Raw genomic sequence first — 57671 nt, 5'->3', positions numbered from 1 at the left:
GGGAACGAACGCACGCGGCGTGAAGTAGCCGGGGTAGCGCAGCAGCCCCTTCAGGTGGGCGTACTGCAGCGTCGGCGCGCCCAGCTCCGTACCGGCCTGGTAGTAGTACGGCGTGTACGGCTCCAGGCCCTGGTCGGTGTAGAAGGAGAAGCCGGAGATCGTGTCCACGTAATGGTAGAGATCCTCGGTCGAGGCGGTCGGCTTCGGGACGTCGGCGCAGTCCTTCTCCGAGCTGTACTGCCAGAAGGCCCACACGAAGTCGAGGACGACGGACTCGTAGGCCTTGTCGAGGCTGCCGACGGTGTTGAAGGTGGCGCCGTTGTCCTTGGCCCACTTCGCGTAGCGCTCGGTCATCTCGTCGCGTCGGACGAGCGCTTCGCGCTGGACGGCGTTGAGGTCGTCCCGGCACTCCTGGGTGGAGACGCCCTCGAAGAACGTGTCGTACGCGGAGTCCTCGCGGTTGTCGACGTCGTTCGGGGCGACGTACGCGACCGTTCCGTCCATGTCGTGCGGGTAGAAGCGGCGGAAGTAGGTCGCGGTCATGCCGCCCTTGCTGCCGCCCGTGGCCAGCCAGTTCTTCCCGTAGATCCGCTTCAGGGCCTTGAAGATGCGGTGCTGGTCGCTGGCGGCCTGCCAGATGTCGAGCTTGGACCAGTCGGCCGGGTCGGGCCGGGAGGGGGTGAAGAAGCGGTACTCCAACGAGACCTGGTTGCCGTCGGTGATCCGGGTCGGCTCGCTGCGGCTGGGGGTCGTGGAGACGTTGTAGCCGGAGGTGTAGAAGACCGTCGGACGGTCGGTCGCCTTGTGCAGCAGGGTGAGGCGCTGCTTGAAGGTGCCCTTGGACGGGTGCCGGTGGTCGATCGGCTGGGTGTAGTTGAGGACGAAGTACCGGTATCCGTCGACCGGTTTCTCCTCGATGAGGCTCATACCGGGTATCGCGAGGATCCGGTCCTTGATGTCCTTGGTGCCCGGCTCCGCGGCGGTGGCCGCGCCTGCCTGGGCTCCCCCATAGCCTTCGGCATGGGCGGTACCCCCACCGGCTCCCGCGGTGCCTATGAGCACCATGAGCGCCAGCAGCCATCTGAGCGCCTTGCGCATGCGTTCTCCCCTGGGTTCGCAATGGTCGCCGCGAACCTACCGGCGCAACTCCCGCCACCGCCAGACCTGTTGGGCGAAATGCGTTCGATCCGCGCGGGCGGCCGGTTGGGGCCGCGGTGTCAGCAGAGAATCCAGCCGGAGCTGACCGAGCGGCTGCCGACGGACCCTCGTACGTACACGCACCGGCCTCCCGCGGTCACCCGGACCGGGCCCGCGCGGCGGGTGTAGTAGCCGCTGTCCGAGCGGGGCCGGCTGCCGCGCGCCTGGATGCTGACGCTCATCTTCTGCCGTTTTCCAGGGGACTTGGTGAACGTGACGGCGCACTTGATCCGGTTGCTCTTGTAGACGCGCACCTGGCCGGTGGCGAAATCGAGCGTTCTCATCTTCCGCCCGGGGCAGAGAGCGGCGGCCTCGGCGGTTCCGGCGCCGGCGATACCGGCCGCTCCGAAGGCCAGAACGGCAGCCGTCCCGATCGCTATCCGTCGGCGTGCCACACCACCACCGCGCACGTGTGCCTCCCTCAGGGGGTCGAGTGCCCGTCCCTCGTACATAAGGGCGATTGACAAGCTACACGCGCGCGGTGGGGCGGATGGTTCCCGGGGTGCCCGTGGTTTCAGGCTGTCCGGGGTCGGCCCGTCGGGAAGTCGTCGGGCGTGCGGATGCGTTCGCGGATCCAGACGCCCGCCTGCTTGAGCACCGACGTGCCGGTCCACGTACTGCCGCTGCAGACGCCTTCCTTGAAGACGGCGCCGGAGCGGTGGTCGTCGGAGAAGTTCCAGTTGGTCCAGCCGATCTTCTTCCGGGCCATCAGGTCGAGGTACTTCTGCGACATGGCGAAGTCGTTCGCGCCCTCGCCGGCGTAGTTCTGGGTGCCGAACTCGGTGACGAACATGGGGATGCGGTCCGCTGCGCGGGACAGCGTCTGGAGGTACTCGTTCCGGTGCGAGGCGGCGTAGAAGTGGAACGTGTACATGATGTTGGAGGCGCTCACCTGGTTGTTCACGACCTCCTTCTCGTCGCCGTCCTCCGAGACGCCGAGCGAGGACCACGCGCGCGTGCCGACGAGGACCACGCCGTCGGGGGCCTTGGCGCGGATCACCGGGATGATCTGCTCGGCGTAGCTCTTGATGCGCGACCAGCTGACACCGCTGGGCTCGTTGGCGATCTCGTAGAGGACGTTGCCCTTGCTGCCGTGACGCTTCGTCATCTCGGTGAAGAAGGTCTTGGCCCGGGAGAGGTTGGCGTGCGGGTCGCCGGGGTCGAGCATGTGCCAGTCCACGATCACGTACAGGCCGCGGGCGGTCGCCTGGTCGACGATCCGGCTCGCGAGATCGGTGAACTTCTTGGGGTCGGTCTCGTAGCCGCCCTCCTGGACGTATGTGGAGACGCGGAGGATGTCGCCGTTCCAGTCCGTGGCGAGGGCGTCGAGTGAACCGTCCTTGATGCACTGGCTGTACCACTGCGTGCCGTGGGTGCTCATGCCGCGGAGCTGGATCGGCTTGCCGTGCTGGTTGCAGAGCTTGGTGCCGCAGACCCTGACCTTGCCGTTGATGCCGACCGGGGTGTCGGCGGCGGGTGCGGCTGCGCGGGCGGGCGCGGGTGCATCGCTGGCGGGCGCGGGTGCCGGTGAGGCCGCCGCCGCGCCCAGGGCTCCGGCGCCGAGCCCGAGGGCCAGGGCGGCGGCGAGACCGGTCAGGGCCCACCTGATGCGTGAGCGTCTGGGTGCGGGTGTGGGGGTGGTTCGCACGTGACTCTCCTAACTGTTAGGAAAGTTTCCCAACTGTCAGGAAGGATGAGAGCAGCGCTGACCGTGTCCCGTCAAGACGTGCGGAGCTATCAGGCAGGCGCGGTCTCCGGCTCCCCGACGAACGTGCGCCAGAGCTGGGCGTACTGGCCGTCCGCGGCGAGGAGTTCCGCGTGGGTGCCGTCCTCGACGACGCGGCCGCGGTCCAGGACCACCACCCGGTCCGCGCGCGCCGCCGTCGTCAGGCGGTGGGCGACAATCAAAGTGGTGCGCGCGTAAGCGCTCGATGAGGGGCGGCGGTCGGGCGACGGGTGGGCGGTGCGCGCGTAAGCGCTCGATGAGGGGCGGTGGTCGGGCGACGGGTGGGCGGTGCGCGCGTAAGCGCTCGATGAGGGGCGGCGGTCGGGCGACGGGTGGGCGGTACGCCGCCCCGCCAGCCGGTCCGTGGCCTGGTTGACCAGGCCCTCCGTCGCCAGGTCCAGGGCCGCCGTGGCCTCGTCGAGGAGCAGGATGTCGGGGTCGACGAGCTCCGCCCGCGCCAGGGCGATCAACTGCCGCTGGCCCGCGGACAGATTGCGGCCCCGCTCGGCGACCTCGTGAAGGTAGCCGCCGTCCAGCGAGGCCACCATCGCGTGCGCGCCGACCGCCCGCGCCGCCGCCTCCACCTCGGCGTCGGTCGCGTCGGGACGGCCGTACGCGATGGCGTCACGCACCGTGCCGGGGAAGAGGTACGCCTCCTGGGGGACCACGCCGAGCCGGTGCCGGTAGCCGGTGAGGTCCAGCTCGCGAAGGTCCGTGCCGTCGATCCGTACGGCCCCGGAGACCGGGTCGTAGAAGCGGGCCACGAGCTTGACGAGGGTCGACTTGCCCGCGCCCGTCTCGCCGACGAAGGCGACCCGCTGGCCGGCCGGGATGTGCAAGTCGATCCCGGACAGCGCCTCTTCGCCGTCGCCGTAACGGAAGTGCACGTCCTCGAAGGCGACGTCGCCGCGCAGTGTCCGCACCTCGCGCGGCGTCTCCGCGGCCGCCGTCGTGGTCGGCTCGCGCAGCAGCTCCTGGATGCGGCCGAGCGAGACGGTCGCCTGCTGGTAGCCGTCGAAGACCTGGGACAGCTGCTGCACGGGCGCGAAGAACAGGTCGATGTAGAGCAGGTACGCGACGAGCGCGCCCGCCGTCAGCGTCCCCTCGGAGACCCTGCCCGCGCCCACGATCAGCACCAGCGCGGCCGCGACGGACGACAGCAGCTGGACGAACGGGAAGTAGACCGAGATCAGGAACTGGCCGCGCACCCGCGCCTGCCGGTAGCCGTCGCTCAGCTCCGCGAACCGCGCCGCGCCGCTGCGCTCGCGCCGGAACGCCTGCAGGATGCGCAGCCCGGCGACGCTCTCCTGCAGGTCGGCGTTGACCACGCTCACGCGCTCGCGCGCGAGCTCGTACGCCTTGACGCTCTTGCGGCGGAAGAAGAAGGTCCCGATGACGAGGACCGGCAGGGTCGCGAAGACCACCAGCGCCAGGGCCGCGTCCAGGGCGAGCAGTGCGACGAGGATGCCGAAGAAGGTGAGGAGGGATACGACGGCGGTGACGAGTCCGGTCTGGAGGAAGGTCGACAGCGCATCCACGTCCGTCGTCATCCGGGTCATGATCCGGCCCGTCAGCTCCCGCTCGTAGTAGTCCAGTCCGAGGCGCTGGAGCTGCGCGAAGATCTTGATACGGAGGTTGTAGAGGACGCGCTCGCCGGTCCGTCCTGTCATCCGGGTCTCGCCGAACTGCGCGGCCCATTGGGCGAGGACGACGATCAGCGCGAGCCCGGAGGCGGTCCAGACCGCGCCGAGGGCGAGTTTCTGGACGCCGTCGTCGATGCCGTTTCTGATGAGGATGGGCAGCAGCAGGCCCGCGCTGGCGTCGACGGCGACGAGCAGCAGGCTGACCAGCAGGGGCGCACCGAATCCGCGCAGCAACTGCCGCAGTCCGTACGCCTTCTCGGGCCGCGCGGCCCGGGCCTCGTCCACGTCCGGGGTGTCGGTGGCGGGCGGCAGCGCCGCCACTTGCGCGAGCAGCTCGGGCGTCGCGGGCATCCCGGCGAGCGCCCCGGCCATTCCGCCTGCGGCGGGCCCGGCGTGCGCGACCGGGGGCCCGCCGGGGCGGAGCCCGGCCGCCGTGCCGCCTGGGGCATGCCCCAGGCCGGTCGCGTCGGCCGCCCTCGTCGCCGTGGAACCGGTACGCGGCCTCTGCCCGGACGGGTCCCGGCCCCACAGCTCGGGCGTCACGCCGCCCACGACGCGCCGCTTCGCGTTGACCGGCTCGTAGTCGATCTCGGCCTCGACCTCGAGGTCGCACTCGGCTCGCAGATCGGCCTCGGACACGCGGCGCTCGGCCGCGAGGACCCGGTCGCCACCGCGCCACTCACCCCGCCACTCGACGCCGTCGAGCCCGGACCCGGTAGCCGCCGCCTCGCCACGGAGACTCCGGGCGAAGGCCGATGCCCAGCTGCGGCGCTCCACGGCACCCGGCTGGGTGCCGTTGCTGCGGTCGTCGCGCCGTTCGCCGTCGTCGGCCTCCGGCTCGGCCGGCCCGGCGGCCGACGCCCCGGCGCCACCCGCCGCGTCGCGCGGCCGCTTGACGCCACCCCCGGTCTGATCGACACCGTCGAACTCCGGCTCGACCAGCCCCGTGGCGGACGCCTCACCACCGAAACCTCCGGCCAGGGCCGGCGCTCCCCGCCCGGCAGCGCCATCGGCACCATCCGCCCCCGCGGCAGCGGCCCCGCCGGCGAGGCGCACCGCGCCCGCCGGATCGCGCTCGACATCCCCCAGCTCGTCCGGGTCCGTCAGCAGTCTGCGGTAGAGCGGACACCGCTTCTGGAGCTCAGCGTGCGTGCCCGCGTCGACGAGCCGTCCGCCGTCCAGGACGGCGATGCGGTCGGCGAGCGTGAGGGTGGAGCGCCGGTGGGCGATCAGCAGGGTCGTACGGCCCGCCATCACACCGCGCAGCGCCTCGTGGATCTCGTGCTCCACGCGCGCGTCGACCGCCGAGGTGGCGTCGTCCAGGAGCAGCAGCCGCGGGTCGGTGAGGATCGCCCGGGCCAGGGCGATCCGCTGGCGCTGGCCACCGGAGAGCGTGAGGCCCTGCTCGCCGACCGTCGTGCCGTAGCCGTCGGGCAGCTCGGAGACGAAGCCGTCGGCCTGGGCGGCCCGCGCAGCGGCGCGGATCTGCTCGTCCGTGGCATCCGGCTGCCCGTACGCGATGTTGGCGCGGACCGTGTCCGAGAAGAGGAAGCTGTCCTCCGGTACGAGCCCGATGGCGGCGCGCAGCGAGTCGAGCGTGAGATCCCGCACGTCGTGGCCGCCGACGCGTACCGCGCCGCCCGTCACGTCGTAGAACCGCGGCAGCAGCAGCGAGACGGTGGACTTGCCGCTGCCGGAGGTGCCGACGACGGCGACGGTCTCGCCGGGCTCGATCCGCAGCGAGAAGTCCTCGAGAACCGGCCGCTCCGGGTCGTAGCCGAAGGTGACGGAGTCGAACTCGACGGTCGCTGCGGCATCCGCGGGCAGCTCGTGCGCGTCCGCCCGCTCCTCGATCAGCGGCTCGGTGTCGATGAGTTCCAGGACCCGCTCGACGCCCGCCCGCGCCTGCTGCCCGACCGTGAGGACCATCGTCAGCAACCGGACCGGGCCGACGAGCTGGGCGAGGTAGGTCGAGAAAGCGACAAACGTGCCGAGGCTGATCTGCCCGCGGGTGGCCATCCAGCCGCCGAGCGCGAGCATCGCGACCTGGCCGAGCGCGGGTACGGCCTGCAGGGCGGGGGTGTAGCGGGAGTTGAGGCGTACGGTCCGCAGCCGCCCCGCGAAGAGCCGCCTGCCGACCTCGCGGAGCTTGCCGGTCTCCTGCTCCTCCTGCCCGAAACCCTTGACCACGCGTACGCCGGTGACGGCCCCGTCCACGACGCCCGCCACGGCCGCCGCCTGCCCCTGGGCGTACCAGGTGGCGGGGAACAGCCGCTTGCGGCTGCGCTGCGCGAGGAACCAGAGGGCGGGGGCGATGGCCAGCGCGACGACGGTGAGCAGCGGCGACAGCCAGACCATCACGGCGAGGGAGATGAGGAAGAGCAGCACGTTGCCGATCAGCATCGGCAGCATGAAGAGCAGGCCCTGGATGAGCTGGAGGTCGCTGGTGGCGCGGCCGACGACCTGTCCCGTGCTCAGCTCGTCCTGCCGCTTGCCGTCGAGCCGGGCGATCGACCCGTACATCTCGGTCCGCAGGTCGTGCTGGACGTCGAGGGCGAGCCGGCCGCCGTAGAAGCGGCGGATGTACGTGAGGACGTAGACGACGGCGGCGGCGAGGACCAGCAGGGCCGCCCAGGGGGCGAGATCGCGGGTGCGGGCGATGACGACGTCGTCGATGATCAGCCGGGTGACCAGCGGGACGACGGCCATGATGGCCATGCCCGCGAGCGAGGCGCCGAGGGCGAGCAGGACGTGACGGCGGTAGCGCCAGGCGTACCCGGTCACGCGCCGTGCCCAGCCCGCCTGCCGCTCGCCGCCGTCGCCGCTGCTTCTGCCGCTCTCGCCTCTCGCACCCACCGGTCGCCCCTCCGCCGTCCATGCTCCCGCGGCGCCACGGGTACCGGGGCGCCACGATCGAGAACACCGGTGGTGGCCGGTTTTGTTTCAGCGGTGCGAACGGACGCGGCCCTGCTCAGGCCTTCGCCGCCGCGATCTGCCGCGACATGATCGTCGTCAGCTCGTACGCGGTGTGGGACGCGGCCACCGACGTGATCTCCGCGTGGTCGTACGCCGGGGCGACCTCGACGACGTCGGCCGAGACCAGGTTGCAGGAGGCCAGCCCGCGCAGGATCTCGAGCAGCTCGCGGGAGGTGAGGCCGCCCGCCTCCGGGGTGCCGGTGCCCGGCGCGTGGGCCGGGTCGAGGACGTCGATGTCGATCGAGACGTAGAGCGGCCGGTCGCCGATCCGCTGCCGGAGCTGGTCGGCCACCTCGTCGACGCCGCGCCGCATGACGTCGGCGGAGGTGACGATGCCGAAGCCCATCTTCTCGTCGTCGTCGAGGTCCTGCTTGCCGTAGAGCGGACCGCGGGTGCCGACGTGGGAGAGCGCGGAGGTGTCGAGGATGCCCTCCTCCACGGCCCGCCGGAAGGGCGTGCCGTGGGTGTACTCGGCGCCGAAATAGGTGTCCCAGGTGTCCAGGTGCGCGTCGAAGTGGAGCAGCGCAACCGGCCCGTGCTTGCGGGCGATGGAGCGCAGCAGCGGCAGGGCGATGGTGTGGTCGCCGCCGAGGGTCATCAGCCGGGCGCCGGTGCCGAGCAGGTCGTCCGCGGCGCCCTCGATCGTCTCGACCGCCTCGTTGATGTTGAACGGATTCGCCGCGATGTCACCGGCGTCGGCGACCTGCGCGAGCGCGAAGGGGGAGGCGTCCTGGGCCGGGTTGTAGGGGCGCAGCAGGCGCGAGGCCTCGCGGATCGCGTTGCCCCCGAAGCGGGCGCCCGGACGGTAGGAGACCCCGGTGTCGAAGGGAACGCCGACGACGGCGACGTCCGCGGTGCCGACCTCGTCGAGCCGCGGCAGCCGCGCGAAGGTCGCGGGTCCCGCGTAGCGCGGGGTGCGGGAGGAGTCGACGGGGCCACGGGGCTGGGTGCTCATGCGACTGCTGCCTCTCGGCGGTGCGGGGTCATCGGTACGGGTCCGAGGGTAGGAGGGGCGATGGATTCCGCACATGTACGTTCCCGACGGACGGGCCCCGCTATTTGGACACAGCGTCCATCGCCTACCGGTACACGACACAATGAGTCCATGCCGATACCCAGTCCGGTCCCCAGTCGCACAGAACTGATCGAGCACCTCGTCCGTACGCGCATCGCGGGCGACGTCGCCACGCCCCGTGACAACAACCTCTCCCACTACCGCAAGCTCGCGAACGGCGACCGGCACTACTGGCTCGGCCTGGAGCTGGGCGACCGGTGGACGGACGAGCAGGACGTGCTCGCCGTGATGGCGGAGCGGTGCGGCGTGATCGACGACCCGGAGCACCGCACGGGGCAGGACACGATCGACCCGGAGCTGACGGCCGACGCCCTGGACCGGATGGCGACGGTGCTGCGCAAGGCGGCCGAGGGCGGTCAGCGGGTGCTGTTCGCGACCGGGCACCCGGGCGGTCTGCTGGACGTCCACCGCTCCGTCGCGGCCGCGCTGCGGGCGGCTGGCTGCGAGATCATGGTGATCCCGCCGGGCCTGCGGGCCGACGAGGGCTACGTCGTCCAGTTCTGCGACGTCGCGGTGCTGGAGCGGGGCGCCACGCTGTGGCACACCCACTCCCCCGAGCCGATGGCCGCGATCCTGGACGGTCTCGAGCGCGAGGGGCGGCCGCGGCCGGATCTGGTGGTCGCCGACCACGGCTGGACGGGGTGCGCGGGGCAGCGCGGCATCGACGCGGTGGGCTTCGCGGACTGCAACGACCCGGCGCTGTTCATCGGCGAGGCCGAGGGCACGGTGGCCGTCACCGTCCCGCTGGACGACCACGTGGTCGACCCCCGCTTCTACGACCCGCTCACCGCGTACCTGATCGACGCGGCGGGCCTCACGGCCCAGCCCTGATACCCCGCTCACGCGCGCGTGCCTTTACGGGCGTGCTCACGCGCGCGTGCTGCCCCGGCGTGCTCCCGCGGGCCTGCCTGCGCGGGCTTACGTCCGCGGGACCCGGATCACGCCCTCCTGGATGACGGTGATCGCGAGCCGCCCGTCGCTGGTGTAGATCCGCGCCTGCCCGAGCCCGCGGCCCCCGGAGGCGGAGGGGCTCTCCTGGTCGTAGAGCAGCCATTCATCGGCCCGGAACGGGCGGTGGAACCACATGGCGTGGTCCAGGCTGGCACCCACGACGTCGCCCACCGCCCAGCCGCCGCGCCCGTGGGCCAGCAGGACCGAGTCCAGCAGGGTCATGTCGGACACGTATGTGGCGAGGCAGACGTGCAGCAGCGGGTCGTCCGCGAGCTTGCCGTTGGTCCGGAACCACACCTGGGAGCGGGGCTCGCGCGGCCCCTGCGCGGCGGTGGCGTACGGCGGCTCCTCGACGTACCGCAGATCGACCGCGGCACGCGCCTCCAGCAACCGCTCGACGACGCCCGGGTCACGGAAGAAGTGCGCGTGCCGCGGCAGCATCTCCGCGGCCGTCGGCAGCGTCTCGGGGTCGGGCGCGTACGGCATGGAAGCCTGGTGCTCGAGCCCCTCCTCGTACGTCTGGAAGGACGCGGAGAGGCCGAAGATCGGCTGACCGTGCTGCACGGCGACGACGCGGCGGGTGGTGAAGGACCGGCCGTCGCGGATCCGGTCGACCGTGTAGACGATCGGCGCGCCGGGGTCGCCGGGCCGCAGGAAGTAGGCGTGCAGGGAGTGCGCCGTACGGTCCTCGGGGACGGTGCGGCCCGCGGCGACCAGGGCCTGGGCAGCGACCTGGCCGCCGAAGACGCGGGGGACGACGGCGGCGCGGGAGTCGCCCCGGAATATGTTCTCCTCGATCCGCTCGAGGTCGAGCAGATCGAGGAGCGATTGGAGTGATTCGTTCATCGGTCAACAGTCTGGCAGGTCCGTGTTACGGGACCGTGGCCAGGTCGTTTTACAGCCCCATCGACTTGGCGATGATGGACCTCATGACCTCGCTGGTGCCGCCGTAGATGCGGTTGACGCGGTTGTCCGCGTACAGCCGGGCGATCGGGTACTCGTTCATGTAGCCGTAGCCGCCGTGCAGCTGGAGGCACCGGTCGATGACGCGATGGGCGACCTCGGTGCAGAAGAGCTTCGCGGAGGCGGCCTCGGCGGCGGTCAGCTCGCCCGCGTCCAGGGCCTCCAGGGCGCGGTCGGCGACGGCTTCGGCAGCGTCCACCTCGGACTGGCAGGCGGCCAGCTCGAACTTGGTGTTCTGGAAGGACGCGACCGACTTACCGAAGACCGTGCGCTCCTGCACATACTCCTGGGCGAACCGGACGGCGGCCTTGGCCTGCGCGTACGCGCCGAACGCGATGCCCCAGCGCTCCGAGGGCAGGTTCTGTCCGAGGTAGTAGAAGCCCTTGTTCTCCTCACCGAGCAGGTCCTCGAGCGGGACCTTGACGTCGACGAAGGCCAGCTCGGCGGTGTCGGAGGTGCGCAGGCCGAGCTTGTCCAGCTTGCGGCCGATGGAGTAGCCCTCCGACTTGGTGTCCACCGCGAACAGGGAGATGCCGAAGCGGCGGTCGTCCTCGCGGGGGGCCGACGTGCGGGCGCACACGATCACGCGGTCGGCGTGGACGCCGCCGGTGATGAAGGTCTTGGAGCCGTTGAGGACGTAGTGGGTGCCGTCCTCGGAGAGCTTGGCGGTGGTCTTCATGCCCGCGAGGTCGGAGCCGGTGCCGGGCTCCGTCATCGCCAGCGCCCACATCTCCTCGCCGGTGACGAACTTCGGCAGATAGCGCTTCTTCTGCTCGTCGGTGGCGAGCATCTTGATGTACGGCAGGGCGAGCAGCACGTGCACGCCGGAGCCGCCGAAGTTCACACCCGCGCGCGAGGTCTCCTCGTAGAGCACGGCCTCGAACTTGTGCGTGTCCAGGCCCGCGCCGCCGAACTCCTCGGCGACGTTGATCCCGAATATGCCCAGCTCGCCGAGCTTGTAGTAGAAGTCGCGCGGCGCCTGGCCCGCGGCGAACCACTCGTCGTACACCGGCACGACCTCGGCCTCGATGAAGGCGCGGACGGTCTCCCGGAACGCCTCGTGGTCCTCGTTGAACACCGTGCGCCGCATCCGCACGCCTCCTCGTACTCGCCGGGCTCGGCGAGCGGTGTCGTCGCCGAGCTGCTATCTAAGCGCTTGCTCAGCGAAAGTTACCGGGCGGTCAGCGAATCTGTCCAGCGTCGCCCGCGGCCGCGAAGGCGCCGCGGGCGAGGCGGTGGAGGAGGGAGGCGGTGGCCGCACGGCCGGGGAGCGCGCCCGGACGGCCCAGATGAGGGGTGGAGTTGAGCAGTCCGAAGACGGCGTGCACGGCGGCCCGCGCGTCGGTCTCGGACAGCTCCGGATAGAGCTGGCGCACGATGTCGACCCACAGCTCGACGTACTGCCGCTGGAGCTGGCGCACCAACTTGCGGTCGCTCTCCCGGAGGCGGTCCAGCTCGCGATCGTGGAGAGTGATCAGTGGGCGGTCGTCGAGGGCGAAGTCGATGTGGCCCTCGATGAGCGAGTCGAGTACGTCCTCGGGCGGGCCGGGGATCTCGGCGACGCGCCGCTTGCCGCCCGCGAGCAGCCGGCCGCTGATGCCGACGAGCAGCTCGGCGAGCATCGCGTCCTTGCCCGCGAAGTGCCGGTAGAGGCCGGGGCCGCTGATGCCGACGGCGGCACCTATCTCGTCGACGCCGACGCCGTGGAAGCCGCGCTCGGCGAAGAGGCGGGCGGCCTCCCTGAGGATCTGGTCACGGCGGGTCGGGGCCGCGGTCCTGGCGGCAGCGTTCGTGCTCATGGGAATTCATTCTAGACAGCCGCGTTAGCGCTCGTTAACCTGGAGGAAACGCGTTAACGCTCATTAACACAGGGCGGCAGGGCACTTCCATGGAAGGCACCTCCACCGGAGGCAGCCGCGGACGACACATCCACCGGGCAAGGGGGCTCGAGGAGATGCAGCAGGCACCAGTGCTGGAGACCGCCGCGGACCCGGCGTCCGGCGCCTGGCGGGCCAACGAGGCGGCGCACCGCGAGCTCGCGGAACGGCTGCGCGAGAAGCTCGCGGCGGCGCGGCTCGGCGGCGGCGAGAAGGCGCGGGCGCGGCACACCGCGCGCGGCAAGCTGCTGCCCCGGGACCGGGTGGACGCCCTCCTCGACCCCGGTTCGCCGTTCCTGGAGCTGGCGCCGCTGGCGGCCGAGGGGATGTACGGCGGGCAGGCCCCGGCGGCCGGCGTGATCGCGGGCATCGGCCGGGTCTCGGGCCGCGAAGTGGTGATCGTGGCCAACGACGCCACGGTCAAGGGCGGCACGTACTACCCGATGACGGTGAAGAAGCACCTCAGGGCTCAGGAGGTGGCGCTGGAGAACCGGCTGCCGTGCCTGTACCTGGTGGACTCCGGCGGCGCCTTCCTGCCCATGCAGGACGAGGTCTTCCCGGATCGCGAGCACTTCGGCCGGATCTTCTACAACCAGGCCCGGATGTCGGGCGCGGGCGTCCCGCAGATCGCCGCGGTCCTCGGCTCCTGCACGGCCGGCGGGGCTTACGTACCGGCGATGAGCGACGAGGCGGTGATCGTGCGCGAGCAGGGCACGATCTTCCTCGGCGGGCCGCCGCTGGTGAAGGCGGCGACGGGCGAGGTGGTGACCGCGGAGGAGCTGGGCGGCGGCGAGGTGCACGCGCGCACCTCAGGGGTCACCGACCACCTCGCGGAGGACGACGGGCACGCGCTGCGGATCGTGCGGACCATCGTGTCGACGCTTCCGGAGCGCGGTCCGCTGCCCTGGTCGGTGGAGCCCGCCGAGGAGCCCAAGCACGATCCTGCGGGGCTCTACGGCGCAGTGCCGGTGGACTCGCGGACGCCGTACGACGTGCGCGAGGTGATCGCGCGGATCGCGGACGGCTCGCGGTTCGCGGAGTTCAAGGCCGAGTTCGGCACGACCCTGGTCACGGGCTTCGCGCGGATTCACGGCCACCCGGTGGGGATCGTGGCCAACAACGGAATCCTGTTCTCCGAATCGGCCCAGAAGGGCGCCCACTTCATCGAGCTGTGCGACCAGCGGGGCATCCCTCTGCTGTTCCTGCAGAACATCTCGGGCTTCATGGTGGGGCGGCAGTACGAGGCGGGCGGCATCGCCAAGCACGGCGCGAAGATGGTCACGGCCGTGGCCTGCACGCGCGTGCCGAAGCTGACAGTGGTCGTCGGGGGTTCGTACGGCGCGGGCAACTACTCGATGTGCGGGCGGGCGTACTCGCCGCGCTTCCTGTGGATGTGGCCGAACGCCAAGATCTCGGTGATGGGCGGCGAGCAGGCCGCGGCGGTGCTGGCGACCGTCAAACGGGACCAGCTGGAGGCCCGCGGCGAGGAGTGGAGCGCGGAGGACGAGGAGGCCTTCCGGGACCCGATCCGCGAGCAGTACGAGCGCCAGGGCAACGCGTACTACGCGACGGCGCGGCTGTGGGACGACGGGGTCATCGACCCGCTCGAGACCCGGACCGTGCTGGGGCTCGCGCTCACGGCGTGCGCGAACGCGCCGCTGCCGGTCAAGGACCCTGCGGCGCCGGGATACGGCGTCTTCCGGATGTGAGGGGGATGGCTTCGATGACTTCGATGACTTCGGTTGCTTCGGTGGCTTCGATGTTCGACGCAGTGCTGGTCGCCAACCGCGGCGAGATCGCGGTCCGGGTCATCCGCACGCTCCGGAGGATGGGCATCCGCTCGGTCGCCGTCTTCAGCGACGCCGACGCCGACGCGCGGCATGTACGGGAGGCGGACACGGCGGTCCGGATCGGCCCGGCGTCCGCGGCGCAGAGTTATCTCTCGGCGGAGCGGCTGCTGGAGGCCGCTGCCCGTACCGGCGCCCAGGCGGTGCACCCGGGCTACGGCTTCCTCGCCGAGAACGCCGCGTTCGCGCGGGCCTGCGCGGATGCCGGGCTCACCTTCATCGGGCCGCCGGCCGCGGCGATCGAGCTCATGGGCGACAAGATCCGCGCCAAGGAGACCGTACAGGCGGCCGGGGTGCCGGTCGTGCCGGGCTCCTCGGGCAGCGGGCTGTCCGACGCCGAACTCGCGTCGGCCGCCCGGGAGATCGGGATGCCGGTGCTGCTCAAGCCGTCGGCGGGCGGCGGTGGCAAGGGCATGCGGCTCGTCCGGGCCGAGGCGCTGCTCGCCGACGAGATCGCGGCGGCGCGGCGCGAGGCGCGCGGCTCGTTCGGCGACGACACGCTGCTGGTGGAGCGGTGGGTCGACCGCCCGCGCCATATCGAAATCCAGGTGCTGGCCGACGGGTTCGGCCATGCGATCCACCTCGGCGAGCGCGAGTGCTCCCTCCAGCGCCGCCACCAGAAGATCATCGAGGAGGCGCCCTCACCGCTTCTCGACGAGGCGACGCGCAAGGCCATGGGTGAGGCCGCGGTCCAGGCGGCGCGCTCCTGCGGGTACGCGGGCGCGGGCACGGTGGAGTTCATCGTGCCTGGCAGCACTGTGCCCATCGGGGAGGCACCCCCCGAACACCCCGTCTCCGCCTACTACTTCATGGAGATGAACACCCGCCTCCAGGTGGAGCACCCGGTCACCGAGCTCGTCACGGGCCTGGACCTGGTCGAGTGGCAGGTGCGGATCGCGGCGGGCGAGCGGCTGGCGCTCGCGCAGGAGGACATCCGGCTCACCGGCCATGCAGTGGAGGCCCGCATCTGCGCGGAGACCGCGCGCGTGTCCGGCGATCGTGTCGACTTCCTGCCGTCCGCGGGCACGGTCCGGGCGTTGCGCGAACCGGAGGGCGAGGGCGTGCGGGTGGATTCCGGCCTCTCCGCCGGAACGGAAGTCGGCACCTCGTACGACCCGATGCTCGCGAAGGTGATCGCCCACGGGCCCGACCGCGCCACGGCTCTGCGCCGCCTGAGCACGGCCCTGGGCGGCACGGCCGTCCTGGGCGTCGAGACGAACACCGGCTTCCTGCGTCGCCTGCTGGCCCACCCGGCAGTGCAGTCGGGCGACGTGGACACCGGCCTGGTCGACCGCGACGCGGGGACACTCGTGCCGCTGGGCATTCCGGACGAGGTGTACGGGGCGGCGGCCCTGCTCCGCCAGGCGGCGCTCGAGCCGGGTGGCCTCCGGCCGGGGCCGGGCGGACTGCGCACGGCTGTGACCGGCGAGGCCGGAGTCGCCGCCGGTTCCGGGGGAGCCGCCGGGAGGGCGGCCACCGGACCGGCCTCCACGTCGGTGCCAGGTACTCCAGCCCCTGCAGCCGTAGGACTGGCGCGGCCCGGTGCTGGGGATTCGGCCCCAGCTCGACACGCGGCATCACTTGCCGCAGGGTCCTGGAGTAGTCCCGCCGCCTGGGTCGACCCTTTCTCCGTCCCCAGTGGGTGGCGGCTCGGCGGCGAGCCCGCCTGGACCGTGCACCATCTGCGGGTGCCCGGGCAGGAGCCCGTGGCCGTGCGGGTACGCGGCGGTGTCGCGGGCGCCGAGGTGCGGGCGGGCGACGGCGAGCCCGTGGCCGCACGGCTCCTCGCGGACACGGCGGCGCCGGGCCAGGGCGCAGCGAGCGACTCCGTCGCCGCCCCCGTGCGCGTGCTGCTGGAGTGGGGCGGCGTCACCCACGCCTTCGTCGTCCAGCCCGGCCCGGAGGGCACCTGGCTCGGCAGGGACGGCGACAGCTGGCACGTCCAGAACCACGACCCGGTCGAAGCGGCGCTGCGCGGCGCGGCAGGACCGCACGGCGTGGACGCGCTCACCGCGCCGATGCCCGGCACCGTCACCGTCGTGAAGGCCGCCGTCGGGGACGAGGTCACCGCCGGTCAGAGCCTGCTCGTCGTCGAGGCGATGAAGATGGAACACGTCATCTCCGCCCCGCACGCCGGCACGGTCACGGAACTCGACGTGTCCCCCGGCACCACAGTCGCCATGGACCAGGTGCTCGCCGTGGTCGCGCCGCACGAAACCCAGCGCGAGCAGGACTCCCGGCAAGAGCAGGACTCCCAGCGCGAGCAGGAGGGCGAGTCATGACCGAGGGACTGGTCGGCGGACCGGCCGGGGGGCTGCCCATGGAGGTGCCGTCGCCGGGCCTTCCGGCCCGGGTCCGTATCCATGAAGTGGGCCCCAGGGACGGCCTGCAGAACGAGAAGATGGTCGTCCCGGCCGAGGTGAAGGCCGACTTCATCCGGCGGCTGGCCGACGCGGGCCTCTCCACCATCGAGGCGACCAGCTTCGTACGCCCCGAGTGGGTGCCCCAACTCGCCGACGCCGAGCAGCTGATGCCGATGCTCGAGGACGTACCGGCCCGGCTGCCGGTGCTGGTGCCGAACGAGCGCGGGCTGCGTCGTGCCCTCACCTTCGGCGTGCGCGAGATCGCGGTCTTCGCCAGCGCGACGGAGTCGTTCGCCAAGGCCAACCTCAACCGCACCGTGGACGAGTCACTCGCCATGTTCGCCCCGGTGGTCGCCGACGCGCGCGGATCGGGCGTGCGCGTGCGCGGCTATGTATCGATGTGCTTCGGCGACCCCTGGGAGGGCGCCGTGCCGATCGCCCAGGTCGTACGGGTCTGCCGCAGCCTCATGGACATGGGCTGCGACGAGCTCAGCCTCGGCGACACCATCGGCGTGGCCACGCCCGGTCACGTCCTCGAACTGCTCTCCGTGCTGGGCGAGGCCGGCATCCACACCGATCGCCTCGCCGTGCACTTCCACGACACCTACGGCCAGGCGCTCGCCAACACCCTCGCCGCCCTCCAGCACGGCGTCACCACCGTCGACGCCTCCGCAGGCGGCCTGGGCGGATGCCCGTACGCGAAGAGCGCCACCGGAAACCTCGCCACAGAAGACCTCGTATGGATGCTGCACGGCCTCGGCATCGAGACCGGGGTCGATCTCGGCCGTCTTACCGCCACCAGCGTGTGGATGGCCGCTCACCTGGGCCGACCCAGCCCGTCCCGCACCGTCCGTGCCCTCTCCGGCACCACCTCCCACCAGGAGCGCTGACCGCCATGTCGATCGACCACCGGCTCTCACCCGAGCATGAGGAACTCCGCCGCACGGTGGAGGAGTTCGCCCACGACGTCGTCGCCCCGAAGATCGGGGAGTTCTACGAGAACCACGAGTTCCCCTACGAGATCGTCCGCGAGATGGGCCGGATGGGCCTGTTCGGCCTGCCCTTCCCCGAGGAGTACGGCGGGATGGGCGGCGACTATCTCGCCCTCGGCCTGGTCCTGGAGGAGCTGGCCCGGGTGGACTCCTCGGTGGCCATCACCCTGGAGGCCGGTGTCTCGCTCGGCGCCATGCCCATCCACCGCTTCGGCACGGAGGAGCAGCAGCGTACGTGGCTGCCGCGGCTGTGCTCGGGAGAGATCCTGGGCGCGTTCGGGCTGACCGAGCCCGAGTGCGGCTCGGACGCGGGCGGCACCCGCACCACCGCGCGGCTCGACGAGTCCACCGGCGAGTGGGTGATCAACGGCACCAAGTCCTTCATCACCAACTCCGGCACGGACATCACCGGGCTGGTCACGGTCACCGCGGTCACCAGCCGGAAGGCCGATGGCAGCCCCGAAATCTCCTCGATCATCGTCCCGTCCGGCACGCCCGGCTTCGGCGTGGCACCGCCGTACTCGAAGGTCGGCTGGAACGCCTCGGACACCCGCGAACTGTCCTTCTCCGACTGCCGGGTCCCGGCCGCCAACCTGCTCGGCGAGAAGGGCCGGGGCTACGCCCAGTTCCTGCGGATCCTCGACGAGGGCCGGATCGCGATCTCCGCGCTGGCCACGGGACTGGCCCAGGGCTGTGTCGACGAATCGGTGGCCTATGCGAAGACCCGTCAGGCCTTCGGGCGGCCGATCGGCGACAACCAGGCGATCCAGTTCAAGCTGGCGGACATGGAGATGCGCGCCCACACGGCCCGCATCGCATGGCGCGACGCCGCCTCCCGGCTGGTGCACGGCGAGCCGTTCAAGAAGGAGGCGGCGCTCGCCAAGCTCTACTCCTCCGAGATCGCGGTGACCAATGCTCGCGAAGCCACCCAGATCCACGGCGGCTACGGGTTCATGAACGAGTACCCGGTGGCCAGGATGTGGCGGGACTCGAAGATCCTCGAGATCGGCGAGGGCACGAGCGAGGTCCAGCGCATGCTGATCGCCCGCGAGTTGGGCCTGGGAGCCGCCTGACCCCGGGCTCGGCGTGAGGCCGGGTACGAGGGCCCCCTGGACAGCTCATTAGGTTAGGTTAGGTTAACCTAACTTCTGACCCCGCCCAGGAACCACTCGTACCAGGAAGCGGAACTGTCATGTCTCACGCCCGAGCCCCCCAACTCTCCCGTCGCTCCCTCCTCACCGCGGGCGGTGCGCTTGGCCTCGGTGCCCTGCTCACCGCCTGCGGCAGCGGCGACTCCTCCGGCTCCGGCACCTCGTCCGGCACGTCCGGCCCGTGGACCTTCAAGGACGACCGCGGCACCACGGTCAGGACGGACAGCACCCCGAGGAACATCGTGGCCTTCACCGGCACGGCCGCCGCGCTCCACGACTACGGCATCGAGGTCACGGGCGTCTTCGGCCCGACCAGGACCAACGACGGCAAGCCCGACGTCCAGGCGGGCGGCCTCGACATCGGCAAACTCACGATCCTCGGCAACACCTTCGGTAAGTTCAATGTCGAGAAGTACGCGGCCTTGAGCCCTGAGTTGCTCGTCAGCAGCATGTTCATCAAGGACGCCCTCTGGTACGTCCCGGAGGAGAGCAAGGACAAGATCCTCAAGCTCGCGCCGAGCGTCGGTCTGATGGTCGCCCACGTCTCCCTCCCCGAGCCGCTGCGCCGCCACGCCGAGCTCGCCGAGTCCCTCGGCGCCGACCTCAGGGCCAAGAAAGTCACGGACGCCAGGGCCCGTTTCGAGAGGGCCGCGACCGCGGTCCGCGAGGCCGCCGAATCCAACCCCGGGATCAAGGTCCTCGCGGGCTCCGGCAGCGCCGACCTGTTCTACGTCTCCACCCCCGACCCCTCGGCCGACCTGCGCTACTTCAAGGAGCTCGGCGTCGACGTCGTCGTCCCCGACGAGCCCGACAAGCAGGGCTTCTTCGAGAGCCTCAGCTGGGAGAACGCCGACAGGTACGAGGCCGACGTGATCCTGCTCGACAACCGGACCTCGGCCCTGCAGCCCGAGGCGCTCACGTCCAAGCCGACCTGGAACAAGCTGCCCGCGGTCAAGGCCGGCCAGGTGGTCCCGCGGGTCACCGAGCCCATCTTCTCGTACGCCGCCTGCGCCCCGATCCTCGAGGGCCTCGCCAAGGTCATCCGGGATGCCAAGAAGGTCAGCTGAGCCGGAGCCGGACACGACAGGAACCGCCGTCGCGAAGGGAACCCCCATGCCCACCGCCGCCAGCGCCGCCACCTCCCAGGCCCCGGCCCCGTTCCGCTTCTTCGAGCTGGAGGTGGTCAGAACCGAGCGCATCAGCCCCTCGATGGTCCGGGTCACCTTCGGCGGCGAGCGGTTGAAGGACTTCTCCGCGGGCGGCCGCGACCAGAGTCTTTCGCTGTTCCTGCCGCACCCGGGCCAGAACGCTCCCCTTGTGCCCATCGAGGCGGGCGACGCGTGGTTCGCCCGGTGGCGGGCGATGGACCCGGGGGTACGGGGGGTCATGCGCTCGTACACCGTGCGCGAGCAGCGCCGCGAACCGGACGAGGTGGACATCGAGTTCGTACTCCACGGAGCCCCCGCTTCGGGCGGCACGGCATCAGGCGCGACATCAGGTGGCGCGGCATCAGGCGCCCCAGCATCAGACACCCTCGCATCAGGCAGCGCGGCGGCGGACGGACCGGCCTCGCGGTGGGCCGGCCGGGCCCGGCCGGGCGACCGCGTCATCGTCCTCGGCCCGGCCGTCGAGGACAACACCGCCGTCCGCTTCCGCCCGCCCGAGAACACCGACTGGGTGCTCATCGCCGCCGACGAGACGGCCCTGCCCGCCGCCGCTGCCATCCTCGAGTGGCTGCCACCGGGCACTCCGGCGAAGGTGTGGATCGAGGTCCCGTACGCCGCGGACCGCCGGGAGCTGCCAACCAGAGCCAACGCCGAAGTCACGTGGCTGGTCCGGGCGAAAACGGCCGGAACCACACGCACAACGGGAGCGTCCGGTGAGCAGCCCGCCGGGCGCGCCCTCGACGCCGTACGGGCTGCCGAGTTGCCGCCGGGCACCCCGTACGCCTGGATCGCGGGCGAGTCCGGGACCGTACGCGCTCTGCGCCGCCACCTCGTGGGAGAGCGCGGGTTCAACCGCAGGGCCGTCACCTTCGTCGGCTACTGGCGCCGCGGCGCCAGTGAGGAGGACCTCCGCCAGGAGGTCATGTCCGGTGCGTCCACTGACGATTGACCCCGGGACGGCCGGGACTCGGGCGGCCCCGGACGCCGTCGCCTAACTTAGGTTAGGCTAACCTAAATTTCGAAGTCCCCTACACAGGAGGACCGTTCATGTCTTTCCTCGCGCGCGCCGCCGAGGAGTCGTCGCCGGCCGCCCCCGCACCGGCGGACCCGGCACCCGCACCGGCACTCACCCCCGCGCCCCCCACCTCGTACCTGCTCAACGGCGAGACGGCCGGGCGCTACCGGGGCTCCGTCACCGAGGGCGTCGAGCGGGTGGCGGCCAGACTCGCCGGAACCACCCGGCCGTTCACCGGAATCGCCCCGCACGAGCTCTCCCCCATGATCTCCGGCGTCGACCTGGACCGGCCGCTGCACGACCCGGCCGCCGCACTCGACGAACTCGAGCGCGTCTATCTCCGCGACGCCGTCTACTTCCATCACCCCCGCTACCTCGGGCACCTCAACTGCCCGGTGGTGATCCCCGCAGTCCTCGGCGAGGCCGTGCTCTCGGCCGTCAACTCCTCCCTCGACACCTGGGACCAGAGCGTCGGCGGCACCCTGATCGAGCGCCGCCTCATCCGCTGGACCGCCGACCGCATCGGCCTCGGCACCGCCGCCGACGGCGTCTTCACCAGCGGTGGCACCCAGTCCAACCTCCACGCCCTGCTGCTGGCCCGCGACGAGACCTGCCGGATCATCGGCAAGAACGCGGAGAAGGCGCCGCGCAAGGCCGAGATCCTGCCCCGGCTGCGCATCCTCGCCTCCGAGTGCAGCCACTTCTCCGTCGCCAAGTCGGCGGCGCTGCTCGGACTCGGTTACGAGGCCGTCATCCCGGTGCCCGTCGACCGGCAGCGGCGGATGCGGCCCGCCGCGCTGGCCCGGGAACTCGACCGCTGCCGCCGCGAGAACCTGGCCCCGATGGCCGTCGTCGCCACCGCGGGCACCACCGACTTCGGCAGCATCGACCCGTTGCCCGAGATCGCCGCCCTGTGCGAGCGCTACCGCACGTGGATGCACGTCGACGCGGCGTACGGCTGCGGGCTGCTGGTGTCCCGCAGACGGCATCTCCTCGACGGCATCGAGCGGGCCGACTCCGTGACCGTGGACTATCACAAGTCCTTCTTCCAGCCGGTCAGTTCGAGCGCGGTCCTGGTCCGTGACCAGGCCACCCTGCGGCATGCGACCTACCATGCCGACTACCTCAACCCGGCCCGCATGGCCCAGGAGCAGATCCCCAACCAGGTCGACAAGAGCATCCAGACCACCCGCCGCTTCGACGCCCTCAAGCTGTGGATGACGCTGCGCGTCATGGGCGCGGAGGCGGTGGGCGGGCTGTTCGACGCCGTCGTCGACCTCGCAGCGGAAGGCTGGAAGCTGCTGGACGAGGACCCGCGCTTCGAGGTCGTCACCGAGCCCCAGCTGTCCACCCTCGTCTTCCGCTATCTCCCGCCGGGCACGGCAGGCACAGCGGCCACGGCAGGCACGGCGCTCACCGACGCGGTCAACCTGTACGCGCGCGAGGCGCTGTTCGCCTCCGGCGAGGCGGTCGTCGCCGGCACCACGGTCGACGGCGCCCACTATCTGAAGTTCACCCTGCTCAACCCGCAGACCTCGGTGAGCGATATCGCGTGCGTCCTCGATCTCATCGACCGGCACGCCCGCGCGTACCTCTCGCGGCACGCCGCGCCGCAGCTCGCCGCCCAGGCCGGATAGCCGAGGCCGGATGCCCCGGGCCTCCATGACCCCCAACGGACAGGAGATTCGCATGTCCGCCCCCCACGACTTCATCGCCATCGGGCTCGGCCCGTTCAATCTCGGGCTCGCCTGCCTGACCGACCCGATCGACGGGCTCGACGGCCTCTTCCTGGAGAGCAAGCCCGACTTCGACTGGCACTCCGGGATGCTGCTGGAAGGCAGTACGCTCCAGACCCCGTTCATGTCGGACCTGGTCACCCTTGCCGACCCCACCTCCCCGTACTCCTTCCTCAACTACCTGAAGGAATCCGGGCGGCTCTACTCGTTCTACATCCGCGAGAGCTTCTATCCGCTCCGGTCGGAGTTCAACGACTACTGCCGCTGGGCCGCCGCCAAGCTCTCCGGGGCCATCCGCTTCGGCCGGCAGGTCACGGAGGTCACGTACGAGGAGGCCGAGGAGGTCTATGCGGTCCACTCCGTGGAACTCGCGACCGGCGAGCGGCACACCGACCGCGGCCGGGGCCTCGTCCTGGGCACCGGCACCCCGCCGTACATACCCGACGCCTGCCGCGGACTCGGCGGGGACTTCCTCCACAACTCCCGCTATCTGCACAGCAGGGACGCGCTGCAGTCCAAGGACAGCATCACGGTCGTCGGCAGCGGGCAGAGCGCGGCCGAGATCTACCACGACCTGCTCCAGGACATCGACCGCTTCGGTTACGAGCTCACCTGGGTCACCCGTTCGCCCCGCTTCTTCCCGCTCGAGTACACCAAGCTGACGCTGGAGATGACCTCACCGGAGTACGTGGACTACTTCCACGCACTGCCCGCGCGCACCCGCGACCGGCTCGTGGCCTCGCAGAAGAACCTCTACAAGGGCATCAACTCCGAGCTGATCGACGAGATCTTCGACCTGCTCTACATGAAGAGCCGCCGCGGCAAGAGCGTCCCGACCCGCCTGATGACCAACACCGCGCTGACGAAGGCCGCGTACGAGGAGGGCAGCCGCACGTACACGCTCCGGCTGCGCCAGGAAGAACAAGGCCGGTACTTCGAGCTGCGCACCCAGGGACTGGTGCTGGCCACCGGCTACCGCCACCAGGTCCCGGCCTTCCTCGCCCCGGTCACCGACCGCATCGTCCGGGACGAGTCGGGCCGCTTCGACGTACGCCGCAACTACAGCATCGACGTCACGGGGCGCGGCATCTACGTGCAGAACGCCGAGCTGCATACGCACGGCTTCGTGGCCCCCGACCTGGGCATGGCCGCGTACCGCAACTCCAGCATCATCCGCGAGCTGCTGGGCCGCGAGTACTACCCGGTCGAGAAGGCCATCGCCTTCCAGGAGTTCGGGGTCCCCGCGGAGCAGCCGCGGCCCGGGGAAGCACCGGCACGGCCACTGGAGGTCTCCCCCGCATGACCGAGATCGTCTTCAGCCGTAACGACGCCGTACTCGGCCAGCTCGCCCTGCGGCCCGTGGACCCCGCCGCCGACGCCCCGCTGCTGCACGGCTGGGTCACCCACCCCAAGGCCGCCTTCTGGCTGATGCAGGACGCCGGGCTCGCCGACATCCAGCGGGAGTACGCGTCCATCGCCGCCTCCGAGTACCACGACGCCTTCGTCGGGCTGCACGAGGGCCGCCCCGCCTTCCTCGTGGAGCGCTACGACCCGGCCCACGTCGAGCTGAAGGGGCTCTACCCCGCCCGGCCCGGCGACATCGGCATGCACTTCCTGACGGCACCGACCGGCACCCCGCTGCCCGGCTTCACCCTCGCCGTGATCACCACCGTGATGGACCTGCTGTTCTCCGACCCGTCGGTCCGGCGCGTCGTCGTCGAGCCCGACGTACGGAACACGGCCGTCCACCGGCTCAACGAGGCCATGGGCTTCCGGCCGGTCGGGACGATCGCGAAGCCCGAGAAGGTCGCACTGCTCAGCGTCTGCGCCCGCGAGCAGTTCCTGGCCGCCCGAGGAGCCATCCGATGACCACATCCGCACCGGCCAAAGCCGTCGCCCACCTGACGCCCGAGCTCTGGGCACACGCCGGCCGCCTCCTCGTACGCAAGGCCCTCGCCGAGTTCTCCCACGAGCGGCTGCTCGCGCCCGTGCCGCTGCCCGGGCCCGGCGACCGGGACCGCGACGGGGACGGGGACGGCGACGGGGACTTCAGCCGCTACGCGGTCCGCAGCGACGACGGGAGCGTCGAGTACCGGTTCGCCGCCCGCGTCCTGGCCGTCGACCACTGGCAGATCGACCCGGCGAGCATCACCCGCCACCGCGCAGGCCGCGAACTCCCGCTCGACGCCCTCGACTTCTTCGCCGAGCTGCGCGGCGCGCTCGGCCTGACCGAGCAGATCCTCCCCGTCTACCTGGAGGAGATCAGCTCGACGCTGGCGGGCACCGCGTTCAAACTCGCCAAGCAGCCGGTCACCGCGGCCGAGCTGACCAAAGCCGGGTTCCAGGCGATCGAGACCGGGATGACGGAGGGCCACCCCTGCTTCGTCGCCAACAACGGGCGGCTCGGCTTCGGCTCCGACGAGTACCGCTCGTACGCTCCCGAGGCCGCCAACCCCGTCCGGCTGATCTGGCTGGCCGCGAGCCGCGCCCGCTCCACCTTCACCTGCGGCGCCGACCTGGACTACGACCTGCTCATCCGCTCCGAGCTGGGCGAGGAGACGCTCGGCCGGTTCTCGGCCGTCCTGCGCGAACTCGGCCTGGATCTCGCCGACTACCACCTCATCCCCGTCCACCCCTGGCAGTGGTGGAACAAGCTGTCGGTGACCTTTGCCGCCGAGATCGCCCAGCGCCGGCTGATCTGCCTGGGGCACGGCGACGACGCGTATCTGCCGCAGCAGTCGATCCGCACCTTCTTCAACACCAGCGACCCCTCCAAGCACTACGTGAAGACGGCCCTGTCCGTGCTGAACATGGGCTTCATGCGGGGCCTGTCCGCCGCCTACATGGAGGCGACGCCCGCCATCAACGACTGGCTCGCCGGGCTCATCGCGCGCGACGAGGTGCTGTCCCGCACGGGCCTGTCGATCATCCGGGAACGCGCCGCCGTCGGCTACCACCACGCCCAGTACGAATCGGCCACCGCCAAGGACTCCCCGTACCGCAAGATGCTCGCCGCGCTCTGGCGGGAGAGCCCGGTCCCTGCCCTGGAGCCGGGTGAGCAGCCGGCGACCATGGCCTCGCTGCTCCACACCGACCGGGACGGCGGCTCCTTCGCGGCCGCGCTGATCGACCGGTCGGGCCTGGAACCCACGGACTGGCTGCGCCGCTACCTCGACGCGTATCTCACGCCGCTGCTGCACTGCTTCTACGCGTACGAGCTGGTGTTCATGCCGCACGGCGAGAACGTCATCCTCGTCCTCGACGAACAGGGCGTACCGCGCCGGGCCGTCTTCAAGGACATCGCCGAGGAGATCGCGGTCATGGACCCGGACGCGGTCCTGCCCCCGGCGGTCCAGCGGATCCGCGCGGACGTGCCCGAGGATCTCAAAACGCTGTCGATCTTCACGGATGTCTTCGACTGCTTCTTCCGCTTCCTGAACGGGATCCTCGACTCGGAGGGGATCCTCGGCGAGGACGCCTTCTGGCGGACCGTCGCCGACTGCGTCCACGACTACCAGGAGTCCCGCCCCGAGCTGGCCGAACGCTTCGAGCGATACGACCTGTTCGCGGAGGAGTTCGGGCTGTCCTGCCTCAACCGGCTGCAGCTGCGCGACAACCAGCAGATGGTCGACCTCGAGGACCCGGCGGGGGCCGTCCAGCTCGTCGGCACCCTGCGGAACCCGATCGCGCGCTTCGCGCGTCACTGAGAGGGACGGGCGCCCCGGGGTACGGTCCCCCCGGGCGCCCGTCTCCCACTCACAGCCTCGCTGCCTCACTTACCGGGCCAGGGCACCTGAGGTGAGCGGTAGTAGTCGATGCCGAGCGCCGTCCAGCGCGGGCCCTGGGCCGCCAGACGGGTCCGGTACGACTCCCAGTCGTGCGCCGACGCCGGTGCCCAGCCCAGCTCCGCGACGCCCGGGAGCCGCGGGAAGGCCATGAACTCGATGTGGTCGCTGGTCGAGAGGGTCTCCGACCACAGCGGCCCCTCGACGCCCAGGATCGCGGACGACGGCGTGTCCTTGATGTACGCCCCCGGGTCCCAGTCGTAGGACTGCCGGACCTCGACATAGCCCGCCCAGCTGAGGCCGAGCGGGGTGTTCTCGTTGTACTTCATGTCGAGGTAGATGCGGTTGGCGGGCGAGAGGACGAGCTTCGTCCCGGCCTTGGCCGCGTCCACGACCTCCTGCTCGGTCCCGGTCGTGCCCCAGTACTGGGCGACCGCGCCCTTCACCGGCTTCGCGCCGGTGAGCTGGTGCCAGCCGACGACGGTCTTGCCGTACTTCCCGACGGCGGCCTGCGCCTTGTCCATGAAGGCGACGTAGTCCTCGTGGCTGGTCGAGTGCGCCTCGTCGCCGCCGATGTGGAGGTAGCGCCCCGGCGTCAGCTCGGCCAGCTCGCGCACCACGTCGTCGATGAAGTCGTACGTCACGTCCTTGGGCACGCACAGCGAGCTGAAGCCGACGTCGGTGCCGGTGTAGAGCGGCGGGGCCACGCCGTTGCAGTTCAGCTCGGCGTACGAGGCGAGGGCCGCATTGGTGTGCCCCGGCATGTCGATCTCGGGCACGACCTCCAACTGCCGGTCCGCGGCGTACCGCACGATCTCGCGGTAGTCGTCCTTGGTGTAGTAGCCGCCCGGGCCGCCGCCGACCTGGGTGCTGCCTCCGTACGTGGCGAGCCGCGGCCAGGAGTCGACGGCGATCCGCCAGCCCTGGTCGTCCGACAGGTGCAGATGGAGCGTGTTGATCTTGTAGAGCGTCATCTGGTCGATGTAACGCTTGACTTGTTCGACCGTGAAGAAGTGCCGGGAGACGTCGAGCATCGCGCCGCGGTAGGCGAAGCGGGGCTCGTCGGTGATCGTGCCGCCCGCGACCTTCCACGGACCCGGCTGCCGCTTCGCCTTCTCGACGGATGCGGGCAGCAGCTGCCGCAGCGTCTGGAGGCCGTAGAAGAGCCCCGCGGCCTTGGGGGCGGTGATGGTGACCGAGGCGCGGGAGGAGTCGAGGCGGTAGCCCTCGGCGCCGAGTCCGCGGTCGCCGCCGAGCTTCAGGACGACGCCGTCACGCCCGCCGCGCGTGGTGACGGGCAGGCGGTAGCCGGTGGACGGCCGCAGCACGCCCGCGAGCTGCTCGGCCGCCGTACGGGCCTTCCGCGCCTCGCGCGACTGGCCCGGCACGCGGATGACGGTCCGCGCGCTGATCGCGTACGGCTCGCCGCCGGGCCGTACGGAGGCGGGGGCGGGCACGATCTGGCCGAGGGGGGTGACGGACCGGGTGTCCGGGGCGCCGGAGGCGGCCGGCGGCGCTGCCGTCGCGGCTCCCCCGGCCGCCGCTCCGGCGGAGGCGACGAGGAGGAGGGAACAGAGCAGCTTGGGCAGTCGTCTCACGAGGTTCCCTTCGACGGGGCGTCCCTGCGGTGGGGGGCGACGGGGGTACTCCCATGCCGTTCAGGCCATGGGGGAGGGGGTGGAGCGACCGATCGGTCACATGGGTACCGCGAGCCCCGGACCGGGTCAAGGGTATAGACCACTTGGCCCATGCCCACCACGTTGGCGGACTGGATTGACCGCTTTCCTGCCCGATTCCGGGCAGGAATCTTGCGAATCTCTCCGCAACACCGCAATATCAACGGGTGCTCGATCGCCCCACGTCCCACGAGGACCTCGTCGACCACCTGGTCCGCTCCACGCCGCTGCAGCGCGGCGAGGCTGCCCGGGTGGTGCTGGACGTGCTGGCGTACTTCGACGAGACGACGGAGGAGTTCGTCCGGCGCCGCCACCGCGAGCTGCAGTCCAGAGGGCTGAGCAACGCGGACATCTTCGAGCGGATCACGCACGAGCTGCCCCGCCGGGCGGTCGCCCCGCCCGAGCTCTCGCTGCGGCAGCTGCGCCGCATCGTCTACGGCTGACCGGCCGGCCGAGCACCGGAACTGCAGACAACACGTAAGGAATTGGGCCCTATGTGCGGGATCGTCGGATATATCGGCAAACGAGACGTTGCTCCGCTGCTGCTGGAGGGTCTCCAGCGCCTGGAGTACCGCGGCTACGACTCCGCCGGTATCGCGATCCACGGCAAGTCCGGCGGCCTGAAGACCGCCAAGGCCAAGGGCCGCGTCCGCGAGCTGGAGACCCGCCTCCCCAAGCGCTTCGCGGGCACCACGGGCATCGCCCACACCCGCTGGGCCACCCACGGCGCCCCGACCGACGCCAACGCCCACCCCCACCTGGACGCCGAAGGCAAGGTCGCGGTCGTCCACAACGGCATCATCGACAACGCCGACGAGCTGCGCGCCAAGCTCACCGCCGACGGCGTCGAGTTCGCCTCCGAGACCGACACCGAGATCCTCGCCCACCTCATCGGCCGCTCCCAGGCCGACAAGCTGGAGGACAAGGTCCGCCAGGCGCTGCGCCTGATCGAGGGCACGTACGGCATCGCCGTGCTGCACGCCGACTTCGCCGACCGGATCGTCGTCGCCCGCAACGGCTCTCCCGTGGTGCTGGGCATCGGCGAGCACGAGATGTTCGTCTCCTCCGACGTGGCCGCGCTGGTCAGCCACACCCGCCAGGTCGTCACCCTGGACGACGGCGAGATGGCCACCCTCAAGGCCGACGACTACCGCACGTACACCACCGAGGGCAGCCGCACCTCCGCCTCGCCGACCACCGTGGAGTGGGAGGCCGAGTCGTACGACATGGGCGGCCACGACACGTATATGCACAAGGAGATCAGCGAGCAGGCCGACGCCGTGGACCGGGTGCTGCGGGGCCGGATCGACGACCGCTTCTCCACCGTCCGCCTGGGCGGGCTCAACCTCGACGCCCGCGAGGCGCGCGGCGTGCGCCGGGTGAAGATCCTCGGCTGCGGCTCCGCCTACCACGCGGGCCAGATCGGCGCCCAGATGATCGAGGAGCTGGCCCGTATCCCGGCGGACGCGGAGCCCGCGAGCGAGTTCCGCTACCGCAACGCGGTCGTCGACCCGGACACGCTCTACATCGCGGTCAGCCAGTCCGGTGAGACATACGACACACTCGCCGCCGTTCAGGAGCTGAAGCGCAAGGGCGCCCGGGTCCTGGGCGTGGTGAACGTCGTCGGCAGCGCCATCGCGCGCGAGACGGACGGCGGGGTGTACGTGCACGCGGGCCCGGAGGTCTGCGTGGTCTCCACCAAGTGCTTCACCAACACGGCCGTCGCCTTCGCGCTGCTGGCCCTGCACCTCGGCCGGATCCGCGACCTGTCCGTCGCCGACGGCAAGCGGATCATCGCGGGCCTGCGCAGGCTGCCGGAGCAGATCGCCGAGGTTTTGCGCGGCGAGGAGGAGATCAAGAAGCTGGCGGCGGAGTACGCGGACGCCAAGAGCATGATGTTCGTCGGCCGGGTCCGCGGCTACCCGGTCGCCCGGGAGGCCTCCCTGAAGCTCAAGGAGGTGTCGTATGTGCACGCGGAGGCGTACCCCGCCTCGGAGCTGAAGCACGGGCCGCTCGCGCTGATCGAGCCGGCGGTGCCGACCGTCGCGATCGTGCCGGACGACGATCTGCTGGAGAAGAACCGCGCCACGCTGGAGGAGATCAAGGCCCGCAGCGGCCGGATCCTGGCGGTGGCCCACCAGGAGCAGGAGAAGGCCGACGACACGATTGTGGTGCCGAAGAACGAGGTCGAGCTGGACCCGATCCTCATGGGCATCCCGCTCCAACTCCTCGCCTACCACTCGGCGCTGGCCCTCGGCCGCGACATCGACAAGCCGCGCAACCTGGCCAAGTCGGTGACCGTGGAGTGAATCCGGCGGCCGGGATTACGGCAACCCAGCGCGAGGCGAGCCGGCCCGGCTCCGGGCCCTGGTCCGGAGCCGGGCCCGGTCCGGCTCCGGACCGGGCCTTCACCGCGCGCACGGCGAGAAAGACCAGCATCCCGAACGGCGACAGCAGGATGGTCAGAAACGCCATGCCCAGGTAGACCAGCTCGCTTCCCGCGGATCACTGGGCCCGTGGTGATCACCATCGCCACGGCGCTGGAGGCCGCGACGACCGTGCAGGACACCGGCTGACGAGCCCAACCAGGCGTCGTACGACGCCTCGCACCAGTGCAGGCTGTGGCTGATCCGCGCGCTGCTCGATGTCGGAGAGCTGCCGGTGGCGGCCATTCGCAGCGTGCTTGCGGCGGTTGACGGCCCGACGATGCCGGTGCACAAGGTGCTCGGCGAGGCGGCCCGGGACTGCTCGGCCGCCGTCTCCTGTGGTCACACAAGAAGAGGGGCCGGCCCCCGGCGCGTGCCACCAACGCGCCGGGGGCCGTCCCTTTGCGGGCCGGTTGTGCCCTCCCCTGCTCTACGGCGGGGAACCCCCACCGGCCCCGCTGCCTAACCTGAGACCGTCACCCCTCGGTTGGCAGCGCGTCCCGGCAGTGCGGTCGGCCAGTTGGCCAGCGCGGCCGTCGCCGAGTACCACGCCGCGGCGCCGGACAGGGCGCCCGCCCAGCCGCCGACCTGCGTCAGGCCGTCGTTCCCTGCGAACTGCCCGATGCCGAGCAGCACGAGCGAGACGAAGAGCAGCCCGTACACGGCCTGGGTGAGGCGCCCGCCGCTCGCTGCCCCGAGCGTCAGGGTCAGCGCGAGCAGGGCGAAGAGAAGCAGGAAGAGGCCCGAGGCTTCGGCCGAAGCATCCACCCCGGCCGCGCGGCCCCAGGTGAACCAGAAGGCCCCGAGCCCGGCGAAGGCCGTGCCGTTGAAGCCGTTGCCCGCCCGGAACTCCAGGAGCCCGGTGATGAACAGCGCGGCGCCGCCCACCCAGAGCGCGAGGGTGACGGCATCGGCGGCCGTCACGCCGTCGATCACATCGGCGTGGCCGAGACCGAACGCCAACAGGGTGAGTCCGAGGGCGAGTTGGCCCAGAGTCGAGGAGGTGCTGCTTCCCGCAGAGACGTCGTTGTCCACGGCGGGCTCCCTTCATGTGCAGTTGTGGTTCCCCAGCGACCGGTATGTACCCCTCACAAACGCACAATCCACCTGTACGCGCCGGTAGATCTGTCGACATATCGGCCGACGCCCGCCCACCTCACCTGCACGGACGGGGAGTTGTCGGACTCGCGGCGCGGGGGAGGCCGCAGGGACAACGGAACGGCCGCGGGAGGCTTACGGGATGACGACGACCGGGCGCTGGGCGCGGCGCGCGAGCCGGCCCGCCACCGAGCCGAAGATCCGGCCGACCAGACCGTGCGTCGACCCGACCACGATCGCGTCCGCCGAGTACTCCCGGCCGACCTCCTCCAGCTCGTGACAGATGTCACCGCCGCGCTCCACGAGGATCCAGGGCACCTCGGACAGATAGTCCGCACAGGCGAGTTCGAGGCCGAGAACCTCGGTGCGGTGGTCCGGCACGTCCACAAAGACCGGTGGCTCACAGCCCGCCCACACGGTCGTCGGCAGCCGGTTGGCCACGTGCACGATGATCAGTCCGGAGCCGGAGCGCCGCGCCATGCCGATGGCGTACGCGAGGGCCCGCTCGCTGGAGGTCGAGCCGTCGAAGCCGACGACCACGCCGTGCTGGAACGCCGGATCGCAGGGGTGGCGTGACTCTTCCGCCGCCTCGAGGGGCGCCTTCGGATCGGCGACCTGCTTGCGCTGCTTGCGGTCCGCGGGATCGGGAATTTCGTGACCGGCCATCGGTGTCTCGGCGAAGGAAGTCCTCTTGGGAGGGAACGACGGTTGGCGGAGCGGGTCGGAGCGGATACTGGATGTTCCGGGGACGAGCCCGGGCCCCCGCGGGTGTCCGGGAATCATCTTCCCAAGCCCTTACCCACAAGGTTACGGCGACACTCCCCACCTGCCCAGGGCCCGCCTCGCGGCGCGAGGGCGGGCCGATGCGGCAGCCGCGGTACGACTTCCCGGGAGCATGCCGGAGCCGCGCCCGTAGCGCAATGCCCCAGTGCGATGACTCACAGCATGCACACAGTCACGAGCTGGTCACCAGGGCGGTCGTACGGGACCGGTCAGCCGGTTCCGACCGGCGTGGGACGCGCCCGGCGGCCACTCGGGGGGCGACCGGCCCGGCCGCGTTGCCGTATGCATGGCCCGGCGCACGGAGGCGGATTGTGCGCTGGGGGCGTACGCCCGGTAGCACCGGGCATTTTGGCTCTGCCTCCACACTTTTTCGGCCAACTTCGCGCAACCACCGAACCCTTGCCCCAACGGCTCCCGAACCCCTGCTCGAGCTGGGCGGAAAGGGACACCCCGGGCTCAAGCACCGCGTGGGAACGGGGTGCGGACGGAAGGCGTACTTCCCAGCAGGGCCGTCGAGTGCAACGCTTCGTGATCGAATGCTTCACGCCAAGTTGTCATGTCGACATAGCGGGCGGTGGTGAACTTGTCACGCCGACCTCATACGACACAGTAGATTCGATCTTGGCCATTCATGGCGGGGGACTCGTGCAGGACCGAGGGGAAACGTGCAGGACCGAGAGGACGCGACCACCGAGGGGGGCTTAGTGCCATGAGCCAGGACGCCACGACCGCACCGGAGGCCGCGCGGAAGCTGTCCGGGCGCCGCCGCCGGGAGATCGTCGCAGTACTGCTCTTCAGCGGCGGGCCCATCTTCGAAAGCTCCATCCCGCTTTCCGTGTTCGGCATCGACCGCCAGGACGCCGGGGTTCCCCGGTACCGGCTGCTCGTGTGCGCCGGCGAGGACGCGCCGCTGCGCACGACGGGGGGACTCGAACTGACCGCGCCATACGGACTGGAGGCGCTGTCCCGGGCCGGCACCATCGTTGTACCGGCGTGGCGGTCGATCACGGCGCCGCCACCGGCCGAGGCCCTCGACGCGCTGCGCCGGGCCCACGAGGAGGGCGCACGGATCGTCGGGCTGTGCACCGGGGCCTTCGTGCTGGCCGCGGCCGGGCTGCTGGACGGCCGGCCCGCCACCACGCACTGGATGTACGCGCCGACGCTGGCCAAGCGCTATCCGTCGGTCCATGTGGACCCGCGCGAGCTGTTCGTGGACGACGGCGATGTGCTGACCTCGGCCGGGACCGCGGCGGGCATCGATCTGTGCCTGCACATCGTGCGCACCGACCACGGCGCCGAGGCGGCGGGCGCGCTCGCCCGGCGGCTGGTCGTCCCTGCGCGCCGCAGCGGCGGTCAGGAGCGCTATCTCGACAGGTCTTTACCGGAGGAGATCGGCGCGGATCCGCTCGCCGAGGTCGTCGCGTGGGCGCTCGAGCACCTGCACGAGCAGTTCGACGTGGAGACCCTGGCCGCCCGCGCCTATATGAGCCGGCGCACCTTCGACCGGCGGTTCCGCTCCCTTACTGGGAGCGCTCCCCTGCAGTGGCTGATCACCCAGCGGGTGCTGCAGGCCCAGCGGCTGCTGGAGACCTCGGACTACTCCGTGGACGAGGTCGCCGGGCGCTGCGGCTTCCGCTCGCCGGTCGCGCTGCGCGGCCACTTCCGGCGGCAGCTGGGCTCCTCGCCCGCGGCCTACCGGGCGGCGTACCGGGCGCGCAGGCCGCAGAACGGGGCGTCGGAGCGGTCGGAGCGGCTGGAGCGCCCGGAACGTCCGGACCGGTCCGACCGGTCCGACCGGTCCGACCGTCCTGATCGGCTGGAGATCGGCGAGCAGCGGGGGCCTTCGGATCCGTCGGGGTCGGGCGTGCAGCCGCGCAGGCCCGGGGCGGGCTCCGGGCCTGCGGCGGTGCCCGGCAGCGGGTCCGGGAGCGGATCCGGCGGCGGGTCCGGGGGCTTCTTCGATCCCGGCAAGCCGGAGTCGGACGCGTACGCTCCGCGACAGCCGGAGCCGGGCGGCCGGGACAGCCAGGGAGGCGGCAGCCGGATGCCGGGACGTCCGCAGGTCCCCGGTCAGCGGGACCGCCCCGTAGGGTGAGACACATGAACGATCGCATGGTGTGGATCGACTGCGAGATGACCGGCCTCTCGCTGTCGAGTGACGCGCTCATCGAGGTGGCCGCGCTGGTCACCGACTCGGAGCTGAACGTGCTCGGTGACGGCGTGGACATCGTGATCCGCCCGCCGGCCGAGGCGCTCGTCACCATGCCCGAGGTGGTGCGGCAGATGCACACGGCCTCCGGGCTGCTCGCCGAGCTGGACGGCGGGACGACGCTGGAGGACGCCGAGCGGCAGGTGCTCGCGTACGTACGCGAGCACGTGCCGGAGCGCGGCAAGGCCCCGCTGTGCGGAAACTCCGTCGGCACGGACCGCGGCTTCCTGCTGCGCGACATGCCGGCGCTGGAGGACCACCTGCACTATCGGATCGTCGATGTGTCGTCGGTGAAGGAGCTGGCGCGGCGGTGGTACCCGCGGGCGTACTTCAACAGTCCGCAGAAGAACGGCAACCACCGGGCACTCGCGGACATCCGCGAGAGCATCGCCGAGCTCCGCTACTACCGGGAGGCGATCTTCGTCCCGCAGCCGGGTCCCGACTCGGAGACGGCGAAGGCGATCGCGGCGAAGCACGTCCTGCGGGCGGATGCCCCGGCGCCCGCAGAGGCCGTCCGGGGCCCGGTCGCGGCGGAGTAGCGCCCGGCTCCCGGCGGGTGCGCAAGCGCCGGAACCGGCCCGGGACAGCCTCCGCACCCGGCCGTGGCCACCCCCGCACCCGGCCGGGCGACCCGCCGGAAAGCCGGGAGCGAGCACACCTCGGGACCCTGTACACTTTTTCTCGGCCGGGTGCGGAAAGCAGCGAAAAGCCCCGGTCGTGGTGGGTATAGCTCAGCTGGTAGAGCACCTGGTTGTGGTCCAGGATGTCGCGGGTTCGAGTCCCGTTACTCACCCTGAACGATCAAGGCCGGACCTGTGACAACAGGTCCGGCCTTCGTCGTGCCCGGAAAGGGATCACGGGCTTCTTCGTGCTTCAGCCCGTGCGCCGCGCGCTGTCACGCCTGAACCCATAGCCCGCCGGGCACGTCGTCACGCCTGTATGCACCCGTGCGCACGTGTGCACCGGTGCGCCTGCGCACGCGCGCAATCCGTATGCGTGCCTGCGCGTTCGCGACAACAGGAGGAGAGGCCGATGAGTGAGCACGACAAGCCACCCGCAGCGACGCGCTGCGGGTCCCCGAACGGTCGATCACCTCACGGAGCTGCCATGTCCTCCTGCTGCACGCCCGGTACCTCCGGTACCTCCGGTGCCGCCGGTACGTCCGGTGCCCCCGGTACGCACCGCCACGGGGGCGTCACGGCCACCGTTTCCCTCGGGCCGCCGCCGACCCGCCCCTCGCCCGCCCGCCGGGTCGCCAGGCAGCTGCTCGACCTCCCCGGCGGGACCTTCCTCATGGGCACCGACGACCCGGACGGCTTTCCGGCCGACGGCGAAGGCCCGATCCGGAAGGTCGAGGTCGTCCCCTTCCGGATCGCGCCGACGACGGTGACCAACGCTCAGTTCGCCACGTTCGTCAAGGCCACCAGCTATGTCACCGACGCCGAGCGCTTCGGGTTCTCCTTCGTCTTCCAAGGACTGCTCCCGGACGAACTCGCGGCCGTCTCCCGGCCGGTGGCGGAGGTTCCCTGGTGGCGGGCGGTCTCCGGGGCGACGTGGAAGCACCCGGAGGGCCCGGGCTCCTCCATCGCATCCCGGCAGCACCACCCTGTGGTCCACGTCTCCTGGAACGACGCGCAGGCGTACTGCGACTGGTCCAGCACCCGGTTGCCCACCGAGGCCGAGTGGGAGTACGCGGCCCGCGGCGGCCTGGAGCAGCTCCGCTACCCCTGGGGCGACGAACTGGCCCCGGACGGGCGGCAGATGCTCAATACGTACGAGGGGGTCTTCCCCACCGCGCCCGCCGGCCGGCTCGGGACCGTGCCGGTGAAGTCGTACCGCGCCAATGCCTACGGCCTGTACAACACCGTGGGGAACGTGTGGGAGTGGTGCTCCGACTGGTTCAGTGTGGACTTCCACCGCTCCGGTCCGCATGAGAGTCCCACGGGGCCGCCGACGGGCACCTCGCGGGTCATGCGCGGAGGCTCGTACCTGTGCCACGACTCGTACTGCAACCGCTACCGGGTGGCGGCCCGCAGCTCCAACACCCCGGACAGCTCGACGGGAAACATCGGCTTCCGGGTGGCGGCGCCGACGGGGCCCCCAACTCCTCGTGAATGTTCCGGTCCCGGCCTGTGACTCAGCGCTTCCCCCGCTGGGCGTCCACGATCTGCCGGAGCGTGGGCTCGGCGCCCGCGCGGCGCTGCACCCGCTCCGCGAAGCCGGGGAACTGCCCGGCGATGGCGCTGAGCGCCCTCATCTCCAGCGGCGCCACATTGACTTCGCACCGGTCGCGCTCGACCGCCCGTATCACCCCCGCCGCCACCTGACCCGGCGAGACCGTACGCATGCCGCCGGGCGGCTTCGCCCCCGTGGCCGCGAACATGCCCGCGTCCCGTACGAAGCCGGGCTGGATGACCGACACCCCGACCCCCGTGCCGTGCAGGTCCTGCCGGAAGCCCAGCGCGAAACCGCGCAGCCCGAACTTCGTCGCGTTGTAGAGGGAGGAGGACCGGGTCGCGGCCTTGCCGGAGATCGAGCCGACGAGCGCGATGTGGCCGCGGCCCGTGGCCGCCATGCGGGGGGCGAGCAGGCGGGACAGCATGATCGGGGCGCGGAGGTTGACGGCCAGGGCGCGGTCGATCTGCTCGGGCGTGTAGTCGAGGAGGTCGCCGCTGGAGGGGAGGGCGGCGTTGGCGATGAGGATGTCGGTGTCGGCGCACGCGTCGGCGAGGTGGTCGACCTGGTCCGGGTCGGCGAGATCGGCGACGACCGCGCGGGCGTCGAACTCGGCGGCGGTCCGCTCCAGGGCGTCGGCACGACGCCCCGTCAGCACCAACCTGGCGCCTTTCCGGGCGAGTTCACCTGCAATGGCCCGGCCTATGCCGCCGGTCACTCCGGTGAGCAGAACGGTTGATCCGGTGATGCGCATACGCGTAGCCTCCCGAGAACTGTTCGTTCGAACGAACGATAGGGAGGAGGGCGGCGCATGTCCACAGCCGATTGCACCGGGCTCGCCGACCAGGCCCGGGCCCTGACGGAGGGTCGGACCACGTCCGTGGCGCTCGTACGCGAGGCGCTCGAGCGGATCGAAGCAACCCAGGGCACCATCAACGCCTTCCGGTGCGTACGCGCCGAAGCCGCGCTGGAAGAGGCGGAGGAGGCCGACCGCAGACTCGCCGCCTCGCGGGTGGCCGGGGATCAACTTCCGCTGCTGGGCGTGCCGGTGGCGGTCAAAGATGACACCGACGTGGCCGGGATGCAGACGCGCTTCGGCTGCCGCGGAGAGATCGCCCCCGCCGCGAAGGACAGCGAACCGGTGCGGCGGCTGCGCGCGGCCGGGGCGGTGATCGTCGGCAAGACCAACGCCTGCGAGCTCGGGCAGTGGCCCTTCACCGAGGGGTCGGCCTTCGGCGCCACCCGCAACCCGTGGAACACCGCCCATACCCCGGGCGGTTCCTCCGGCGGCTCGGCAGCCGCCGTCGCCGCCGGGCTCGTACCCGCCGCTCTCGGCTCCGACGGCGCGGGCTCGATCCGCATACCCGCCGCCTGGTCGCATCTGGTCGGGATCAAGCCGCAGCGCGGCCGCGTGTCCCTGCACCCGTACACCGACGCCTTCCAAGGGCTCGCGGTCATCGGCCCGTTGGCGCGTACGGTCGGTGATGCGGCGCTGCTGCTGGACGTGTCCGCGGGCCCGCACCCGGAGGACCTGCACCGGCCCCGGCCCGTCCACGCCCTGGCGGCGACCCGCCACGACCCGGGCCGGCTCCGTATCGCCCTGGCCTGGCGGCCGCCGCTCACCGCCACCCGCGCCGCCGTCCACCCCGAGGTGCGCGCTGCGGTCACCGGGCTCGCCGAGGCCCTCGCGCGCCTGGGCCACCACGTGGAGGAGGCGAGGCCCCGCTACGGCCTGATCGGGCTGAGCTTCGTGCCGCGCGCCACCGCGGGCGTCGCCGAGATCGCCGCGCTGCACCCCGAGCCGGGCCTGCTCGACCCGCGTACGCACGGCGCCGTACGCACCGGCAGGCGGCTCGGCGGCCGCGCGCTGCGCATGTCCCGGGCCCGCGAGGCCCGGCAGCACCGCAGGGTCGGCGCGATCTTCGACGCGTACGACATCGTGCTCACCCCCACCACCGCCGCCCCGCCGCCCCGCATCGGCACCTTCGACGACCTGAGCGCCTGGCGGACCGATACGACGATGGCCGCGGCCTGCCCGTACGCCTGGCCCTGGAACGTGCTCGGTTGGCCCGGCGTGAACGTGCCCGCGGGGTTCACGCGCGACGGGCTGCCGGTCGGCGCCCAGCTCCTGGGCCCGGAGAGCAGTGAGGAGCTGCTGATCTCGCTGGCCGCCCAACTCGAGGACGACCAGCGCTGGTACGAGAAGCGGCCCTCCCTCGCTCCTGCCGGGAGTGCACCGGTGGAACAATGATCGGCATGACCGCCGTGCCGAGGTCTGCCGGAACCCGGCAGAGCATCATCGAGGCCGTCCTGCGCATCATCGGCCAGGACGGTGTCGCCGCGGTCACCAACCGGCGGATCGCCAAGGAGGCCGGGGTCTCCCTCGGCTCGGTCACCTACCACTTCGAGACCCAGCACGAGCTGCTGCGCGAGAGCCTGCTGCACTTCGTCGCCGAGGAGACCCGGCGCTTCACCGAGCTCGCCGACCAGTGCCAGGCCAGGGGGATCGACATCGGCGGGGCCGCGGCCATGGTCGGCCAGGTCGCTGGGGGCACGGAGTTCGACAGCAGGCACATCGCGCCCTTCGAGCTGTACGTGCAGGCGGGGCGGGACGAGCGGCTGCGGGCCGCGGCGGCGGAGTGCTTCGCCGCGTACGACCGGCTGGCCGCGCAGATCCTCGCCGGGCTCGGGGTGCCCGACGCCGAGCGGCTGGCGGGGACGGCCGTCGCGCTGGTCTTCGGACAGCAGCTGCGCCGGCTGGCGACCGGTTCGCCCGCCGAGGACCTCGTTGACGCGCTGCTGCTGCTCGCGCGGGGGGCGGGGGGCGACTGCCACTGACCCGCCTCGGCCGGACGCGTCACGACGACTCGCGCACCACCAGCTCCGTCGGCAGCACCAGCTGCTCCCGCTCCCGGCTGCGTTCCTCGATCTCCTCCAGCAGCACCCGGACCATCGCCCGGCCCATCTCCTCGATCGGCTGGCGGACGCTGGTCAGCGGCGGGTCCGTGTGGCGGGCGACCGGGGAGTCGTCGAAGCCGACGAGAGCGACGTCGTCGGGGACGCGGCGGCCGGCCTCGCGCAGAACCTGACGGGCGCCCGCCGCCATCACGTCCGAGGCCGCGAAGACCGCATCGAGGTCGGGGGCCCGGTCCAGCAGCTCGCGCATCGCGCGCCGCCCGCCGTCCTCGGTGAAGTCGGCGCCCGCGATCAGCGCTCCGTCGGCGGGGAGGCCCGCGTCCGTGAGAGCGCATCGGTAGCCGTCGAGGCGGCACTGGGCCACGTACATGTCGAGCGGTCCGGTGATCGTCGCGATCGTCCGGCGACCGCGCGCGAGCAAGTGCTCCATGGCCGCACGGGCGCCGCCGGTGTTGTCCGAGTCGACGTACGGCACGGACTCGCGGGCGGAGCGGCGGCCGCTGAGGACGGCGGGCATCTCGATCCGCTCCAGCAGGTCGGGCAGCGGATCGTCGGCGTGCACGGAGACCAGCAGGACGCCGTCGACGCGGTGCGAGCTCAGGTAGTGGGCGAGACGCTGGCGCTCCTTGGGCGTGCGGATGAGGGTGAGCAGCAACTGCAGGTCGGTGTCGGCGAGTTCGGCACCGACACCGCGGATGATGTCGGAGAAGTAGGGCTCCGCGAAGAGCCGCGTCTCGGGCTCGGGGATGACGAGGGCGATGGCGTCGTTGCGGTTGCCCGCAAGGGCGCGGGCGGCCCGGTTCGGTATGTAGCCCAGCTCGGCGACGGCTTGTTCGACGGCGGCGCGCGTGCGGTCGCTGACCCGGGGGGAGCCGTTGATCACCCGGGAGACCGTGCCGCGGCCGACGCCCGCGCGCGCCGCCACTTCCTCGAGGGTCGGCCCGCCGCCTCTGCGCACGCCGCCCCGCCGTCGGATCCCCGCCATGTCCGCCTCCAGCCATATGCCCCGCATCGGGCGCCGCCGTGTCATTCAACATCACTTCGGGCGCGCAAGGTTGCTCTTGTCCGCGGCCTTGACACCCCAACGGGGAGCCGTAACCCTTCAACACATCACGTCTGGGAGCGCTCCCAAGATACCGGAGTCATACACATCCCGTACGTTCCCCGCCCGAGCCTCAGCACCACTTTCCCCCTGTCGCAATCCCTTGGCCGGGAGCGGTACGTCAGTGCATAGGAGGACACAATGCGCTCTATGTCCCGCACGTCAGGGCGGGCGGTGGTCCTCGCGGCCGTCGCCGCGCTGGGCGCCGGCCTGCTCGCGGGCTGCGCCGAGGACAGCGACGAGCCCGGCTCCGCGAGCCCGGGCGGCAAGGACGGCAACGGCAAGACCACGGTCACGATCGGGGTCTTCGGGGTCTTCGGCTACAAACAGGCAGGGCTCTACGACGAATACGAGAAGTTGAACCCGGGCGTCACGATCAAGGAGACCTCGATCGAGCGCGTGGACCAGTACTACCCGCAGTTGCTGACCCACCTCGGGACCGGCAGCGGGCTGCAGGACATCCAGGCGGTCGAGGTCGGCAACATCGCCGAGGTCGCGGCCAGGCACGCGGACAGGTTCGTCGACCTGGGCAAGGCCGAGGGGGTCGACAAGAGCAGTTTCCTGCCGTGGAAGTGGGCGCAGGCGACGGCCGAGGACGGCAGGACCGTGGGACTCGGCACCGACATCGGCCCGATGGCGATCTGCTACCGCAAGGACCTGTTCAAGAAGGCCGGGCTGCCGACGGACCGCAAGGAGGTCGGCAAGCTCTGGGCGGGCGACTGGCAGAAGTACGTCGACGCCGGCAAGGACTACATGGCGAAGGCCCCCAAGGGCACGGTCTTCGTCGACGCGGCGGGCGGGGTCTACAACGCGGCCGTCTCGGGCAACGCGGAGCGCTACTACGACAAGAGCGGCAAGCTCATCTACAAGGACGGCCCGGCCGTCAAAGAGGCCTGGGACCTGGCGATGGAGGTCATCGACGGAAAGATGACCGCCAAGCTCAAGCAGTTCGACAAGACCTGGGACCAGGCGTACGCCAACGGCCGGTTCGCCACCGTCTCCTGCCCGCCGTGGATGCTCGGCTATATCAAGGAGAAGGCCGGGGACAAGGCGGAGGACCGGTGGGACGTCGCCCCGGCGCCCAAGCCCGCGAACTGGGGCGGCTCCTTCCTCTCCGTGCCGGAGGCGGCCAGGAACAAGGACGAGGCGGTCAAGCTCGCCGCCTGGCTGACCGCGCCCGAGCAGCAGGCCAAACTCTTCGAGAAGCAGGCCAGCTTCCCGAGCTCGCAGGCGGCGTACGACCTCCCGGCTGTCGCCGGCGCCAAGCACGAGTACTTCGACGACGCCCCCATCGGCAGGATCTTCGCCGACGCAGCCAAGGGCATCCCGACCCTGGTGGTCGGCGAGAAGGACCTGGCCATCCAGACGGCCATCACCGACGTCGGCGTCCTCCAGGTCGAGCAGCAGGGCAAGACGCCGGACCAGGGCTGGGACGCGGCGCTGAAGAACATCGACAACGCACTGGACCAGTGACGCGGATGGCTGTCGAGTCCCGTACGGTCGCGCCCCCCGCGAGGGAGGGGGGCGCGGCCCTCCGCGCGCGTCGGCAGGCCGAGCGGCGCGGCAGCCGCTACCGCCGCGACGTGCGGTGGAGCCCGTACGCCTTCGTCGCGCCCTTCTTCCTCTTCTTCACGGCCTTCGGGCTCTTCCCTCTGCTCTATACGGGCTGGTCGTCGCTGCACCGCGTCTCCCTGCACGATCCGACGGTCATGGAGTGGGCCGGACTGCACAACTACACCCGGCTGCTGGAGGACGAGTTCTTCTGGAACGCGCTGCGGAACACCTTCACCATCGGCGTGATCTCGACGGTCCCGCAGCTGCTGATGGCACTGGGGATCGCCCACCTCCTCAACTACCGGCTGCGCGGCTCGACGTTCTTCCGGGTCGCGATGCTCACCCCGTACGCCACGTCGGTGGCCGCGGCCACGCTCGTCTTCGTACTGCTCTTCGGGCGCGACTACGGGATGGTCAACTGGGCGCTCGGCCTGGCCGGAATCGACACCATCGACTGGCAGAACGGCGAGTGGAGCTCGCAGATCGCAGTCTCGTCGATCGTGATCTGGCGGTGGACGGGCTACAACGCGCTGATCTACCTGGCCGCGATGCAGGCCGTGCCGAACGATCTGTACGAGTCGGCGGCCCTGGACGGGGCCTCCCGCTGGCAGCAGTTCCGCCATGTGACGATCCCTTCGCTGCGGCCGACGATCCTCTTCACCATCGTCGTCTCGACGATTGGGGCCACCCAGCTCTTCGGCGAACCCTTGCTCTTCGGCGGGGCGGGCGGCGAGAAGGGCGGCGCCTCGCACCAGTTCCAGACCCTGGGCCTCTACATGTACGAGCAGGGCTGGTTCCACTTCCACCTCGGCCGGGCAGCCGCCATCGCCTGGACGATGTTCCTGATCCTGCTGCTGATCTTCCCGCTCTACCTCGCCGTGGCCAGGGCGCTGCGCAAGAGCCGTGAGGAGGCTTCCCGATGACGGCCCTCGTCGCCGCTGAGAAACGTAAGCCCGGCGGGCCCCGCGACCCCGGGAAGCCGGGAGCGCCCCATCGGCGCGGCAGGGCGGGAAGGGCCGGCAGAGCCGGCGGGCAGCTGCACGGCGGGAGGATCACGTACGCCGTGCTGAGCCTCTTCACGGCGGGCTCGCTCTTCCCCCTGGTCTGGACGGCGATCGCGGCCTCCCGCACCAACTCCCGGCTGGCCGGGACACCCCCGCCGTTCTGGTTCGGCGGGCGGCTGCTCCAGAATCTGGAAACGGCCTGGACCGACGCCAACATGGGCCTGGCGCTGCTCAACACGACCGTCGTCGCGGGCACGGTCACCGTGGGCACAGTGCTGTTCTCGACCATCGCCGGCTTCGCCTTCGCCAAGCTCCGCTTCCGGCTCAAGAACCTCCTGCTGATGCTGACCATCGCCACGATGATGGTGCCGCCGCAGCTCAGCGTGGTGCCGCTGTTCATGACGGTCGCCGAGCTGGAGTGGACGAACCAGCTGCAGGCCGTGATCCTGCCGACCCTGGTGAGCGCCTTCGGGGTCTTCTTCATGCGGCAGTACCTGACCGAGGCGCTGCCGACCGAGCTCATCGAGGCCGCGCGCGTGGACGGTGCCGGCAGTCTGCGGATCATCTGGCACGTGGTCTTCCCGGCCGCCCGGCCCGCCATGGCCGTACTGGCCATGCTCACCTTCGTGCAGGCCTGGAACGACTTCTTCTGGCCGATCATCGCGCTGACCCAGGACAATCCGACCGTGCAGGTCGCGCTGACCGGCCTCGGCCGCGGCTATATCCCGGACCAGTCGGTCATCATGGCGGGTGCGCTGCTCGGCACCCTGCCGCTGCTGCTGGCCTTCACCCTCTTCGGCAAGCAGATCGTGGGCGGCATCATGCAGGGCGCGGTCAAAGGCTGACCTCCCCGTCTCCAACACTCCATCACCTCGTCACGACTCTCCATGGGAGCGCTTCCATGACCGCAAGCTTTCCGCCCGGCTTCCTGTGGGGCGCCGCCACCGCCGCGTACCAGATCGAGGGCGCCGCGCAGGAGGACGGTCGCACCCCCTCCATCTGGGACACCTTCAGCCATACGCCCGGCAACGTGGCCGGCGGCGACACCGGTGACATCGCGGCCGACCACTACCACCGCTTCCGCGACGACGTCCGCCTCATGGCCGAACTGGGCCTCGGCGCATACCGCTTCTCCGTTTCCTGGCCCCGCGTACAGCCCACCGGGCGCGGCCCCGCCGTCCAGCGCGGCCTCGACTTCTACCGCGCCCTCGTCGACGAGCTCCTCGCCCACGGCATCCAGCCGCTGCCGACCCTCTACCACTGGGACCTGCCGCAGGAGCTGGAGGTGTCGGGGGGCTGGCCGGAGCGCGACACGGCGCACCGGTTCGCCGAGTACGCCGGGATCGTCGCCGAGGCGCTCGGCGACCGCGTCGAGACCTGGAGCACCCTCAACGAGCCCTGGTGCAGCGCCTTCCTGGGCTACGGCTCAGGCGTGCACGCCCCCGGCCGCACCGACCCGGTCGCCGCCCTGCGCGCGGCGCACCACCTCAACCTCGCCCACGGCCTCGGCGCCCAGGCGCTGCGCTCGGCCCTGCCCGCCCGCGCTCGCGTCGCGGTCAGCCTCAACCCCGGCGCCGTACGCGCCCTGACCCCATCCCCCGAGGACCTCGACGCTCAGCGGCAGATCGACGCCCTCGCCACCCGTATCTTCACCGACCCCATGCTCCACGGCCGGTACCCCGCCGACCTGCTGGCGGACACCGCGCGGCTGACCGACTGGTCGTACGTACACGACTCGGACCTGGCCGTCATCAAGCACCCCCTGGACGCGCTGGGCATCAACTACTACACGCCTACAGTGGTATCAGCCGCCACTGACAACGAGCCTCCGCGCAGGGACGGCCACGGCGCCAGCGAGCACTCCCCCTGGCCCGCCGCCGACCGGGTCGCCTTCCACCAGCCGCCCGGCGACCTCACCGCCATGGACTGGTCCGTCGACCCGACAGGCCTGTACGACCTGCTGATGCGCTTCACCCGGGAGGCCCCCGGGCTGCCCCTGCTCATCACCGAGAACGGCGCGGCCTACGAGGACAAGCCCGACGCCGAAGGGGCCGTCCACGACCCCGAGCGCATCGCGTACGTCCACGCCCACCTCGCCGCCGCGCACCGCGCGATCACCGACGGTGCCGACGTCCAGGGCTATTTCCTCTGGTCCCTCATGGACAACTTCGAGTGGGCGTACGGCTATGAGAAGCGGTTCGGCGCGATCCACGTCGACTACGCGACCCAGGCCCGCACCCCCAAGTCCAGCGCCCGCTGGTACGCCGAGGTCGCCCGCTCGGGCGTGCTGCCCGCCGAATAGGCCGCTTCCAGGCCCGAACAGGCCGCGCATAGGCCGTCTCCGGACCACATAGCGCGGGCAGAAAACCGCGCGCCCCGGCCGGATGGGGGGTGACCCGGCCGGGGCGCGCGTGGGGGGTGGCAGTCGGGAAGAGGGACTCCAGGGCGGAGAGGTTCAGCCGCCGTACGTACCAAAGGCCTTGGTGAATGCCAGCTCGTCCTGAAGGATCGAGCTGCAGGTCGCCTGCGCGGAGTTCTGCTCCCCGCCGGGGCACTGCTTGTCACGGGTCGAGGACCACATCGACAGCCAGCCCAGGCCCTTGGACTCGGCGAACTTCACCAGCTGGGTGGCGTCGTCCACCTTGAAGATCTCGGTCGTGACGTCGTTGACGCCGATCATCGGGGTGACGGCGACGGCCTTCCACGCGGCCGCGTCCGACAGTCCCAGGACGTTCTTGATCTGGCCCTGGGTGGCCGTGGCCGCCTCGATCGCGTACTGGCCCATGTCGCCGCTGAACGCGGGCCCGTAGTCCATGGCCATGATGTTCACGGCCGAGATCTTCACGCCGTTCTTCTTGGCGTCGGCGACCAGGTCGACGCCGTCCTGGGTGAGGCCCGAGGGCATCACCGGCAGGGTGAAGGACACATCGAGGCCCGGGTGCTTCTTCTGCAGCTCGGCGATGGCCTGCGCGCGACGCGTGTTGGCCGCCTTGTCGGGCAGCGCGCCGCCCTCGACGTCGAAGTCGACCTTGGTGAGCTTGTACGCGTCCACGACCTTGCCGTACGCCGCCGCGAGGTCGGAGGCGGAGGAGCAGGCGAGGCCCAGCTCGGACCCGGCGGCACCGCCGAACGACACCCGCACGTCGCCGCCCGCCTTGCGGAGCTCACCGATCTGGTCGGCCACGGGGTTGTTGTTCAGATCGGCCACGCCGCCCCACTTCGGGACGCAGCCGCCACCGGAGGTGATGAAGGCGAGGTTGAACTCCTTCACCCCGGTCTTCTTGGCGGTGCCCACCATGTCGTAGGAGGGGTGCAGCGAGGTGTCGATGTACGGGGCGAAGCCTTCGCCCTTGGCCGAGCCGTCGCCCGGCTCCGGCTTCCCGGTCGGCGAGGGGGTGGCGGTCTGGGTCGGCTGCGCGGTCGGCGTCTTCGTCGGCTCCTTGGTCGGCGAGGGCGCGGCGGTCGGGGAAGAGCTCTGCGTCGGGCGGCCGCTGGGCTCCGGGGTGGCGCCGTCGTCGACCGAGCACTTCACCTCGTTGATCAGACAGCCCTTGGGCTCCGCGGCCTTCGCGCTGTTCCCGGACGACGCCGCGACGAAGCCGACCGTCAGCGACTTGCCGGGAGCGATGTCGCCGCTCCAGCTCGCGGGCTTGACGGTGATGTGCTGCCCGTCGGCAGTGTGCCGGGCGTTCCACAGGGAGCTGAGCTTCGTCCCGGCCGGCAGGTCGAACTCGAGCGTCCAGTCGGACAGCGCCTTCCCGGACTCGTTGGTGATCACGTACTGCCCGGTGTAGCCGGTGCTCCAGTCGCTCGTCGTGGTGTACGCCGCGCCGACCGAGGCGGCCTGAGCCGTCCCGGCCAGCATGAACGCGCTTCCGCCCACGGCGACCGCGGCGACGACCGCGCCGATCGCCTTGGCCTTACGGCTCGTTCTGTGCCGGTGCGCACTGCTCATCGCGTTCCTGCCTCTGCTCTTACGGGGGGTGGTGCTGCAGCACGCTAGCGAGCCCGAAACGGACAAAAGCCAAGATCGGTGCGGGGCCCGGACTTCTTATGCCGCGCTTAAGGGCACGATCGGCGGTGATTAAACGTTGGACTCAAAGAGCCGCGCCAGCGGCTCACTTGACGGCCTGGGGCTGGCTTGACGGCCTGAGGCTCACTTGACGGCCGTCGCTCACGTGACGGCCTTCGGCTCACTTGGCGACCTTGCCGCCGCCCCCCGCCCTGCCGCGCTTGCGCCGTACGACCCGGTGCCCCCGCCGCCCCAGGGACGGCCGCCGCCCGTCGAGCGCGAGCCAGACCCGTATCTCCGTACCGCCCAGCACCGAGCGCCCGATCCGTACGTCGCCGCCCGTGGACTCCGCGACTCGGCGGACGATGTCGAGCCCCAGACCCGTCGAGCCGGGGCCGCCGTCGCCGTGGCCCCGCTGCAGCGCCGCGTCCGGGTCCTTGATGCCGGGCCCGGCGTCCGAGACGAGCACGATCACGGCGTCCTCGCCGTTGTGCACGTCCACCGAGAAGGCGGTGCCCTCGCGGGTGTGCCGGAAGACGTTGCCGAGCATCGCGTCGAGGGCGGCGGCGAGTTCGGGGCGCGCCACGGGCACGCGCGCGGGACGGTCGACGCCCGCGAGCCGCACCTTCCGGCCCTCGTCCTCGGCGAGCGCCGACCAGAAGGCCATCCGCTCGCGGATCACCTCGGCCGCGTCACAGCCGGAGACCACGCCCAGTGGGCCCTGGGTCTGCGGCCGCTGGTCGCGCGCGGTCCGGATGATCTGGTCGACCTCGCCCTCGAGCTTGGCGACAGCCGCCCGGGTCTGCTCGGCGGCCGGACCCTCGCCCAGGGAGGCGGCGTTGAGGCGGAGCACGGTGAGCGGAGTGCGCAGCCGGTGGGAGAGGTCGGCGGCCAGCTCGCGCTCGTTGGCCAGCAGCTGCACCACCTGGTCGGCCATGGAGTTGAAGGCGACCGCGGCGGCCCGCAGTTCGGCGGGGCCCTCCTCGGGCACGCGCGTGCCGAGCTTGCCCTCGCCCAGGTCCTGGGCGGCTCCGGCGAGTTCCTCGGCGGGCCGGACCATACGGGTGCCGAGCCGGTCGGCGATGGCGACCGAGCCGACGACCAGAGCGAGGGCGACCACGGCGAGGACGGCCCAGGCGGTGGTGACGCCGTTGGTGACCTCCTGGTCGGGGACGAACACCTCGACGACGGCGACCTTTCCCGAGCCGATGGCGGTCGGCTGGAGCAGCGCGTAACCGCCGTCCACGGACGAGATGGAGGCGCGGCCGAGCCGGGTCGCGGTGGCCAGGTCCGCGCGGCCGGCCCGCGGTTCGCCGATCTCCACGGCGGCCCCGCCACCCGGGCCCGCGGTGCCCGGGACGTGCACGGCCATCCGGCCCTCAGCCCCCACCTCGGTGCTGGCCACGGCCCGCTTCAGCTGCGCGTCGTCGGTGGTGATGGCGAGGGCCGGGCCGATGGTGGCGGCCTGCCGCTCGGCGTTGGAGAACGCCCGGTCGCGCGCCATCTCCTTGACGACGAGCCCGAGCGGCACGGCGAAGGCCACGACGACCATGGCGGTGACCGCCAGGCTCACCTTGACCAGCGCCCACCTCATCGGGGCGGCTCCAGCTTGACCCCGACACCCCGCAGCGTGTGCAGATAGCGCGGCTTGGCGGCCGTTTCGCCCAATTTCCGCCGCAGCCACGACAGATGGACGTCAATGGTCTGGTCGTCCCCGTACGACTGCTGCCACACCTCGGCCAGCAACTCCTTGCGCGGCACGACGACTCCGGGCCGTCCGGCGAGGAAGGCCAGCAGGTCGAACTCGCGGCGCGTCAGGTCAAGGGCCGCCCCGTCCAGCTCCGCCTGCCGCCGCAGCGGGTCGATCGCCAGGCCGCCGACGCGGATCACCCGGGACGGCGGCTCGGCGCCCGCGGCCGCGCGCGAGCGGCGGAGCACGGCGGCCATCCGGGCGGACAAGTGGTCCACGGAGAACGGCTTGACGAGGTAGTCGTCGGCTCCGTCGTTGAGCAGCCGGACGATTTCCGCCTCGTCGTCCCGGGCGGTCGCGATGATCACGGGGACGTCGGTGATTCCGCGCAGCATCTTCAGGGCCTCCGCCCCGTCGAGGTCGGGCAGGCCGAGGTCGAGGATGACGACGTCGAAACCGACGTGGGCCACCTCACGCAGCGCCTCCAGGGCCGTGCCGACACTCCGAACGGTGTGGGATGCCTCGGTCAGGTGCCGGATGAGGGCTGAGCGCACGAACTGGTCGTCCTCGACCACGAGCACACTTGCCATGGGCGGCACCGTACGCCATACGCGTGATGATCGTCCCGCGAAGTCCATCGCAAAGAATCGGCCACGTGCGGCAGTATGAGCGTGATGCAACGAGGACTGGTTCACGCCGTAGCGTGGTCGCTCGCCACGGGCGCTGCGGTCACGCTGTCGTGGTGGGGCGTCCACACCGTGCTCGCCGGCACGGCGTACGACCCGCCGCGCGCGCTTCCCATACCCGGCGACGCAACCGGGCGTGCGGAGGCCGCGGGCGGCGCCGAGCCGCAGTCCTCGTCCACCCAGCGCCCCAAGCCGTCGTCGCCCTCCCCCTCCAAGCCCCGCAGACCGTCCGGGACACCCGAGAACCGCGACACCCCGCCGCCGCGCACCACCGCCCCGAGTTCCCCTTCCGCCGCGTCGTCCGCGAGCGGCGACGTGAAGAGCTACAACGTGGCCGGCGGCCGGGTCGTCTTCGAAATCAACGAAGATTACGCGGAGTTGGTCTCGGCGACGCCCGACTCGGACTGGCAGATGCAGGTCTGGAAGCAGTCCGAGTGGATCCGGGTGAACTTCACCAGAGGCGCGAACACGACATCGGTCTTCTGCACCTGGAACGGCCACCCGCCGACCGTCCAGGTCGTCGAGGAATGACCCGATGGCCGCCGATCCGGCAGCGGCCAACGCGGGCGCGGATCAATGATCGCGGATCACTGACACGGACCGCTGACACGGACCGCTGGTGCTGATCACTCAAAGGTCTTCTCCGGCGGGGCGGGTGACGGCCGCGCCGCATCGTCGCTCACCGGCGCCGCACCGCCTGTGAAGTCCAGCAGCGCCCTGCCGTGCTCCACGCGCGCGGGGTGTGGGTCCCCCGCGGCCCTGCGCGTCAGCTCGGCGACCGGCAGCTCGCGGTCCGAGGCCAGCAGGACGGCGTTGCCGAACCGGCGCCCGCGCAGCACGGCCGGGTCGGCCATCAGGCACATCTCGGGGAAAACCGTTCCTACGGTGGCGATCTGGGCCCGGAGGTGCGCGAGCGGCGGCCCGTCGGCGAGGTTCGCCGCGTAGAAGCCGCCGGGCCGGAGCGCTCTCCGTACCTCGGCCGCGAACTCCGCGCTGGTGAGATGGGCGGGCGTACGGGCCCCGCTGAAGACGTCCAGGATGACGAGATCGGCCCAGTCTTCGGGGACCTTGCCGAGCCCCGCCCGCGCGTCCCCGCCCCGCACCCGTATCCGCCAGCCGCTCTCCAGCGGCAGCTGGCGCCGTACGAACCGGGCCAGCCGGGCGTCGAGTTCGACGACCTGCTGGGTGGAGCGGGGGCGGGTCGCGGCGACGTACCGGGCGAGCGTGAAGGCGCCGCCGCCCAGGTGCAGAGCCTGGACGGGGCGGCCGAGCGGCGCGGTCAGATCGGCGATGTGACCGAGCCTGCGCTGGTACTCGAAGTCGAGGTACGCGGGGTCGTCGAGGTCCACGTGGGACTGGGGGGCGCCGTCGATGAGCAGCGTACGGGCGCGCGGCCGGTCACGGTCGGGGACGAGCTCGGCGACACCGCCGTCCACCTCTTCGGTGACGGCTTCCGCATGACGCCGCCTGCCCTTCGCCATGCCCCCAGTATCCCCGGGGGCGGGCGGCCATTCCCGAGAGGGGCTCACGAGCGGCGGGGTTCCCCTGCGGCGGGGTTCTGCGCGGCCAGGCCCCCGGGCAGCCGTGTTCCGGACGGCGGGGTTCCCGGGCAGCCGGGTTCGCAGGAGCCAGGGTTCCCGGGCGGCCCGTGGCGGCTGAGCGGCCGAAGGGTCACTCACCTGCAGCGGTCGGCGGCCTCGATCAGGCGGGCCGCTTCGCCCAGCGCGGCGCGGAGCACGGCCGGGTCGGTGACAGCGCCGTCTCCGACCGGCGGCACGAGCCAACCGGTGCCCGCGACGGGCGGTTCCGCGGCCGTCGGCAGCCCGCGCCCGAAGGTCTGGGTGCACGCACTGCCGGGCAGGTCCCAGCCGGCCGCGGTGCCGGGCGGCACCAGGAAGCCGAGCGTGTCGCAGTCCCCGTCGTGCAGCACGGCGCCGACGGCGCCCGGCTCCTCGTCCGGGCCGCGGTAAGCGCCGCCGGAGTCGGTGGCCCGGCGCAGGATGTCCACCGCCTCCAGGCCCTGACGGGCCGGAACGGTCACGAGATCGCACCCCGGGGCGGCGTCGGGAGCCGGGCTCGGGCTGCGGTCCGGGCTGGGGCCATGCTGGGCAGTCGTCTGCGAACCACTGACGTCCACGTCGGCCTCCGCCAAGAGAAACCCCTCCTCCGGAAGTGAGCAGCGTCGCTCCTTCTTCAAGGGTTCAACGCGGTTGCGGCGTCAACGGCTACGGCGGCACGCCGCCGCAAAGGATGGCAGTTCATGGCGGATCGTGGGTGAGATATCCGGTTTGTAGCCAAACCCTGGGTACTTGCTTCGTCACAACGGGTACGGTCGTGCCTCGCCGGTCCGGCGCGGCGGGGCGCGTGCGCGTAAGGGCCGGCAGCAATTGAACCCCGCCCCTTACGGGGGGCGGAGCACCGCCAGGGAGAGGGCTCGGCCATGGCGACGCCGTCAGCGTCTTCGTCATCGTCCTCGCGGGGCTTCGCCGCGCGCCCCGCGCCGCGGCCGAACACGGCCTTCCGGCAGCTGCGCGGCCCGCTGTCACCGGGCGAGTTCGCGGCGGCCGTACGCCGTGCGGCCCGCGACATCGGGGAGCAGGTCGCCTGCGACGCGCGCTACATCGGGCGCGTCGAGTCCGGGGAGATCCGCTGCCCCAACTACGCCTACGAGCGCGTGTTCCGGCACATGTTCCCGGACCACACGCTCGCGGACATGGGCTTCGCGCCGCGCGAAGAAGTCCGCGGACGGGGGGCGCGCGCGAGCGGCGCCGTGCCCCCGGCCAGGACCGAACCCGATCCACCTGTCACCACTCACGAGGAGAGCGACGTGCTGCGTCGCGCATTCATGACCGGCGGCCCGGCCGCCCTTGCGGCCGGCTCCCTGGGGCTGGGCGCCGACTCCCTCGGGCTGGGCTTCGCCCGCCCGCCGCGCCGCGTCGGAGAGTCCGAGGCGACGGCCGTCGAGGAGGCCGTACGGCGCATCCGGCTGCTCGACGACCGGCACGGCGCCGACGGCCTCTACCGGCGGGCCGCCCAGCCGCTGCGCACCGCCTACGCGCTGCTCGACGCGGGCACCCAGCGCCAGTCGACGGCCGACCGGCTGCAAGCCGGGGCCGGTGAACTCGCCATCTCCGTGGGCTGGCTGGCCCACGATTCGGGCCGCTTCGCGGATGCCCGCTCCCACTACGGGGAGGCGCTCGCTACGGCGCGCGTCGCAAGCGACCCGGCTCTGGAGGCCCACGCCTTCTGCAACACGGCCTTCCTCGCGCGCGATGCGGGGCGCCCGCGCGAGGCCGTACGTGCCGCCCAGGCCGCGCAGCGCGCCGCCCGGCACCTGTCGTCGCCCCGGCTGCTGTCGCTCCTCGCCCTGCGCGAGGCCGGGGGCTGGGCGGGGCTCGGCGACCGCAAGGAGTACGAGGAAGCGCTGCTGCGCGCCCATACGCTGTTCGGGCGCGGGCCCTCGGACGCCGATCCGGAGTGGATGTCCTTCTACGGCGAGGCCGAACTCGAGGGGCTCGAAGCGCAGTGCTGGTCGGCACTCGGGCAGTGGGGGCGCGCGGCGGACCACGCGCGCCGCGCGGTGGCGCTGCAGGATCCTCACTTCGCGCGCAACGCGGCGCTGTTCACCGCGGAGTTGGCGGGAAACCTCGCGCGGAGCGGGGCTCCGGATGAAGCGGCGCACGCGGGTCAGCGCGTACTGCGGCTGCTGGACGAAGTCCAGTCGTCCCGCATCCGCGCGATGCTGGACAGCACGGCGGCTCTCCTCCGCCGCCACGACGGCTCCCCGCCGGTGGCCGACTTCCTCGACCACCACGCCGCCCGCGACACCTGACGCACCCGGTCTTGGCGGCGCCGATGCGCCGACCTTTCCCGCATTGCAGCGGGCGGGTGGGGACCGAAGCCGCGCGGGCGCCGGGCTGGGGGCGTGATGTGAGAGCGCACCGGCGGATCCTTCCCCGCGTGCTCCGGCCGTCCCGCGGGGAGACGAACCGCCCCTCACCGACCTGGCGTTGCGCGAGGTCAGGGCCGTACGGCACGAGGTGTACGGAGCGCGCTGCCCCGCGGCCATAGCGGGGCTCCGCGCGCGTCCCTTCCTCAAAGCAGGGCTCCGCCCCCAGCACCATGGGCGAAGCCCTGATTACGGGCGGGAAGGGGCCCGCCTCGGGGGCCATGATCTGCCGGACACGCCCTGGGGGGAGGCGGGCTTGGGCACGTCAGCGCGGGGTTGCCGGTCCGGCGAGGTCGATGTGGCCCAGGTCGTTCCAGCACTCCAGCGCCGTCTCCCCGTACGCCCAACCCAGGACCGACAGCGAGGCCGGGTCCAGCTTGATGCGCGCCGCGAACGACGCGTGCCGGCCGAGCCAGCGCGCCGCCAGCACCCGCAGGATGTGCCCGTGCGCGAAGACCAGCACATCGCGGTCCGCCGAGCGCGCCCACTCCACCACCGCGTCCGCACGCCGCGCGAGCTGGTCGAGCGTCTCGCCCTCCGGCACCCCGTCGCGCCAGATGAACCAGCCCGGCCGCTGGGCCTGGATCTGGGCCTGCGTCAGGCCCTCGTACGCGCCGTAGTCCCACTCCATCAGCACGTCCCACGACTCCGCGCGGTCTCCGAATCCGGCCAGACCGCAGGTTTCCGAGGCCCGCGACAGCGGGCTCGTACGGATCTCCGCGTCCGGCAGGCCGCCGAACGGCGCCCGGTGCAGCCGCTCGCCCAGGAGCTTGGCGCCCCGCCTGCCCTCGTCCAGCAGCGGGACGTCGGTACGTCCGGTGTGCCTGCCGGACAGCGACCATTCCGTCTGTCCGTGACGGGCCAGCAGGATGCGCGGTGCCATGGGAGACCTCTCACTGAACGGGGGCTCAGCCGAGCCGAGCCGAGCTGAGCCGGATGGTGCCGTCGTGTGCTCTGCGATGACGCGTATGGGGTGTTTGTGGCGCCGTTTCCATCATCGCTCACGTACTCGGCGGTCAACCCGGCGGGCGATCTCCGCGTCTTCTTGCTCGGACATCCGCCAACGGGGGCCGAACGGCAGGCGAACGCGACGCTGCGAAAGCAACCGGGGGCCGGTGTGTGGCGGAATCGACATACACCGTACGGTTGATGCGCGCCTACTGGGCGCCTGAACATTTGGAGAGCGTCCGGATGCCCCAGACCGCGCCCGCGCCACGCACCGGAAGAGCACGCGGCAGCCGTCCCCGCTGGTGGACCGAGCTGCCGCTGATCGTCGTGGTGTACGCCGCGTACTCGGCGGGGCGGCTGATGGCGCGCGGCGACGTCTCGACGGCCGTCGACCACGGACTGGCCATCCTGCGCGTCGAGAAACTGCTGCACATCAACGCGGAGCATCCGCTCAACCGGCTCTTCACCGAGCACGCGTCGCTCGGCATACCCGCCGACTTCGCGTACGCCTCGCTGCATTACCTCGTCACCCCGGCGATCCTCGTCTGGCTGTGGAAGCGCCGCCCGCCGCACTACCGAATAGCCCGTACCTGGCTGCTGGTCTCGACCCTCATAGGGCTGGTCGGCTTCACCCTCCTCCCGACCTGCCCGCCCCGGCTGCTCGCCGCCGGCCATGGCTTCGTGGACACGATGTCGCAGTACGGCTCGTACGGCTGGTGGGGCGGCGAGGCGAGCGCGCCGCGCGGGCTCGGCGGGCTGACCAACCAGTACGCGGCGATGCCGAGCCTGCATGTGGGGTGGTCGCTGTGGTGCGGAGTGATGCTCTGGCGGTGCGGGCGGGGGTGGCCCGCCAAGGTGGCCGGTGTCGCGTATCCGCTGGTCACCACCGTGGTGGTGATGGGCACCGCGAACCACTACTTCCTCGACGCGGCCGCCGGTGCGGCGGTCATGGGGCTGGGTCTGGCCCTGGCGCGCCCGGCGCTGCGGCTCGCCGACGGAGTCCGCGACCGCGTGGGCAAACGTTCCTCCGCCCCGGCGGCATCCCCGGCCGGCTCCATGACGGAATCCCCGGCCGAATCCCCGGCCGAATCCCTGGCCGAATCCCCTGTCGGCACCGGAACCGCCCCGATTGTCAGTGACGGATGCGAGACTTCGGCGGGTGAACGGATCCCTCGACAGCCGGGCCGTGGCGGCCACCCCGACGACACCGCCGCCACCGTCGTCGGCAGCGCTGCCACCGCGCGCCCTGCCACGGCCGACGACGGCGCTCCGGCAGCGGCTCGCTGAGCTGCGCGGGCCCACCGCGCCACCGCACCCACTGGACGCCCGCGCCCTCGCCGCGCTCGCCGCCAACCCCGGCTGCCGCCGCCGCGCGCTGCTGGACGGCGCCGGGGTGGACAAGGCGGCGCTCGCGCGTGCGCTGGGCACGCCCGCCACGTTCGGCCAGTCGCAGTTCGCCTTCGTGCGCGGCAACGCCTTTGAGGCGCGGATCCAGGCGGACGGCGGCGCGGAGCTGATGCGGCTGCTGCACGAACGCCTCGGCGCGGGCGCGGATCCCGCCGGGGAGGTGTCCGTCCCCGACCTGTCGGCCGCGGGCCCCGAGGGCCGGGCGGCCCGTACGCGCCTCGCCCTGGAGGAGGCGACGGCGGCAGGGCGATGGTCGCTGCTGTTCCACCCCATGGTGGTGCTCGACGTTGCGGGCTCGCCCGCCTATCTGGAGCCGGACGCGGTGGCAGTGCACCCGGACGGCAGTTGGACGGTCGTGGAGGTCAAGTCCTTCCCGGTGGTGGACGGTTCGGCCGACGCGGCCAAGGTGGGCGCGGCCGCCCGGCAGGCGGCCGTCTACGTCCTGGCGCTCGAGCGCCTGGCCTCGGCGGTGGTCGAGTCGGCCGACGACGCTCGCGTACGGCACACCGTGCTGCTGGTCTGCCCCAAGGACTTCTCCAACCTGCCCACGGCGGAGCCGGTGGACGTACGCAAGCAACTGGCCGTCACCAGGCGCCAGCTGGCGCGGCTCACCCGTATCGAGGAGATCGCCGCCGCGCTGCCCGAAGGCACCACGTTCGATCTCCGCCTGTCCGACGACGGCAGAACGCCGACCCGCCCCGCGGAGGAGCTGGTGGTGGCCGTCGAGTCGGTCGCGGCGGCGTACACACCCGACTGCCTGGCCGCCTGCGAACTCGCCTTCCACTGCCGGGCCCGGGCCCGCGCGGCGGGCGCGGTCGAAACGCTGGGCCGCGGAGCCCGCGGCGAACTCGGCACCCTCACAACGGTGGAATCGGCCCTCACAGCAGCCCTGAGCGAGGGCGACCCGTGCGGCCCGGAGAGCACGGGGAACCCGGACGCCGCGGCGTCCGGCCCCGCGGTTGCGAACCCCGGCACCACTGCTGCGGGCGCCGAGCCCCTGGACACCGATGCTCCGGAAGCCGGGACTTCGACCACCGGCACTCCCGGCACCGCGACTGCGGGCCCCAAACCCTCGAACACCGGGGCGCCAGGCGCCGAAACTTCGGTCGTCAGAGCCTCGGGCGCCGGGGCCATGGGCGCCAGAACTCCGCCCACGAGGGCTCCACAGCCCGCGACTTCGCCCACCGACGCTCCCGGCACAACGACTGCGGGCCACGGCCCTTCGGACACCGGCGCCCCCGACGCCGGGACTTCGACCACCGGCGATCCCGGCACCACAGCTGCGGGCCACGGGCCCTCGGACACCAGGGCGCCGGGCGCCGAGGCTTCGCGCTCCGAGTCCTCCCGCACCCCGTTGCCCGACGCCCGGTTCCCGGGCGTCGTGACGAGCGGCGATCCCGCCGTCGACGCTCTCCGCCGCGCGGCGGCGCTCCGCGCCGAGGCGCTGGCTGCGTCCGGCGCCGGCCGGGGAGGCGCGCCATGGCGCTGACATCCCGGCGCCAGTGCGCCACCGAACGTCGCGGGGTTCCGCCCGTCCAGCCTTCTTCTTCGGGCCCTGCGCGCCCTTTTGAGG

The 57671-nt window shown here is 71.7% G+C and carries 44 protein-coding genes, 1 tRNA gene and 1 pseudogene (1 of these 46 running past the window's edge); 27 read left to right on the top strand and 19 right to left on the bottom strand.

The features are described from left to right. The 5 genes from ACTWQC_RS32285 to speB all read right to left on the bottom strand — a co-directional run. Nucleotides 1-1098, bottom strand: the 5' portion of a protein-coding gene (locus ACTWQC_RS32285) for a S28 family serine protease (RefSeq protein ID WP_443319407.1). 357 nt of this gene lie to the left of the window's left edge; 1098 of the gene's 1455 nt are visible here — the first part of the coding sequence; the start codon lies at nt 1096-1098; the stop codon falls past the left edge of the window. A 119-nt stretch (nt 1099-1217) separates the two neighbouring features. After that, nucleotides 1218-1649, bottom strand: a complete 432-nt coding sequence (locus ACTWQC_RS32280; protein ID WP_443319406.1) for a hypothetical protein — start codon at nt 1647-1649, stop codon at nt 1218-1220. Between the two features lie 62 nt (nt 1650-1711). Beyond that, the gene (locus ACTWQC_RS32275) at nt 1712-2845 is read right to left on the bottom strand and encodes a glycoside hydrolase family 5 protein (RefSeq protein ID WP_443319405.1); all 1134 of its coding nucleotides are present in this window, start codon (nt 2843-2845) and stop codon (nt 1712-1714) included. Nucleotides 2846-2934: 89 nt separating this feature from the next. After that, on the bottom strand, nt 2935-7422 hold the full coding sequence (locus ACTWQC_RS32270) for an ABC transporter transmembrane domain-containing protein (protein ID WP_443319404.1): 4488 nt from the start codon (nt 7420-7422) through the stop codon (nt 2935-2937). 115 nt (nt 7423-7537) lie between these two features. Next, nucleotides 7538-8497 carry an agmatinase gene (gene speB / locus ACTWQC_RS32265; protein ID WP_443319403.1) on the bottom strand — a complete coding sequence of 320 codons (960 nt, stop codon included), beginning with the start codon at nt 8495-8497 and terminating at the stop codon, nt 7538-7540. A 150-nt stretch (nt 8498-8647) separates the two neighbouring features. On the opposite strand from speB, the gene ACTWQC_RS32260 reads away from it, so the two are divergent. Next, complete coding sequence (locus ACTWQC_RS32260) at nt 8648-9448, top strand: phosphatase (RefSeq protein ID WP_443319402.1); 801 nt, start codon at nt 8648-8650, stop codon at nt 9446-9448. An 87-nt stretch (nt 9449-9535) separates the two neighbouring features. On the opposite strand, the gene tesB is transcribed toward ACTWQC_RS32260, so the two are convergent. The 3 genes from tesB to ACTWQC_RS32245 all read right to left on the bottom strand — a co-directional run bounded on the left by tesB (nt 9536) and on the right by ACTWQC_RS32245 (nt 12330). Continuing rightward, entirely contained in the window at nt 9536-10414 is an 879-nt protein-coding gene (tesB, locus tag ACTWQC_RS32255) for an acyl-CoA thioesterase II (RefSeq protein WP_443319401.1), read from the bottom strand. A 49-nt stretch (nt 10415-10463) separates the two neighbouring features. Further along, on the bottom strand, nt 10464-11621 hold the full coding sequence (locus tag ACTWQC_RS32250; protein ID WP_443319400.1) for an acyl-CoA dehydrogenase family protein: 1158 nt from the start codon (nt 11619-11621) through the stop codon (nt 10464-10466). Nucleotides 11622-11712: 91 nt separating this feature from the next. Further along, nucleotides 11713-12330: an SACE_7040 family transcriptional regulator gene (locus tag ACTWQC_RS32245; RefSeq protein ID WP_443319399.1), complete on the bottom strand. Its 618-nt coding sequence runs from the start codon at nt 12328-12330 to the stop codon at nt 11713-11715. Between the two features lie 155 nt (nt 12331-12485). On the opposite strand from ACTWQC_RS32245, the gene ACTWQC_RS32240 reads away from it, so the two are divergent. The 10 genes from ACTWQC_RS32240 to ACTWQC_RS32195 all read left to right on the top strand — a co-directional run bounded on the left by ACTWQC_RS32240 (nt 12486) and on the right by ACTWQC_RS32195 (nt 26385). Then, a complete protein-coding gene (locus tag ACTWQC_RS32240; RefSeq protein ID WP_443319398.1) occupies nt 12486-14117 on the top strand; it encodes a carboxyl transferase domain-containing protein in 1632 nt (543 codons plus the stop codon). Nucleotides 14118-14167: 50 nt separating this feature from the next. Then, nucleotides 14168-16537: an ATP-binding protein gene (locus tag ACTWQC_RS32235; RefSeq protein WP_443319397.1), complete on the top strand. Its 2370-nt coding sequence runs from the start codon at nt 14168-14170 to the stop codon at nt 16535-16537. After that, the gene (locus ACTWQC_RS32230) at nt 16534-17508 is read left to right on the top strand and encodes a hydroxymethylglutaryl-CoA lyase (RefSeq protein ID WP_443319396.1); all 975 of its coding nucleotides are present in this window, start codon (nt 16534-16536) and stop codon (nt 17506-17508) included. Before ACTWQC_RS32235 ends, ACTWQC_RS32230 begins: the two co-directional genes overlap by 4 nt. Nucleotides 17509-17513: 5 nt before the next feature. Next, on the top strand, nt 17514-18683 hold the full coding sequence (locus ACTWQC_RS32225; RefSeq protein WP_443319395.1) for an acyl-CoA dehydrogenase family protein: 1170 nt from the start codon (nt 17514-17516) through the stop codon (nt 18681-18683). A gap of 119 nt (nt 18684-18802) precedes the next feature. Continuing rightward, a complete protein-coding gene (locus ACTWQC_RS32220) occupies nt 18803-19828 on the top strand; it encodes an ABC transporter substrate-binding protein (RefSeq protein ID WP_443319394.1) in 1026 nt (341 codons plus the stop codon). A gap of 46 nt (nt 19829-19874) precedes the next feature. Beyond that, nucleotides 19875-20876, top strand: coding sequence for a siderophore-interacting protein (locus ACTWQC_RS32215; protein ID WP_443319393.1), 1002 nt, complete (start codon nt 19875-19877; stop codon nt 20874-20876). Nucleotides 20877-20974: 98 nt separating this feature from the next. Further along, nucleotides 20975-22579: a pyridoxal phosphate-dependent decarboxylase family protein gene (locus tag ACTWQC_RS32210; protein ID WP_443319392.1), complete on the top strand. Its 1605-nt coding sequence runs from the start codon at nt 20975-20977 to the stop codon at nt 22577-22579. Between the two features lie 52 nt (nt 22580-22631). After that, a complete protein-coding gene (locus ACTWQC_RS32205) occupies nt 22632-23981 on the top strand; it encodes a lysine N(6)-hydroxylase/L-ornithine N(5)-oxygenase family protein (RefSeq protein ID WP_443319391.1) in 1350 nt (449 codons plus the stop codon). Beyond that, a complete protein-coding gene (locus ACTWQC_RS32200; RefSeq protein ID WP_443319390.1) occupies nt 23978-24547 on the top strand; it encodes a GNAT family N-acetyltransferase in 570 nt (189 codons plus the stop codon). Before ACTWQC_RS32205 ends, ACTWQC_RS32200 begins: the two co-directional genes overlap by 4 nt. Continuing rightward, nucleotides 24544-26385, top strand: a complete 1842-nt coding sequence (locus ACTWQC_RS32195; protein WP_443319389.1) for an IucA/IucC family protein — start codon at nt 24544-24546, stop codon at nt 26383-26385. Before ACTWQC_RS32200 ends, ACTWQC_RS32195 begins: the two co-directional genes overlap by 4 nt. 65 nt (nt 26386-26450) lie before the next feature. Here the strand turns inward: ACTWQC_RS32195 and ACTWQC_RS32190 are convergent, their stop codons facing one another. Further along, nucleotides 26451-28061, bottom strand: coding sequence for a beta-N-acetylhexosaminidase (locus ACTWQC_RS32190; RefSeq protein ID WP_443319388.1), 1611 nt, complete (start codon nt 28059-28061; stop codon nt 26451-26453). 245 nt (nt 28062-28306) lie between these two features. Between ACTWQC_RS32190 and ACTWQC_RS32185 the strand changes: the two genes are divergently transcribed. Both ACTWQC_RS32185 and glmS read left to right on the top strand, forming a co-directional pair. Next, nucleotides 28307-28582, top strand: a complete 276-nt coding sequence (locus ACTWQC_RS32185; RefSeq protein ID WP_443319387.1) for a hypothetical protein — start codon at nt 28307-28309, stop codon at nt 28580-28582. A 51-nt stretch (nt 28583-28633) separates the two neighbouring features. Beyond that, nucleotides 28634-30448: a glutamine--fructose-6-phosphate transaminase (isomerizing) gene (gene glmS, locus ACTWQC_RS32180; RefSeq protein WP_443319386.1), complete on the top strand. Its 1815-nt coding sequence runs from the start codon at nt 28634-28636 to the stop codon at nt 30446-30448. 579 nt (nt 30449-31027) lie between these two features. On the opposite strand, the gene ACTWQC_RS32175 is transcribed toward glmS, so the two are convergent. Together ACTWQC_RS32175 and ACTWQC_RS32170 are read right to left on the bottom strand one after the other, a co-directional pair. Beyond that, nucleotides 31028-31600 carry an acetate uptake transporter gene (locus ACTWQC_RS32175; protein ID WP_443319385.1) on the bottom strand — a complete coding sequence of 191 codons (573 nt, stop codon included), beginning with the start codon at nt 31598-31600 and terminating at the stop codon, nt 31028-31030. Nucleotides 31601-31798: 198 nt separating this feature from the next. Next, a complete protein-coding gene (locus ACTWQC_RS32170; protein WP_443319384.1) occupies nt 31799-32329 on the bottom strand; it encodes a universal stress protein in 531 nt (176 codons plus the stop codon). Nucleotides 32330-33155: 826 nt separating this feature from the next. Between ACTWQC_RS32170 and ACTWQC_RS32165 the strand changes: the two genes are divergently transcribed. The 4 genes from ACTWQC_RS32165 to ACTWQC_RS32150 all read left to right on the top strand — a co-directional run bounded on the left by ACTWQC_RS32165 (nt 33156) and on the right by ACTWQC_RS32150 (nt 36791). Continuing rightward, the gene (locus ACTWQC_RS32165; RefSeq protein WP_443319383.1) at nt 33156-34541 is read left to right on the top strand and encodes a helix-turn-helix domain-containing protein; all 1386 of its coding nucleotides are present in this window, start codon (nt 33156-33158) and stop codon (nt 34539-34541) included. A 5-nt stretch (nt 34542-34546) separates the two neighbouring features. Then, a complete protein-coding gene (gene orn, locus ACTWQC_RS32160) occupies nt 34547-35194 on the top strand; it encodes an oligoribonuclease (RefSeq protein WP_443319382.1) in 648 nt (215 codons plus the stop codon). Nucleotides 35195-35375: 181 nt separating this feature from the next. After that, nucleotides 35376-35448, top strand: a tRNA-His gene (locus ACTWQC_RS32155). Nucleotides 35449-35762: 314 nt separating this feature from the next. After that, nucleotides 35763-36791: a formylglycine-generating enzyme family protein gene (locus tag ACTWQC_RS32150; protein ID WP_443319381.1), complete on the top strand. Its 1029-nt coding sequence runs from the start codon at nt 35763-35765 to the stop codon at nt 36789-36791. 1 nt (nt 36792) lies between these two features. Here the strand turns inward: ACTWQC_RS32150 and ACTWQC_RS32145 are convergent, their stop codons facing one another. Beyond that, a complete protein-coding gene (locus tag ACTWQC_RS32145) occupies nt 36793-37584 on the bottom strand; it encodes an SDR family NAD(P)-dependent oxidoreductase (RefSeq protein ID WP_443319380.1) in 792 nt (263 codons plus the stop codon). Between the two features lie 57 nt (nt 37585-37641). Between ACTWQC_RS32145 and ACTWQC_RS32140 the strand changes: the two genes are divergently transcribed. Then, nucleotides 37642-39081 carry an amidase gene (locus ACTWQC_RS32140; RefSeq protein ID WP_443319379.1) on the top strand — a complete coding sequence of 480 codons (1440 nt, stop codon included), beginning with the start codon at nt 37642-37644 and terminating at the stop codon, nt 39079-39081. Nucleotides 39082-39086: 5 nt separating this feature from the next. Next, nucleotides 39087-39668 (top strand): TetR/AcrR family transcriptional regulator, encoded by a 582-nt coding sequence (locus ACTWQC_RS32135; protein WP_443319378.1) that lies wholly within the window; start codon nt 39087-39089, stop codon nt 39666-39668. A 19-nt stretch (nt 39669-39687) separates the two neighbouring features. Here ACTWQC_RS32135 and ACTWQC_RS32130 read toward each other — a convergent pair whose 3' ends face one another. Further along, entirely contained in the window at nt 39688-40731 is a 1044-nt protein-coding gene (locus ACTWQC_RS32130) for a LacI family DNA-binding transcriptional regulator (protein ID WP_443319377.1), read from the bottom strand. 267 nt (nt 40732-40998) lie between these two features. Here ACTWQC_RS32130 and ACTWQC_RS32125 point away from each other — a divergent pair, with 267 nt between their 5' ends. Genes ACTWQC_RS32125 through ACTWQC_RS32110 form a run of 4 tightly spaced genes read left to right on the top strand, consistent with a single transcriptional unit; the run spans nt 40999 to nt 45708 of the window. Beyond that, nucleotides 40999-42321 carry an ABC transporter substrate-binding protein gene (locus ACTWQC_RS32125; protein ID WP_443319376.1) on the top strand — a complete coding sequence of 441 codons (1323 nt, stop codon included), beginning with the start codon at nt 40999-41001 and terminating at the stop codon, nt 42319-42321. A 5-nt stretch (nt 42322-42326) separates the two neighbouring features. Next, entirely contained in the window at nt 42327-43325 is a 999-nt protein-coding gene (locus tag ACTWQC_RS32120) for a carbohydrate ABC transporter permease (RefSeq protein WP_443319375.1), read from the top strand. Continuing rightward, the gene (locus ACTWQC_RS32115; protein WP_443319374.1) at nt 43322-44251 is read left to right on the top strand and encodes a carbohydrate ABC transporter permease; all 930 of its coding nucleotides are present in this window, start codon (nt 43322-43324) and stop codon (nt 44249-44251) included. The genes ACTWQC_RS32120 and ACTWQC_RS32115 overlap by 4 nt, the downstream gene beginning before the upstream one ends. A 56-nt stretch (nt 44252-44307) precedes the next feature. Next, on the top strand, nt 44308-45708 hold the full coding sequence (locus ACTWQC_RS32110) for a GH1 family beta-glucosidase (protein ID WP_443319373.1): 1401 nt from the start codon (nt 44308-44310) through the stop codon (nt 45706-45708). Between the two features lie 153 nt (nt 45709-45861). Here the strand turns inward: ACTWQC_RS32110 and ACTWQC_RS32105 are convergent, their stop codons facing one another. The 3 genes from ACTWQC_RS32105 to ACTWQC_RS32095 form a co-directional block, all read right to left on the bottom strand. Beyond that, entirely contained in the window at nt 45862-47361 is a 1500-nt protein-coding gene (locus tag ACTWQC_RS32105) for a cellulose binding domain-containing protein (RefSeq protein ID WP_443319372.1), read from the bottom strand. Nucleotides 47362-47599: 238 nt separating this feature from the next. Then, nucleotides 47600-49012 (bottom strand): sensor histidine kinase, encoded by a 1413-nt coding sequence (locus ACTWQC_RS32100; protein WP_443319371.1) that lies wholly within the window; start codon nt 49010-49012, stop codon nt 47600-47602. After that, nucleotides 49009-49698, bottom strand: a complete 690-nt coding sequence (locus tag ACTWQC_RS32095) for a response regulator transcription factor (protein ID WP_443319370.1) — start codon at nt 49696-49698, stop codon at nt 49009-49011. The genes ACTWQC_RS32100 and ACTWQC_RS32095 overlap by 4 nt, the downstream gene beginning before the upstream one ends. Nucleotides 49699-49782: 84 nt before the next feature. On the opposite strand from ACTWQC_RS32095, the gene ACTWQC_RS32090 reads away from it, so the two are divergent. Further along, complete coding sequence (locus tag ACTWQC_RS32090) at nt 49783-50325, top strand: hypothetical protein (RefSeq protein WP_443319369.1); 543 nt, start codon at nt 49783-49785, stop codon at nt 50323-50325. Between the two features lie 95 nt (nt 50326-50420). Here ACTWQC_RS32090 and ACTWQC_RS32085 read toward each other — a convergent pair whose 3' ends face one another. Both ACTWQC_RS32085 and ACTWQC_RS32080 read right to left on the bottom strand, forming a co-directional pair. Continuing rightward, on the bottom strand, nt 50421-51275 hold the full coding sequence (locus ACTWQC_RS32085; protein WP_443319368.1) for a spermidine synthase: 855 nt from the start codon (nt 51273-51275) through the stop codon (nt 50421-50423). 194 nt (nt 51276-51469) lie between these two features. Beyond that, a complete protein-coding gene (locus ACTWQC_RS32080; protein WP_443319367.1) occupies nt 51470-51946 on the bottom strand; it encodes a hypothetical protein in 477 nt (158 codons plus the stop codon). 288 nt (nt 51947-52234) lie between these two features. On the opposite strand from ACTWQC_RS32080, the gene ACTWQC_RS32075 reads away from it, so the two are divergent. Further along, nucleotides 52235-53626 carry a hypothetical protein gene (locus ACTWQC_RS32075; RefSeq protein ID WP_443319366.1) on the top strand — a complete coding sequence of 464 codons (1392 nt, stop codon included), beginning with the start codon at nt 52235-52237 and terminating at the stop codon, nt 53624-53626. 382 nt (nt 53627-54008) lie between these two features. On the opposite strand, the gene ACTWQC_RS32070 is transcribed toward ACTWQC_RS32075, so the two are convergent. Further along, nucleotides 54009-54626 carry a histidine phosphatase family protein gene (locus tag ACTWQC_RS32070; RefSeq protein WP_443319365.1) on the bottom strand — a complete coding sequence of 206 codons (618 nt, stop codon included), beginning with the start codon at nt 54624-54626 and terminating at the stop codon, nt 54009-54011. A gap of 308 nt (nt 54627-54934) precedes the next feature. On the opposite strand from ACTWQC_RS32070, the gene ACTWQC_RS32065 reads away from it, so the two are divergent. Beyond that, nucleotides 54935-55978 (top strand): phosphatase PAP2 family protein, encoded by a 1044-nt coding sequence (locus ACTWQC_RS32065; RefSeq protein WP_443319408.1) that lies wholly within the window; start codon nt 54935-54937, stop codon nt 55976-55978. Continuing rightward, nucleotides 55878-57044 (top strand): annotated as a pseudogene (locus tag ACTWQC_RS32060) (hypothetical protein); the annotation flags it as partial. The gene ACTWQC_RS32065 and the pseudogene ACTWQC_RS32060, both read left to right, overlap by 101 nt. Between the last annotated feature and the right edge of the window lie 627 nt (nt 57045-57671).

It is taken from the genome of Streptomyces sp. 8N616 (assembly GCF_052246385.1).
Taxonomy (GTDB): Bacteria; Actinomycetota; Actinomycetes; order Streptomycetales; family Streptomycetaceae; genus Streptomyces.
This window is presented reverse-complemented; position numbering and strand designations above follow the sequence as displayed.

What these genes read in the sequence shown, in the direction of transcription:
- ACTWQC_RS32280 (WP_443319406.1), bottom strand. Translation starts at nt 1,649, where the DNA reads ATGTACGAGGGACGGGCACTCGACCCCCTGAGGGAGGCACACGTGCGC.
- speB (WP_443319403.1), bottom strand. Translation starts at nt 8,497, where the DNA reads ATGAGCACCCAGCCCCGTGGCCCCGTCGACTCCTCCCGCACCCCGCGC.
- ACTWQC_RS32260 (WP_443319402.1), top strand. Translation starts at nt 8,648, where the DNA reads ATGCCGATACCCAGTCCGGTCCCCAGTCGCACAGAACTGATCGAGCAC.
- tesB (WP_443319401.1), bottom strand. Translation starts at nt 10,414, where the DNA reads ATGAACGAATCACTCCAATCGCTCCTCGATCTGCTCGACCTCGAGCGG.
- ACTWQC_RS32250 (WP_443319400.1), bottom strand. Translation starts at nt 11,621, where the DNA reads ATGCGGCGCACGGTGTTCAACGAGGACCACGAGGCGTTCCGGGAGACC.
- ACTWQC_RS32245 (WP_443319399.1), bottom strand. Translation starts at nt 12,330, where the DNA reads ATGAGCACGAACGCTGCCGCCAGGACCGCGGCCCCGACCCGCCGTGAC.
- ACTWQC_RS32240 (WP_443319398.1), top strand. Translation starts at nt 12,486, where the DNA reads ATGCAGCAGGCACCAGTGCTGGAGACCGCCGCGGACCCGGCGTCCGGC.
- ACTWQC_RS32235 (WP_443319397.1), top strand. Translation starts at nt 14,168, where the DNA reads ATGTTCGACGCAGTGCTGGTCGCCAACCGCGGCGAGATCGCGGTCCGG.
- ACTWQC_RS32230 (WP_443319396.1), top strand. Translation starts at nt 16,534, where the DNA reads ATGACCGAGGGACTGGTCGGCGGACCGGCCGGGGGGCTGCCCATGGAG.
- ACTWQC_RS32225 (WP_443319395.1), top strand. Translation starts at nt 17,514, where the DNA reads ATGTCGATCGACCACCGGCTCTCACCCGAGCATGAGGAACTCCGCCGC.
- ACTWQC_RS32220 (WP_443319394.1), top strand. Translation starts at nt 18,803, where the DNA reads ATGTCTCACGCCCGAGCCCCCCAACTCTCCCGTCGCTCCCTCCTCACC.
- ACTWQC_RS32215 (WP_443319393.1), top strand. Translation starts at nt 19,875, where the DNA reads ATGCCCACCGCCGCCAGCGCCGCCACCTCCCAGGCCCCGGCCCCGTTC.
- ACTWQC_RS32210 (WP_443319392.1), top strand. Translation starts at nt 20,975, where the DNA reads ATGTCTTTCCTCGCGCGCGCCGCCGAGGAGTCGTCGCCGGCCGCCCCC.
- ACTWQC_RS32205 (WP_443319391.1), top strand. Translation starts at nt 22,632, where the DNA reads ATGTCCGCCCCCCACGACTTCATCGCCATCGGGCTCGGCCCGTTCAAT.
- ACTWQC_RS32200 (WP_443319390.1), top strand. Translation starts at nt 23,978, where the DNA reads ATGACCGAGATCGTCTTCAGCCGTAACGACGCCGTACTCGGCCAGCTC.
- ACTWQC_RS32195 (WP_443319389.1), top strand. Translation starts at nt 24,544, where the DNA reads ATGACCACATCCGCACCGGCCAAAGCCGTCGCCCACCTGACGCCCGAG.
- glmS (WP_443319386.1), top strand. Translation starts at nt 28,634, where the DNA reads ATGTGCGGGATCGTCGGATATATCGGCAAACGAGACGTTGCTCCGCTG.
- ACTWQC_RS32170 (WP_443319384.1), bottom strand. Translation starts at nt 32,329, where the DNA reads ATGGCCGGTCACGAAATTCCCGATCCCGCGGACCGCAAGCAGCGCAAG.
- ACTWQC_RS32165 (WP_443319383.1), top strand. Translation starts at nt 33,156, where the DNA reads ATGAGCCAGGACGCCACGACCGCACCGGAGGCCGCGCGGAAGCTGTCC.
- orn (WP_443319382.1), top strand. Translation starts at nt 34,547, where the DNA reads ATGAACGATCGCATGGTGTGGATCGACTGCGAGATGACCGGCCTCTCG.
- ACTWQC_RS32150 (WP_443319381.1), top strand. Translation starts at nt 35,763, where the DNA reads ATGTCCTCCTGCTGCACGCCCGGTACCTCCGGTACCTCCGGTGCCGCC.
- ACTWQC_RS32145 (WP_443319380.1), bottom strand. Translation starts at nt 37,584, where the DNA reads ATGCGCATCACCGGATCAACCGTTCTGCTCACCGGAGTGACCGGCGGC.
- ACTWQC_RS32140 (WP_443319379.1), top strand. Translation starts at nt 37,642, where the DNA reads ATGTCCACAGCCGATTGCACCGGGCTCGCCGACCAGGCCCGGGCCCTG.
- ACTWQC_RS32135 (WP_443319378.1), top strand. Translation starts at nt 39,087, where the DNA reads ATGACCGCCGTGCCGAGGTCTGCCGGAACCCGGCAGAGCATCATCGAG.
- ACTWQC_RS32130 (WP_443319377.1), bottom strand. Translation starts at nt 40,731, where the DNA reads ATGGCGGGGATCCGACGGCGGGGCGGCGTGCGCAGAGGCGGCGGGCCG.
- ACTWQC_RS32125 (WP_443319376.1), top strand. Translation starts at nt 40,999, where the DNA reads ATGTCCCGCACGTCAGGGCGGGCGGTGGTCCTCGCGGCCGTCGCCGCG.
- ACTWQC_RS32120 (WP_443319375.1), top strand. Translation starts at nt 42,327, where the DNA reads ATGGCTGTCGAGTCCCGTACGGTCGCGCCCCCCGCGAGGGAGGGGGGC.
- ACTWQC_RS32115 (WP_443319374.1), top strand. Translation starts at nt 43,322, where the DNA reads ATGACGGCCCTCGTCGCCGCTGAGAAACGTAAGCCCGGCGGGCCCCGC.
- ACTWQC_RS32110 (WP_443319373.1), top strand. Translation starts at nt 44,308, where the DNA reads ATGACCGCAAGCTTTCCGCCCGGCTTCCTGTGGGGCGCCGCCACCGCC.
- ACTWQC_RS32105 (WP_443319372.1), bottom strand. Translation starts at nt 47,361, where the DNA reads ATGAGCAGTGCGCACCGGCACAGAACGAGCCGTAAGGCCAAGGCGATC.
- ACTWQC_RS32100 (WP_443319371.1), bottom strand. Translation starts at nt 49,012, where the DNA reads ATGAGGTGGGCGCTGGTCAAGGTGAGCCTGGCGGTCACCGCCATGGTC.
- ACTWQC_RS32095 (WP_443319370.1), bottom strand. Translation starts at nt 49,698, where the DNA reads ATGGCAAGTGTGCTCGTGGTCGAGGACGACCAGTTCGTGCGCTCAGCC.
- ACTWQC_RS32090 (WP_443319369.1), top strand. Translation starts at nt 49,783, where the DNA reads ATGCAACGAGGACTGGTTCACGCCGTAGCGTGGTCGCTCGCCACGGGC.
- ACTWQC_RS32085 (WP_443319368.1), bottom strand. Translation starts at nt 51,275, where the DNA reads ATGGCGAAGGGCAGGCGGCGTCATGCGGAAGCCGTCACCGAAGAGGTG.
- ACTWQC_RS32075 (WP_443319366.1), top strand. Translation starts at nt 52,235, where the DNA reads ATGGCGACGCCGTCAGCGTCTTCGTCATCGTCCTCGCGGGGCTTCGCC.
- ACTWQC_RS32070 (WP_443319365.1), bottom strand. Translation starts at nt 54,626, where the DNA reads ATGGCACCGCGCATCCTGCTGGCCCGTCACGGACAGACGGAATGGTCG.
- ACTWQC_RS32065 (WP_443319408.1), top strand. Translation starts at nt 54,935, where the DNA reads ATGCCCCAGACCGCGCCCGCGCCACGCACCGGAAGAGCACGCGGCAGC.